Source organism: Roseburia sp. OF03-24 (assembly GCF_003463035.1).
GTDB lineage: Bacteria > Bacillota > Clostridia > Lachnospirales > Lachnospiraceae > Roseburia > Roseburia rectibacter.
Genome location: NZ_QSCK01000033.1, coordinates 1 through 46,740, shown reverse-complemented (window position 1 = coordinate 46,740; position 46,740 = coordinate 1). Strand labels below are relative to the sequence as shown.

42 protein-coding genes and 5 pseudogenes are annotated in these 46,740 nt (G+C 42.4%); 45 read left to right on the top strand and 2 right to left on the bottom strand.

Annotation, left to right across the window (positions count from 1 at the left end; translation table 11 throughout):
* Window positions 1-299 precede the first annotated feature (299 nt).
* From gap to fucO, 9 genes are all read left to right on the top strand, one after another.
* On the top strand, window positions 300-1,316 hold the full coding sequence (gene gap, locus DXA60_RS15375) for a type I glyceraldehyde-3-phosphate dehydrogenase (protein WP_006858106.1): 1,017 nt from the start codon (window positions 300-302) through the stop codon (window positions 1,314-1,316).
* A 100-nt stretch (window positions 1,317-1,416) separates the two neighbouring features.
* Entirely contained in the window at window positions 1,417-2,640 is a 1,224-nt protein-coding gene (locus tag DXA60_RS15370; RefSeq protein WP_006858105.1) for a phosphoglycerate kinase, read from the top strand.
* Window positions 2,641-2,842: 202 nt separating this feature from the next.
* On the top strand, window positions 2,843-3,592 hold the full coding sequence (tpiA, locus tag DXA60_RS15365) for a triose-phosphate isomerase (protein WP_006858104.1): 750 nt from the start codon (window positions 2,843-2,845) through the stop codon (window positions 3,590-3,592).
* Between the two features lie 88 nt (window positions 3,593-3,680).
* Complete coding sequence (locus DXA60_RS15360) at window positions 3,681-4,691, top strand: hypothetical protein (protein ID WP_117922229.1); 1,011 nt, start codon at window positions 3,681-3,683, stop codon at window positions 4,689-4,691.
* Window positions 4,692-4,784: 93 nt separating this feature from the next.
* Window positions 4,785-6,326, top strand: coding sequence for a 2,3-bisphosphoglycerate-independent phosphoglycerate mutase (gpmI, locus tag DXA60_RS15355; protein WP_117922228.1), 1,542 nt, complete (start codon window positions 4,785-4,787; stop codon window positions 6,324-6,326).
* Window positions 6,327-6,693: 367 nt separating this feature from the next.
* Window positions 6,694-7,572: a phosphoribosylaminoimidazolesuccinocarboxamide synthase gene (locus DXA60_RS15350; RefSeq protein ID WP_243006914.1), complete on the top strand. Its 879-nt coding sequence runs from the start codon at window positions 6,694-6,696 to the stop codon at window positions 7,570-7,572.
* Between the two features lie 131 nt (window positions 7,573-7,703).
* A complete protein-coding gene (gene purF, locus DXA60_RS15345; RefSeq protein WP_117922226.1) occupies window positions 7,704-9,167 on the top strand; it encodes an amidophosphoribosyltransferase in 1,464 nt (487 codons plus the stop codon).
* 25 nt (window positions 9,168-9,192) lie between these two features.
* On the top strand, window positions 9,193-10,644 hold the full coding sequence (gene purB, locus DXA60_RS15340; RefSeq protein WP_117922225.1) for an adenylosuccinate lyase: 1,452 nt from the start codon (window positions 9,193-9,195) through the stop codon (window positions 10,642-10,644).
* Between the two features lie 154 nt (window positions 10,645-10,798).
* The gene (gene fucO / locus DXA60_RS15335) at window positions 10,799-11,944 is read left to right on the top strand and encodes a lactaldehyde reductase (protein ID WP_117922224.1); all 1,146 of its coding nucleotides are present in this window, start codon (window positions 10,799-10,801) and stop codon (window positions 11,942-11,944) included.
* A 139-nt stretch (window positions 11,945-12,083) separates the two neighbouring features.
* On the opposite strand, the gene DXA60_RS15330 is transcribed toward fucO, so the two are convergent.
* Window positions 12,084-12,653, bottom strand: coding sequence for a TetR/AcrR family transcriptional regulator C-terminal domain-containing protein (locus tag DXA60_RS15330; RefSeq protein ID WP_117922223.1), 570 nt, complete (start codon window positions 12,651-12,653; stop codon window positions 12,084-12,086).
* A 247-nt stretch (window positions 12,654-12,900) separates the two neighbouring features.
* Here DXA60_RS15330 and DXA60_RS15325 point away from each other — a divergent pair, with 247 nt between their 5' ends.
* The 28 genes and pseudogenes from DXA60_RS15325 to DXA60_RS15195 all read left to right on the top strand — a co-directional run bounded on the left by DXA60_RS15325 (window position 12,901) and on the right by DXA60_RS15195 (window position 43,242).
* Complete coding sequence (locus DXA60_RS15325; protein WP_117922222.1) at window positions 12,901-14,502, top strand: xylulokinase; 1,602 nt, start codon at window positions 12,901-12,903, stop codon at window positions 14,500-14,502.
* Between the two features lie 26 nt (window positions 14,503-14,528).
* Window positions 14,529-16,025 (top strand): L-arabinose isomerase, encoded by a 1,497-nt coding sequence (gene araA, locus DXA60_RS15320; RefSeq protein WP_117922221.1) that lies wholly within the window; start codon window positions 14,529-14,531, stop codon window positions 16,023-16,025.
* Between the two features lie 186 nt (window positions 16,026-16,211).
* Window positions 16,212-16,865 carry a fructose-6-phosphate aldolase gene (gene fsa, locus DXA60_RS15315; protein WP_015521585.1) on the top strand — a complete coding sequence of 218 codons (654 nt, stop codon included), beginning with the start codon at window positions 16,212-16,214 and terminating at the stop codon, window positions 16,863-16,865.
* 379 nt (window positions 16,866-17,244) lie between these two features.
* Window positions 17,245-18,084: a transketolase gene (locus DXA60_RS15310; protein WP_117922220.1), complete on the top strand. Its 840-nt coding sequence runs from the start codon at window positions 17,245-17,247 to the stop codon at window positions 18,082-18,084.
* Window positions 18,072-19,019, top strand: a complete 948-nt coding sequence (locus DXA60_RS15305) for a transketolase family protein (protein WP_117922219.1) — start codon at window positions 18,072-18,074, stop codon at window positions 19,017-19,019. The genes DXA60_RS15310 and DXA60_RS15305 overlap by 13 nt, the downstream gene beginning before the upstream one ends.
* Window positions 19,013-19,708, top strand: a complete 696-nt coding sequence (locus DXA60_RS15300) for an L-ribulose-5-phosphate 4-epimerase (protein ID WP_117922218.1) — start codon at window positions 19,013-19,015, stop codon at window positions 19,706-19,708. Before DXA60_RS15305 ends, DXA60_RS15300 begins: the two co-directional genes overlap by 7 nt.
* 44 nt (window positions 19,709-19,752) lie before the next feature.
* Window positions 19,753-20,796: an aldose epimerase family protein gene (locus tag DXA60_RS15295; RefSeq protein ID WP_117922217.1), complete on the top strand. Its 1,044-nt coding sequence runs from the start codon at window positions 19,753-19,755 to the stop codon at window positions 20,794-20,796.
* A 43-nt stretch (window positions 20,797-20,839) separates the two neighbouring features.
* The gene (locus DXA60_RS19475; protein ID WP_117922216.1) at window positions 20,840-21,286 is read left to right on the top strand and encodes a hybrid sensor histidine kinase/response regulator; all 447 of its coding nucleotides are present in this window, start codon (window positions 20,840-20,842) and stop codon (window positions 21,284-21,286) included.
* Between the two features lie 231 nt (window positions 21,287-21,517).
* The gene (locus DXA60_RS19470; RefSeq protein ID WP_158570887.1) at window positions 21,518-21,997 is read left to right on the top strand and encodes an AAA family ATPase; all 480 of its coding nucleotides are present in this window, start codon (window positions 21,518-21,520) and stop codon (window positions 21,995-21,997) included.
* Window positions 21,934-23,370 carry a PD-(D/E)XK nuclease domain-containing protein gene (locus DXA60_RS19465; RefSeq protein WP_117922214.1) on the top strand — a complete coding sequence of 479 codons (1,437 nt, stop codon included), beginning with the start codon at window positions 21,934-21,936 and terminating at the stop codon, window positions 23,368-23,370. The genes DXA60_RS19470 and DXA60_RS19465 overlap by 64 nt, the downstream gene beginning before the upstream one ends.
* Window positions 23,371-23,387: 17 nt before the next feature.
* Window positions 23,388-23,978 (top strand): annotated as a pseudogene (locus DXA60_RS15275) (AAA family ATPase); the annotation flags it as partial.
* Between the two features lie 15 nt (window positions 23,979-23,993).
* Window positions 23,994-24,215 (top strand): annotated as a pseudogene (locus DXA60_RS15270) (PDDEXK nuclease domain-containing protein); the annotation flags it as partial.
* A 635-nt stretch (window positions 24,216-24,850) separates the two neighbouring features.
* The gene (locus tag DXA60_RS15265; protein ID WP_117922212.1) at window positions 24,851-25,852 is read left to right on the top strand and encodes a lysozyme inhibitor LprI family protein; all 1,002 of its coding nucleotides are present in this window, start codon (window positions 24,851-24,853) and stop codon (window positions 25,850-25,852) included.
* A gap of 14 nt (window positions 25,853-25,866) precedes the next feature.
* Complete coding sequence (locus tag DXA60_RS19935) at window positions 25,867-25,941, top strand: hypothetical protein (protein ID WP_370777442.1); 75 nt, start codon at window positions 25,867-25,869, stop codon at window positions 25,939-25,941.
* Window positions 25,942-26,154: 213 nt separating this feature from the next.
* On the top strand, window positions 26,155-26,442 hold the full coding sequence (locus DXA60_RS19320; RefSeq protein ID WP_243006913.1) for a hypothetical protein: 288 nt from the start codon (window positions 26,155-26,157) through the stop codon (window positions 26,440-26,442).
* A 127-nt stretch (window positions 26,443-26,569) separates the two neighbouring features.
* Window positions 26,570-26,833, top strand: a complete 264-nt coding sequence (locus DXA60_RS15255) for an Obg family GTPase CgtA (protein WP_117922211.1) — start codon at window positions 26,570-26,572, stop codon at window positions 26,831-26,833.
* A 181-nt stretch (window positions 26,834-27,014) separates the two neighbouring features.
* Window positions 27,015-30,587, top strand: a complete 3,573-nt coding sequence (locus DXA60_RS15250; protein ID WP_117922210.1) for a PD-(D/E)XK nuclease family protein — start codon at window positions 27,015-27,017, stop codon at window positions 30,585-30,587.
* Window position 30,588: 1 nt separating this feature from the next.
* A complete protein-coding gene (gene addA, locus DXA60_RS15245) occupies window positions 30,589-34,257 on the top strand; it encodes a helicase-exonuclease AddAB subunit AddA (protein WP_117922209.1) in 3,669 nt (1,222 codons plus the stop codon).
* A gap of 67 nt (window positions 34,258-34,324) precedes the next feature.
* Entirely contained in the window at window positions 34,325-34,951 is a 627-nt protein-coding gene (locus DXA60_RS15240) for a Maf family protein (protein WP_117922208.1), read from the top strand.
* A 42-nt stretch (window positions 34,952-34,993) separates the two neighbouring features.
* Entirely contained in the window at window positions 34,994-35,251 is a 258-nt protein-coding gene (locus DXA60_RS15235; protein WP_117922207.1) for a glyoxalase, read from the top strand.
* 100 nt (window positions 35,252-35,351) lie between these two features.
* On the top strand, window positions 35,352-36,752 hold the full coding sequence (locus DXA60_RS15230) for an NAD(P)/FAD-dependent oxidoreductase (RefSeq protein ID WP_117922206.1): 1,401 nt from the start codon (window positions 35,352-35,354) through the stop codon (window positions 36,750-36,752).
* A gap of 26 nt (window positions 36,753-36,778) precedes the next feature.
* A complete protein-coding gene (locus tag DXA60_RS15225; RefSeq protein WP_117922205.1) occupies window positions 36,779-37,768 on the top strand; it encodes a peptidylprolyl isomerase in 990 nt (329 codons plus the stop codon).
* Between the two features lie 18 nt (window positions 37,769-37,786).
* Complete coding sequence (locus tag DXA60_RS15220) at window positions 37,787-39,136, top strand: MATE family efflux transporter (protein ID WP_117922204.1); 1,350 nt, start codon at window positions 37,787-37,789, stop codon at window positions 39,134-39,136.
* A gap of 61 nt (window positions 39,137-39,197) precedes the next feature.
* The gene (locus DXA60_RS15215; RefSeq protein WP_117922203.1) at window positions 39,198-40,754 is read left to right on the top strand and encodes an ABC-F family ATP-binding cassette domain-containing protein; all 1,557 of its coding nucleotides are present in this window, start codon (window positions 39,198-39,200) and stop codon (window positions 40,752-40,754) included.
* 91 nt (window positions 40,755-40,845) lie between these two features.
* On the top strand, window positions 40,846-42,111 hold the full coding sequence (gene fliB / locus DXA60_RS15210; protein WP_117922202.1) for a flagellin lysine-N-methylase: 1,266 nt from the start codon (window positions 40,846-40,848) through the stop codon (window positions 42,109-42,111).
* Window positions 42,112-42,170: 59 nt separating this feature from the next.
* Window positions 42,171-42,404 carry a hypothetical protein gene (locus DXA60_RS15205; RefSeq protein WP_117922201.1) on the top strand — a complete coding sequence of 78 codons (234 nt, stop codon included), beginning with the start codon at window positions 42,171-42,173 and terminating at the stop codon, window positions 42,402-42,404.
* Entirely contained in the window at window positions 42,385-42,699 is a 315-nt protein-coding gene (locus tag DXA60_RS15200; protein ID WP_117922200.1) for a YbjQ family protein, read from the top strand. The genes DXA60_RS15205 and DXA60_RS15200 overlap by 20 nt, the downstream gene beginning before the upstream one ends.
* Before the next feature lie 105 nt (window positions 42,700-42,804).
* Window positions 42,805-43,242: a cupin domain-containing protein gene (locus tag DXA60_RS15195; RefSeq protein WP_117922199.1), complete on the top strand. Its 438-nt coding sequence runs from the start codon at window positions 42,805-42,807 to the stop codon at window positions 43,240-43,242.
* 103 nt (window positions 43,243-43,345) lie between these two features.
* Here DXA60_RS15195 and DXA60_RS15190 read toward each other — a convergent pair whose 3' ends face one another.
* Window positions 43,346-43,699: a hypothetical protein gene (locus DXA60_RS15190; RefSeq protein WP_117922198.1), complete on the bottom strand. Its 354-nt coding sequence runs from the start codon at window positions 43,697-43,699 to the stop codon at window positions 43,346-43,348.
* A 383-nt stretch (window positions 43,700-44,082) separates the two neighbouring features.
* Here DXA60_RS15190 and DXA60_RS19930 point away from each other — a divergent pair.
* From DXA60_RS19930 to DXA60_RS15155, 8 genes and pseudogenes are all read left to right on the top strand, one after another.
* A pseudogene (locus DXA60_RS19930) lies at window positions 44,083-44,205 on the top strand (YaiI/YqxD family protein); the annotation flags it as partial.
* Entirely contained in the window at window positions 44,192-44,410 is a 219-nt protein-coding gene (locus DXA60_RS15185) for an aspartate dehydrogenase (RefSeq protein ID WP_117922197.1), read from the top strand. The pseudogene DXA60_RS19930 and the gene DXA60_RS15185, both read left to right, overlap by 14 nt.
* A gap of 2 nt (window positions 44,411-44,412) precedes the next feature.
* Window positions 44,413-44,754: an arsenate reductase family protein gene (locus DXA60_RS15180; protein ID WP_117922196.1), complete on the top strand. Its 342-nt coding sequence runs from the start codon at window positions 44,413-44,415 to the stop codon at window positions 44,752-44,754.
* On the top strand, window positions 44,754-45,164 hold the full coding sequence (locus tag DXA60_RS15175) for a peptide deformylase (RefSeq protein ID WP_117922195.1): 411 nt from the start codon (window positions 44,754-44,756) through the stop codon (window positions 45,162-45,164). The genes DXA60_RS15180 and DXA60_RS15175 overlap by 1 nt, the downstream gene beginning before the upstream one ends.
* 46 nt (window positions 45,165-45,210) lie before the next feature.
* Window positions 45,211-45,420 (top strand): annotated as a pseudogene (locus DXA60_RS15170) (major tail protein); the annotation flags it as partial.
* Window positions 45,421-45,422: 2 nt separating this feature from the next.
* Window positions 45,423-45,770: pseudogene (locus DXA60_RS15165) on the top strand (hypothetical protein); the annotation flags it as partial.
* Window positions 45,771-46,049: 279 nt separating this feature from the next.
* Complete coding sequence (locus tag DXA60_RS15160; RefSeq protein ID WP_117922194.1) at window positions 46,050-46,358, top strand: type II toxin-antitoxin system RelB/DinJ family antitoxin; 309 nt, start codon at window positions 46,050-46,052, stop codon at window positions 46,356-46,358.
* Entirely contained in the window at window positions 46,355-46,690 is a 336-nt protein-coding gene (locus DXA60_RS15155) for a type II toxin-antitoxin system RelE/ParE family toxin (RefSeq protein ID WP_117922193.1), read from the top strand. The genes DXA60_RS15160 and DXA60_RS15155 overlap by 4 nt, the downstream gene beginning before the upstream one ends.
* Window positions 46,691-46,740 lie beyond the last annotated feature (50 nt).

Here is a 46,740-nt window from a genome sequence, read left to right as displayed (position 1 = left end):
CCTGCGACACACCATTGGGACGGGCGATTTATTTCATAAACAAACCAACATTTGGTAAGTAGCTTATGATATAGTATAGCCTATCCCACAAAAGAAAAGAAGTCATATTTGTATATTTTGTATAAAATTCATGAAAAAACGACCGGAAAATTGCATATAGTGAAAAATTTAACAAACACAGAATAAAGTAGAGAAAAAGGCTTGAACTTTCAAAAGAAATTGGTTAAAATAAAGGAAGCTTGGGACGGGCATAAGTCCCATCAAGTTATCACATTTACAAATTCTAGGAGGAATTAAAAATGGCAGTAAGAGTAGCAATCAATGGTTTTGGCCGTATTGGTCGTCTTGCTTTCAGACAGATGTTTGGAGCAGAAGGATATGAAGTAGTAGCAATCAACGATTTAACAAGTCCTAAAATGTTAGCACACTTGTTAAAATATGATTCATCTCAGGGTAAATATGAGCATGCTGATGAAGTATCTTCAACAGATGATTCTATCATCGTTTGCGGTAAAGAGATCAAAATCTACGCATTCCCAGATGCAAACAACTGCCCATGGGGAGATTTAAAAGTTGACGTTGTATTAGAGTGCTCCGGTTTCTATACAAGCAAAGAAAAAGCACAGGCTCACATCAATGCAGGTGCTAGAAAAGTTGTTATCTCTGCTCCAGCAGGAAATGACCTTCCTACTATCGTTTATAATACAAACCACGAGACATTAAAAGCTTCTGATACAATCATTTCAGCAGCTTCCTGTACAACAAACTGCTTAGCACCAATGGCAGATGCATTAAACAAATATGCTCCGATCCAGTCTGGTATCATGGTAACAATCCATGCTTACACAGGTGATCAGATGACTCTTGACGGACCTCAGAGAAAAGGTGATTTAAGAAGATCACGTGCAGCAGCAGTTAACATCGTTCCTAACAGCACAGGTGCTGCAAAAGCAATCGGTCTTGTTATCCCAGAGTTAAACGGTAAGTTAATCGGATCTGCTCAGCGTGTACCGACCCCAACAGGTTCTACAACAATCTTAACAGCAGTTGTTAAGAAAGCTGGCGTAACAAAAGAAGACATCAACGCAGCTATGAAAGCAGCAGCTAACGAGTCCTTCGGTTACAACGAGGATGAGATCGTTTCTTCCGATATCGTAGGAATGAGATATGGTTCATTATTCGATGCAACTCAGACAATGGTTAACCAGGTATCTGATGACCAGTACGAAGTTCAGGTTGTTTCATGGTATGACAACGAGAACTCTTACACATCTCAGATGGTTCGTACAATCAAATACTTCAGTGAGTTAGCATAATCGACGGGTTACGATAACTATATGCGACTTTTAGCAGGTCCGGTCCTATTGGACCGGGCCTGTTTTTATACCTCAATTATATAAAAGGAGGACATATTTTATGTCATTAAACAAAAAATCAGTAGACGACATTAATGTAAAGGGAAGAAGAGTACTTGTAAGATGTGATTTCAACGTTCCGTTAAAAGAAGGAAAAATCACAGATGAGACTCGTATCAACGCAGCTCTTCCTACCATCCAGAAATTAATCAACGATGGTGGAAAAGTAATTCTCTGTTCACATCTTGGAAAAGTAAAAAACGGACCAAACGAAGGCGAGTCTTTAGCTCCGGTAGCTGAGAAACTTTCTGAGAAACTTGGCAAAAAAGTAAACTTCGTATCTGATTACAATGTAACAGGTGAGGCAGCTACAAAAGCAGTTGCTGAAATGAACGAAGGAGATGTTGTATTATTACAGAATACACGTTTCCGTGGCGCTGAGGAGACAAAGAACGGCGAAGAGTTCAGCAAAGAATTAGCTGATCTTGCAGACGATTATGTATGTGATGCATTCGGTTCTTCCCACAGAGCACATGCTTCTGTTGCAGGCGTTACAAAATTCATCACTGCAAAAGGTGGTTCTAACGTAGTTGGTTACTTAATGCAGAAAGAGATCGATTTCCTTGGAAACGCTGTTGAAAATCCGGTAAGACCGTTCGTAGCAATCCTTGGTGGTGCAAAAGTTGCAGATAAATTAAATGTTATCTCTAACTTATTAGAGAAATGTGATACATTAATCATCGGTGGTGGTATGGCATATACTTTCTTAAAAGCACAGGGATATGAGATCGGTAAATCTTTAGTAGATGATACTAAGATCGATTACTGTAAAGAGATGATGGCAAAAGCAGAAAAACTTGGAAAGAAATTACTCCTTCCGGTAGATGCTGTAACCATCGCAGATTTCCCGAACCCGATCGATGCTCCGGTAGAAGTTACTGTATGTGACGTAAAAGATATGCCGGCTGACAGAGAGGGATGCGATATCGGACCAAAGACTCAGGAGTTATATGCTGATGCAGTTAAGACAGCAAAGACTGTTGTATGGAACGGACCGATGGGTGTATTTGAGAACCCGACATTAGCAGCTGGTACGATCGCAGTTGCAAAAGCACTTGCTGATACAGATGCTACAACAATCATCGGTGGTGGTGATTCCGCAGCAGCCGTTAACCAGTTAGGTTTCGGTGACAAGATGAGCCATATCTCTACCGGTGGTGGCGCTTCCCTTGAGTTCTTAGAGGGTAAAGAATTACCAGGTGTCATGGCAGCCGACGATAAATAAAAAGTTGCCATAAAGTGAAAATGGCTGCCATAACGCCTTAGTTATAGGCAGCCGACGATAAATAAGAACTGTCATAAAGAAAAAATGGCTGCAATAACGCCTTAGGTATAGGCAGCCGAAATAAAAAGCTGCCATAATGCCTTGGTATGGTAACAGATGATATGTCAACAAACTTTAAAAATGGGAAAAAGAGGATAAAATCATGGCAAGAAAGAAGATCGTAGCCGGTAACTGGAAAATGAACATGACTCCAAGCCAGGCTGTTAAATTAGTAGAGGAATTAAAACCATTAGTAGTAAGCGATGATGTAGAAGTTGTTTACTGTGTACCAGCAATCGACATCGTACCTGTTGTTGAGGCTGTAAAAGGAACCAACGTAGCAGTAGGTGCCGAGAACATGTACTATGAGGAGAAAGGTGCTTACACCGGAGAGATCGCTCCTGAGATGTTAGTAGATGCTGGTGTAAAATACGTTATCATCGGTCATTCCGAGAGACGTGATTACTTCAAAGAGTGCGATTGCATGTTAAACAAAAAAGTGAAAAAAGCTTTTGAGCATAACTTAACACCAATTCTTTGCTGCGGCGAGACATTAGAGCAGAGAGAGATGGGAATCACTTTAGACTGGATCCGTATGCAGATCAAATCTGACTTAAAAGATGTTACTGCAGAGCAGGTAGCTTCCATGGTAATCGCTTATGAGCCGATCTGGGCTATCGGAACAGGAAAAACAGCAACCACAGAGCAGGCTGAGGAAGTCTGCAAGGCAATCCGTGACTGTATCAAAGAAGTATACGGCGCTGATACAGCAGAGAAAGTACGTATCCAGTACGGCGGATCTGTAAATGCGGGTAATGCAGCAGAATTGTTTGCACAGCCAGATATCGATGGTGGTTTAGTTGGAGGAGCTTCCTTAAAAGCTGATTTCGGTAAAATTGTAAACTACAAATAAATCATAATCAGGTTAAGGGGATTCTATCTGGGAGTGAAAACAGAAAGAATCCCCTTTTCACTTGATATGTGTGGAAAAAGTGAAATATATGAAAAAGAAAATAATATGGATACTGATCTGCGTTCTGATACTGATCGGCGGGTGGAATGTAACTGCAAGAGAATGGAATCAGGCAGAAAGCGCGGATTTTGAATATAAAGAAAATAATGCAAATGCGAGAGCACAGAGTTCTGACGGGCAAAATATTTCATTAGAAGATGTTTTACAGGAAACTGAGACATCTATACAATATGGTGAGTTAAACAGTGAATCGAAAACTGAGAATATAACAGGTAATTCTGAAAATTCATCGACAGACAATGAAAAAGATGATGAAGAAAAGGATGCTGATGATAGTATAAAAACAGAGTCAACAAAGAATACGGCAGATGATACATATAATACAGTCAGAGAGGATAAAACGATAAAAAATGATCTGGAAGAAGATGAGTCAGACGAAGATTCCTATGAATATGAAACCGGATATATATTTGTGGGAGATTCCAGGTTTTATCTGATGAATGAAGAGTGTAAAATCGAAGATATCCCCAATTTTTTTGTGGTGTCCTGTCCGGGAATGGGATATGCATGGCTTGCTGATACGGCATTTCCGAAAGTACAGTCGCTGCAGAGACAGCATACGGAAATCAAAAACTGGGTTGTGATCTGTGGATTAGGAGTCAATGACTTGACATCAATCCGTTCCTATCTGAACAAATATCGCAGATGGCCGGACAGTTCAAAACTTTATCTGTTGTCTGTGAATCCGACAAATACAGGTGCTCCGGCAAGATGTAATAATCAGAGGATTGAATCATTTAATAACCGCATTAAGAAGGTTGAGAATGCTACATATATCGACTGCTACCGGTATTTGGCGAAACTTGGGTTTGGAACAAAGGGAGACGGAATTCATTATGATTCATATACCAACTGGGCGATTTATTCCTATATATTAGGACAGCTCAATAAAGATGCAGGTGAAGACCTTGTCACAGAAGTTGAATGTCAGGCAAAAGCAAAGAAACTGGAAAAACAGTTAAGCCAGAAAAACTATTGAAAACAAATGAGGTTATCAGTATAATGGTTCTGGATTAGGAGAATCGTATACTTTTGATAAATGGAAAGAGAATAGAAAGTGAGGAAACAAAACATGAGTAAGAAACCTACCGTATTAATGATCTTAGACGGATTTGGTCTGAATGAAAAAACAGAAGGAAACGCCGTAGCACAGGCAAAAACACCGGTGATCGACGGACTTATGAAAGACTATCCGTTTGTAAAAGGAAATGCAAGTGGTCTTGCAGTTGGTCTTCCTGACGGACAGATGGGTAACTCTGAAGTAGGACATTTAAATATGGGAGCTGGCAGAATCGTATACCAGGAGCTGACAAGGATCACAAAAGAGATCAGCGATGGTGATTTCTTCAAAAATCAGGCATTATTAGATGGTATGGAAAACGTAAAGAAAAACGGTTCCGACCTTCATTTATACGGACTGTTATCAAACGGTGGTGTACACAGCCACATCACACACCTGTTTGGCCTGCTTGAAATGGCAAAAAAAGAGGGCGTTGAGAATGTATATGTACACTGCTTCTTAGACGGACGTGATACTGCTCCGACTTCCGGTAAAGAGTTCATCGAAGAACTGGAAGCTAAGATGAAAGAAATCGGTGTTGGCAAGATCGCATCTATTTCCGGACGTTACTACGCAATGGATCGTGATAACAGATGGGATCGTGTGGAGAAAGCATACAAAGTGCTGACCACTGGCGAGGGAGAAACTGCTGAGAGCGCAGTAGCAGCTATGGAAGCATCTTATGCAAAAGATGTGACAGATGAGTTCTTCGTTCCAACTGCAATTACAGAGAACGGCAAACCGATCGCAACAATCAAAGACAACGATACTGTTATTTTCTTTAACTTCCGTCCTGACCGTGCGCGTGAGATCACAAGAACATTCTGTATGGATGATTTTGACGGATTTGACCGTGGCGCAAGAAAGAACGTAAAATACATCTGCTTCACAGAGTATGACGTGACGATCCCGAACAAAGAAGTTGCATTTAAGAAAGTAGAACTGAAAAATACGTTTGGTGAGTATTTAGCAGCACACAATATGACTCAGGCAAGAATCGCAGAGACAGAGAAGTATGCGCATGTTACATTCTTCTTCAACGGTGGTGTGGAGGAACCAAACAAAGGTGAGGACCGTATCCTTGTAAAATCCCCGAAAGTAGCTACCTATGATTTACAGCCGGAGATGAGTGCACCGGAAGTCTGCGATAAATTATGCGATGCGATCCGTTCTGAAAAATATGATGTCATCATCATCAACTTTGCAAACCCGGATATGGTTGGTCATACCGGAATCTTAGACGCAGCAATCAAAGCAGTTGAGACAGTCGATACCTGCGTAGGAAAAGCAGTTGAGGCATTAAAAGAAGTAGACGGACAGATGTTCATCTGCGCAGATCATGGTAATGCAGAGCAGCTTGTAAACTATGAGACAGGCGAGCCGTTAACTTCCCATACAACCAACCCGGTTCCATTTATCCTGGTAAATGCAGATCCTTCCTACACCTTAAAAGAGGATGGATGTCTTGCAGATATCATCCCGACTATGATCGAGCTGATGGGAATGGAGCAGCCGGCAGAAATGACCGGAAAATCTTTACTGATCAAAAAATAATAAAAAAGATGTGAAAGTCATATAGAAAGACAAAAAGAGGTGTCACAGTTGTGGCAGTAAAGCAGTTAAAACTTTAAAAATGTATCATTTATAATAAGAAGGCAGTCGCAAAAACTGGTCTATGATCAGAAGGTGTGGCTGCTTCTTTTTGTGAGAATAAGAGTATATAAATAAAAATATAAGTATTACTTATAATATAATAAAAATTATACAAAAATACTAATAAAAAGAACACAATTTTCTATATCGCAGATCCGGGTGCATATGGGCAAAGTCATTGACTTTCCAAAAGACTATGTATTATAATTTTTGGGTAACATCAGAAAATGATATGGTGTTCATAACACCGGAAAAGAGGACAAAGAGGATGAGTAGCAAAGTATTTCAGCCAGTTAAAGAGGGAAAAGTACGTGAAGTATATGATAACGGCGACAGCCTGATCATTGTAGCGACAGACAGAATTTCTGCTTTTGATCATATTTTGAAGAATAAAGTCACAAAAAAGGGTGCGATTCTGACTCAGATGTCTAAATTCTGGTTTGATCTGACAAAAGATATCGTTCCAAATCATATGATTTCTGTTGATGTGAAAGATATGCCGGAGTTTTTCCATGAGGAGAGATTTGACGGCAACAGTATGATGTGTAAAAAATTAGAGATGCTTCCGATCGAGTGCATCGTGCGTGGATATATTACAGGAAGCGGCTGGGAGAGCTATAAAGAAAACGGTACCGTATGCGGCATCAAACTGCCGGAGGGATTACAGGAGTCCGACAAACTGCCTGAGCCGATCTTTACACCGAGTACAAAAGCTGAGATCGGTCTGCATGATGAGAATATCTCATTTGAGCGCTGCAGGGAGATCTTAGAGAAAGAGTATCCGGGAAAAGGTGCTTCCTACGCAGAACAGATCAAAGATTATACGATTGCTTTATATAAAAAATGTGCCGAATATGCACTGACAAAAGGTATCATCATTGCAGATACCAAGTTTGAATTTGGTTTAGATGAGAATGGCAATGTTGTATTAGGAGATGAGATGCTTACACCGGACAGCTCCAGATTCTGGCCATTAGAGGGTTACAAACCGGGACAGGGACAGCCGTCCTTTGACAAACAGTTTGTAAGAGACTGGTTAAAAGCCAACCCGGACAGTGATTACCTGTTACCGGATGATGTCATCGAAAAGACAGTGAATAAATACAAAGAGGCATATGAGCTTCTGACAGGCAAGAAATTTGCATAGTAGAAAAATCCTCTGAACACCAGTGGGCAAATTTTACATGGTAAAATTGCATTTTTCTTCGAAAAACAAGGAGGAAAATCCTCTCCTCGCTGTGGGGCTCGGATTTTGCTTCGCAAAACAAGGAGGATTTTATGGACAACAATGGATTTGTGAAAGATACACCATGGCAGACAAATGGCGACAGCGGACTGCATGAGGAATGTGGTGTATTCGGAATGTACGATTTTGATGGCGGAGACGTTGCATCCACGATTTATTATGGTCTTTTTGCATTGCAGCACCGTGGACAGGAGAGCTGTGGTATTGCAGTCAGTGAAACAAACGGGCCAAAGGGAAAAGTAACCTCATACAAAGGGATGGGATTGGTCAATGAGGTATTTACGCAGGATAATTTAGAGCCTATGCATGGCGATATCGGTGTCGGACATGTCCGTTATTCGACGGCAGGAGCTTCTACCCGCGAGAATGCACAGCCATTGGTTCTTAATTACGTTAAGGGAACACTCGCGCTTGCCCACAATGGAAACCTGATCAATGCAATGGAACTGCGTAAGGATTTAGAGTATACCGGAGCAATTTTCCAGACGACGATCGACTCTGAGGTCATCGCCTATCACATTGCCCGTGAGCGTTTAAATTCAAACAGTGTGGAAGAGGCAGTGGGACGTGCATGTCAGAAGATAAAGGGTGCATTTGCGTTAGTTGTGATGAGTCCGAGAAAATTAGTCGGAGCGCGTGATCCGTATGGTTTTAAACCGCTTTGTATCGGAAAACGTGACAATGCCTATATTTTAGCATCCGAGACGTGTGCATTAGATACGATCGGTGCAGAGTATGTCCGTGATGTATTGCCGGGTGAGATCGTTACGATCACACCGGAGGGCGGTATCCAGTCGGATCTTTCCTTAGCACTGCCAAAAGAAAAAGAAGCACGCTGTATTTTTGAATATATTTATTTTGCAAGACCGGACAGCCACATTGACGGTGTGAGCGTTTATGCATCCAGGATCAAGGCAGGACGTTTCCTTGCCATGGATTCACCGGTGGATGCTGATCTTGTTGTCGGTGTTCCGGAATCCGGAAATGCGGCAGCACTCGGTTATTCCCTGCAGTCGGGAATCCCATATGGCACCGCATTTGTGAAAAACGGATATGTCGGAAGAACTTTCATCAAGCCGAAACAGAGCAGCAGAGAGTCAAGCGTGCGTGTAAAATTAAATGTTTTAAAAGAAGCGGTAGATGGAAAACGTATCATCATGATCGATGATTCCATTGTCCGTGGTACAACGTCAGACCGTATCGTAAAGATGCTGCGTGACGCAGGAGCGACAGAAGTACATGTAAGGATCAGTTCACCACCATTTTTATGGCCGTGCTATTTTGGAACGGATATTCCGGAGCGGGAACAGTTGATCGCATACAACCGTTCCATCGAAGATATCCGTAAGATCATCGGTGCAGATTCCCTTGGTTACCTTGGGATTGAGCGTTTAGAGGAGATGGTTGGCGGATTAAACATCTGTAAGGGATGCTTTACCGGTACTTATCCGATGGAGCCGCCGAAAGAAGACATCCGCGGAGATTTTGAGAGATAATTAAACACTATTAAGGAGAATAGAAATGAGTACAGACAGATATACAAGTCCATTATCTGAGCGTTATGCCAGCAAGGAGATGCAGTATATTTTTTCACAGGATAAAAAATTCCGTACATGGAGAAAATTATGGATCGCATTAGCTGAGACAGAGATGGAGTTAGGACTTTCCGAGAATGGAAAGCCGGTCATTACACAGGAGCAGATCGACGAGTTAAAGGCACATGCCGAGGACATTAACTATGATGTCGCAAGAGAGCGTGAGAAACTGGTTCGCCATGATGTTATGAGTCATGTATATGCATACGGACAGCAGTGCCCGAAAGCGGCAGGAATCATCCATCTTGGAGCAACTTCCTGTTATGTTGGAGACAATACAGATATTATTTTAATGCGTGAAGCATTGGAATTAGTTCATAAAAAACTGGTCAATGTTATTGCAGAACTTGCAAAATTTGCAGATACCTATAAAAATCTGCCGACACTGGCATTTACCCATTTCCAGCCTGCACAGCCGACGACCGTTGGAAAACGTGCGACACTGTGGGCACAGGAATTTATCATGGATCTTGAGGATCTTGAGTATGTCATGGGATCTTTGAAACTGCTTGGTTCAAAAGGAACAACCGGAACACAGGCAAGTTTCTTAGAACTGTTTGACGGAGATCAGGAGACGATCGATAAGATCGATCCGATGATCGCTGCAAAGATGGGATTTAAAGAATGTTACGCAGTTTCCGGACAGACTTACTCCAGAAAAGTAGATACCAGAGTTGCAAATATTCTTGCAGGCATTGCGGCAAGTGCGCATAAGATGTCAAATGATATCCGCCTGTTACAGCACTTAAAAGAAGTAGAAGAACCGTTTGAAAAGAACCAGATCGGATCTTCCGCTATGGCATATAAACGCAACCCGATGCGTTCTGAGCGTATTGCATCTTTATCACGTTATGTCATGATCGATGCATTAAACCCGGCGATCACCTCTGCAACACAGTGGTTTGAGCGTACCTTAGATGATTCCGCAAACAAGAGACTTTCCATTCCGGAAGGATTCCTTGCGATCGATGGTATCTTAGACCTGTGCTTAAATGTAGTAGATGGATTAGTCGTATATGATAAAGTCATCACCAAACATTTAATGGCAGAGCTTCCATTTATGGCAACAGAAAACATTATGATGGATGCTGTAAAAAATGGCGGCAACCGTCAGGAGCTGCATGAGAAGATCCGTACTTTATCCATGCAGGCGGGCAAGACTGTCAAAGAAGAAGGAAAAGACAACAATCTGCTTGAACTGATCGCAGCAGATCCAGAGTTTAACCTGACATTAGAGGAACTTCAGTCAACGATGGATCCGGCAAAATATGTGGGACGTGCACCGATCCAGGTAGATAAGTTTATCGCAAATGTGGTAAAACCGATCTTAGATGCCAATGCAGCAGAGCTTGGAGTAAAAGCTGAGATCAATGTATAATCCGATCAGAAAATAAGTAAATGAAAATCCTGCTGGAAGTTCCGGCGGGATTTTTATTTTTTTTGTTACAATTTCACTGTTTTGTCACTTACAAATAAGATTTCGTCCTGTTACAATCAAAGTATCATAAGTATTGGAAAAGGAGAAGATTATTATGGCAAACAGAATTATGTTAAACGAAACATCTTATCACGGAGCAGGAGCAATCGAGGAGATCGCAACAGAGGCAAAAGCGCGTGCATTCAAAAAAGCGTTTGTATGCTCAGATCCTGACCTGATCAAATTTGGTGTCACAAAAAAAGTAACAGATATTCTGGATAAAAACGGACTTGCTTATGAGATCTATTCTGATATCAAAGCAAATCCTACGATCCAGAACGTACAGCATGGTGTAGAGGCATTTAAGAAAGCAGGTGCTGATTATCTGATCGCGATCGGAGGCGGCTCTTCCATGGATACTTCCAAAGCGATCGGAATCATTATCGCGAACCCGGAATTTGAGGATGTCAGAAGTCTTGAAGGCGTTGCTCCTACGAAAAAACCATGTGTACCGATCATTGCAGTACCTACAACCGCTGGTACAGCAGCAGAAGTTACAATCAACTACGTTATCACGGATGTGGAGAGAAAGAGAAAATTTGTCTGTGTTGATCCGCACGACATGCCGGTGATCGCGATCGTTGATCCGGATATGATGTCCTCCATGCCAAAAGGACTGACAGCTTCCACCGGTATGGATGCCTTGACACATGCAATCGAGGGATATACAACTAAGGCTGCATGGGAAATGACAGATATGTTCCATCTGAAAGCAATCGAGATCATTTCAAGATCTCTGCGTGATGCAGTGGATAATAAGAAAGAGGGACGTGAGGGAATGGCACTTGGACAGTACATTGCCGGAATGGGCTTCTCTAACGTAGGTCTTGGAATCGCTCATTCCATGGCACATACCTTAGGTGCTGTCTATGATACACCACATGGTGTGGCATGTGCGATGATGCTTCCGATCGTTATGGAATACAACGCTGACTGTACCGGAGAAAAATACCGTGAGATCGCCCGTGCAATGGGAGTCAAAGGTGTGGATGATATGTCAGTGGAAGAATACCGTAAAGCTGCAGTTGATGCGGTACAGAAACTTTCTGTGGATGTCGGAATCCCGACAAAACTTGAGTCATTAAAAGAAGAAGACCTTGATTTCCTTGCGGAATCTGCTCATGCAGATGCATGTGCTCCAGGTAACCCGAAAGATGCCAGTGTGGAAGATCTGAAGAATCTTTTCCGGAAACTGATGTAATTGCAGCGGTGAAATCATAGAATGTACGCTTTATGATTCGTATATTGTCATAAGTAAAAGAAAACCTTTCAGGCATAATTGTTTTGCCTGGAAGGTTTTTTTGTAACAGAAATGTTTATGAATGTAACATTTTCCTGCATCAAACCAACCCGTATTTATGAAATACAGTCTGCAGTTCTTCCGGCATGGCAGATGCAAGGGCATGTGCGAGTTCTTCGGCAGAACATTTGCGATAGCCAAGCACCCACTGTACGGTCATATAAATGGAACCCTGGCAGTACATTTCTAACTGAAACTGCAGCTGACGGGAAAGTCTGCACGCCATGCGCGTCTCAAGCTGTTCGGCGTAAAATGCACAGATCAGTTGAAAATCATGATCTCTCAGACAATTCTGATCGTCATTTTTAAAAGCTGCTTTAAAAAAGAGCTTTTCCTGCTGGATATAATGAAATTTATTTACCAGTCCTTCATACACAGTTTTCCCTTCACCCATATGTTCGAAAGATTCCAGTAAAATTTTATCAAAATACCAGTTGATAAGGTCATACTTATCCTTAAAATTCCGGTAAAAGGTCTGGCGTGTCACGCCGCAGGTCTCCACAATCTCCGTGACGGTGATCTTCTCTACGGAGGCGGATTTCATGCATTCTTTCATTGCGGTGGCAAGTTTGTATTTGATGGTTTCATTTGTTTTATGTTCTGATGGCATGGGAAAATCTCTTTCTTTTTACGTTGTGATTAGTTCGTGCTGGTCTGTATTTTATTCCGCAGTGTTCCTTCTTATCTGGCACTGCTCATAGCTTAATACATTATACCATACATGGTCAGGAACAAAGCGAATTTATAGAGATTTTATAAAGTGGTATTTTAAGAAAAAACAACTTGTTAACACATGCATACAAGTTGTATGCTGAAAGTATAGAAGAAGTGGTTTATATCTGAAAGGAGAAGGGATAATGAGTAACGCAAAGCAGACGATTGAAGCCGGAAAAGCGGTACTGGGGATTGAATTCGGTTCAACCAGGATCAAGGCGGTTCTCGTGAATGAGGCAGGGGAGCCGGTCGCATCCGGTGCACATGACTGGGAAAACCGTTTAGAGGAAGGAATCTGGACATACAGTCTGGACGATATCTGGACGGGACTTACCGACTGTTATGGCAAATTAACAGAGGATGTAAAGGAAAAATACGATACAGTGATCAAATCACTCGCAGCGATCGGATTTTCCGGCATGATGCATGGTTATATGGCATTTGATAAAGATGAGGAGCTGCTGGTACCATTCCGTACCTGGCGCAACACGATCACGGGGGAGGCAGCTGCAGCACTGACAAAGGAGTTTTCATTTAATATTCCGCAGCGCTGGAGTATCGCACACTTATATCAGGCGATCTTAAACGGAGAAGAACACGTAAGCAGTATTTCATATTTTACAACGTTAGCCGGATATATTCACTGGAAACTGACAGGCGAAAAAGTACTCGGTGTCGGGGAGGCATCCGGTATGTTCCCGATCGACGCGAAGACAAGAGATTACAATCAGGCGATGATCGATAAATTTGATGCGCTTGTGGCACCGAAGGGATATCCGTGGAAGCTTCGTGATATTTTACCAAAAGTTCTGGTTGCAGGAGAAAAAGCAGGAACATTGTCGGCTGAGGGGGCAAAATTATTAGATAAGAGCGGTAATCTTTCCGCAGGCATTCCGCTCTGCCCGCCGGAGGGAGATGCCGGAACCGGTATGGCAGCAACTAATTCCGTTGCAGTACGCACAGGAAACGTATCAGCCGGAACCTCTGTGTTTGCAATGGTTGTTCTTGAGGAAGATTTAAAGAATGTGCATGAGGAACTGGATATGGTGACTACGCCATCTGGAGACACTGTTGCAATGGTTCACTGCAACAACTGTACATCGGATCTGAATGCATGGGTTGGACTTTTTAAAGAATTTGCGGAAGCATTCGGATTAAAACCGGACATGAACGAATTGTTTGGAACACTTTACCGGAAAGCATTAGAGGGAGATAAAGACTGCGGAGGTCTGATTTCCTACAATTATTTTTCCGGCGAACCGGTAACCGGTCTGAATGAAGGACGTCCGCTTTTCGTGCGCAGACCGGACGCACATTTTACACTGGCAAACTTTATGAAAAGCAATCTTTATGCATCACTTGCCACTTTAAAGATCGGTCTTGATATCCTGTTAAAAGAGGAAAAAGTAAAAGTAGACCGTATTTACGGTCATGGAGGACTGTTTAAGACAAAAGGAGTCGGACAGGGAATCCTTGCAGCGGCTATGGATGCACCGGTAGCGGTTATGGAGACTGCAGGTGAGGGTGGTCCGTGGGGCATGGCACTGCTTGCATCTTACATGGTTCACAAAAAAGAGGGTGAAACATTAGAGCAGTACTTATCTGAACGGATCTTTAACGGGGAAACAGGAACTGTCATGGAACCGGATCCTTTGGATGTGGCAGGATTCGATGCTTATATTGAAAGTTATAAAAAGACACTGGAAGCAGAAAAGGCAGCCGTAGAGACGATGCCGATCTTATAAAAATTATATCAGGAGGATATTTACACATGTTAAAAACAAAAAATTACAAATTCTGGTTTTGTACCGGATCACAGGATCTATATGGGGATGAGTGCTTAGAACACGTGGCAGAGCATGCAAAGATCATTGTTGCAAAATTAAATGAATCCGGGGTACTTCCTTATGAGGTTGTCTGGAAACCGACACTGATCACAAATGAACTGATCCGAAAGACTTTTAACGAGGCAAATATGGATGAGGAATGTGCAGGTGTGATCACGTGGATGCACACATTTTCGCCGGCAAAATCCTGGATCTTAGGATTACAGGAATACAGAAAGCCGTTATTACATTTACATACCCAGTTCAATGAAGAAATCCCGTATGATACCATCGATATGGATTTCATGAATGAAAACCAGTCTGCACATGGTGACAGAGAGTACGGTCATATCGTAACCCGTATGAGAATTGAACGTAAAGTAGTTGTCGGACACTGGTCTGATCCGGCAGTACAGGAAAAAATCGCTTCCTGGATGCGCACGGCAGTCGGCGTGATCGAGAGCAGCCATATCCGTGTGATGCGTGTTGCTGACAATATGAGAAATGTTGCGGTAACTGAAGGCGATAAAGTGGAAGCACAGTTGAAATTTGGCTGGGAAGTCGATGCATATCCGGTCAATGAGATCGCAGAGTCCGTTGCAGCAGTATCTGAATCCGATACCAATGCATTGGTCGATGAATATTACGATAAATATGACATTTTGTTAGAGGGACGCGATCCGGAAGAATTTCGACGTCATGTTGCCGTTCAGGCACAGATCGAACTTGGTTTTGAGCGTTTCTTAGACGAAAAGAATTATCAGGCGATCGTAACCCACTTTGGTGATCTTGGTGCCTTAAAACAGCTTCCGGGACTTGCAATCCAGAGACTGATGGAAAAAGGTTATGGTTTTGGTGCGGAGGGGGACTGGAAAGTTGCTGCAATGGTACGTCTGATGAAGATCATGACCGAGGGCAAAAAAGATGCAAAGGGAACTTCTATGTTAGAGGATTACACTTACAACTTTGTCAAAGGCAAAGAGGGTATCTTAGAGGCACATATGTTAGAGATCTGTCCGTCAATCGCTGATGGTCCGATCAGTATCAAATGTCAGCCGCTTTCCATGGGTGACAGAGAAGATCCTGCAAGACTGGTATTTACATCCAAAGAAGGAAAAGGTATTGCAACTTCCCTGATCGATCTTGGCAACCGTTTCCGTCTGATCATCAATGATGTGGACTGCAAAAAAGTGGAAAAACCAATGCCGAAACTTCCTGTAGCAACTAATTTCTGGACACCACAGCCGGATCTTTATACCGGTGCAGAGGCATGGATTCTTGCAGGCGGCGCACATCATACGGCATTTACTTACGATCTGACTGCAGAGCAGATGGGTGACTGGGCAAATGCAATGGGAATTGAAGCTGTTTATATTGACAAAGATACGAAGATCCGTGATTTTAAACGTGATCTGCAGATTGGGGAACTGTTTTACCGTTAAACAACAATAACATGCATGTGTATATTTATGATGAAAAAATTGTTTTGTGAAAAGTGTGCACATGCACGCAAAAAAGTTGTGCAAAATCATGAAAACATTAAAATACGGTTGAATTTTTATATAAAAGAGACTATCATATAGAAAACAAAATACGTGCACGTGCACACAAAGAAGGAGAAGTGTATTATGAAATTTTTTATTGACACAGCAAACGTAGAGGATATCCGTAAAGCAAATGATATGGGAGTGATCTGTGGTGTTACCACCAACCCGTCTTTGATCGCAAAAGAGGGAAGAGATTTCAATGAAGTAATCAAAGAGATCACATCAATCGTAGACGGACCGATCAGCGGCGAAGTAAAAGCTACAACAGTTGATGCGGAAGGTATGATCAAAGAGGGACGTGAGATCGCAGCAATCCATCCGAACATGGTTGTAAAAATTCCGATGACAGTAGAAGGATTAAAAGCTGTAAAAGTTCTTTCAGCAGAGGGAATTAAAACCAATGTAACACTGATCTTTACAGCAAACCAGGCACTCCTTGCAGCAAGAGCAGGTGCAACCTATGTTTCTCCGTTCCTTGGAAGATTAGATGATATCAGCACGGCAGGCATCGACCTGATCCAGGATATCGTTCAGATCTTCGATAACTATGGACTTGAGACAGAGATCATCGCTGCATCCATCCGTAACCCGATCCACGTAACTGACTGCGCATTGGCAGGTGCACATATCGCAACTGTACCATACAACGTAATCGTCCAGATGACAAAACATCCGTTGACTGATGCCGGAATCGAAAAATTCCAGAAGGACTATAAAGCCGTCTTCGGAGAGTAAAAAATTTTGAAATATATATATAGACGGCTTTGCGGTTTTTGGTGACTAAGGTTTTACAAAAAGACTATAGAAACCGCTCTGACGTCTTCGGAGAGTAAAAAATTTTGAAATATATATAGACGGCTTTGCTGTATTCGGTGACTAATACAAATCACCGCGAAACTCATTGATGACTCAAGGCAGTTGGAAGTATGGACAGATTTATAAGAAGGTGCTGGGGAGCCGCCGGTACTTAGCGGGTGTATTTTACTCGCTTAGTATCCGCTGCGAGCGACAGGCAGCGAGAGCGTGCCTTCATTAAATCTGTCCATACTTCCAACGTATAAATAATTCAAGATGAGTTTCGCAGAGTATATGAAAAAATTACAGGAGGGTATCAATGACTATCGATGAATTAAAGCAGACAGCAGTCGAGGTGCGCAAGGGCATTGTAACTGCGACACATGCTGCGAAATCCGGGCATCCGGGGGGATCGCTTTCAGCGACAGAGATTTTTACATATTTATATTTTGAAGAGATGAATATTGATCCGAAAGATCCGAAGAAAGAGGATCGTGACCGTTTTGTCTTATCGAAGGGACATACGGCACCGGGACTTTATTCCACTCTGGCAAACCGCGGATATTTTCCGGTGAAAGATTTAGAGACGCTGCGCCATACAGGCTCCTATTTACAGGGACATCCGGATATGAAACATATCCCGGGTGTGGATATGTCTTCCGGTTCTTTAGGGCAGGGAATCTCCTGCGCGGTCGGAATGGCGCTTGCAGGGAAAATGGACAACAAAGATTACCGTGTTTACACACTTTTAGGTGACGGAGAGATTGAGGAAGGACAGGTATGGGAAGCAGCTATGTTTGCCGGACACCGCAAACTCGATAATCTGGTAGTGATCGTTGATAATAATAACATGCAGATTGACGGAACACTTGATGAGGTATGTTCACCGGACCCAATTGACAAAAAGTTTGAGGCTTTCAATTTTCAGGTGATCCAGGTTGCAGACGGAAATGATTTTGCACAGCTTGCAGAAGCATTTAAAGAGGCAAAGGAAACCAAAGGCATGCCGACAGCGATCATTGCACACACCTTAAAAGGTAAGGGTGTTTCTTACATGGAAGGTCAGGTAGGCTGGCATGGAAAGGCACCTAACGATGAGGAATATGCGATTGCAATGGAAGAATTAGGAAAGGCGGGTGAAGCATTATGTCAGAAGTAAAGATGATCGCGACCAGAGAAAGTTATGGTAACGCATTAGCTGAACTTGGAAAAGAAAAAGAAAATCTGGTTGTACTTGATGCTGATCTCGCTGCAGCTACCAAGACAGGTATTTTTAAAAAAGCATTTCCAGAGCGTCATATTGACTGTGGTATCGCAGAAGCAAATATGACAGGTATTGCAGCAGGACTTTCTACATGTGGAAAAGTGCCGTTTGTCAGCACATTTGCCATGTTTGCGGCAGGACGTGCCTATGAGCAGGTGCGCAACTCCATTGGTTATCCGCATCTGAATGTAAAGATCGGTGCAACACATGCAGGTATCTCAGTAGGTGAGGATGGAGCGACACATCAGTGTAACGAGGATATCGGTCTGATGCGTGAGATTCCCGGCATGGTCATTATCAATCCAAGTGATGACGTGGAAGCAAAGGCTGCTGTACGTGCGGCTTATGAATATGTAGGTCCTGTTTATATGCGTTTTGGACGTCTGGCAGTTCCGGTCATCAATGACAATCCGGAATATAAGTTTGAGATCGGTAAAGGTGTGGAACTCCGCAAAGGAAAAGACATTACGATCTTTGCGACAGGGCTTTGCGTATCAGAAACATTAAAAGCAGCAGAAACTCTGGCAGAGAATGGTATTGATGCACAGGTCATCAATATCCATACGATCAAACCATTAGATGAAGAACTGGTCTTAAAAGCAGCAAAACAGACAGGACGTGTGTATACGGTGGAAGAACACTCTATCATTGGAGGACTTGGCAGTGCAGTTGCAGAGCTGCTCGGTGAAAAATGTCCTACTAAGATAACGAGGATCGGTGTAAATGATGTATTCGGAGAGTCAGGTCCTGCGAAAGAACTGCTTCATAAATATGAACTGGATGCAGAGGGCATTGCAAAACGTATTATGGAGGAACAGAAAGCATGTTAGAGGAATTAAAAAAACAGGTCTATGAGGCGAATATGGAACTGCCGCGCCGCGGACTGATCACCTATACATGGGGAAATGTCAGCGGAATCGACAGGGAAAGCGGATATTTCGTGATCAAGCCAAGTGGTGTGGATTATGATGCATTATCTCCGGATGATATGGTTGTCATGGATTTAAATGGCAATAAGATCGAGGGAAGATACAAACCGTCATCCGATACGGCAACGCATATTGAACTTTATAAAAAATATGAGGAGATCGGTGGAATCGTGCACACACATTCTCCGGAGGCTGTGGCATGGGCGCAGGCAGGAAGAGACATTCCTCTCTATGGAACCACGCACGCAGATTACTTTTTTGGCCCGATTCCGTGCGCAAGAAATCTTACACCGGAGGAGATCGAGGAAGCTTACGAGAAAAACACTGGGTTAGTCATTATCGAGACCTTTGAGACAAGAGGCATCAAACCGATGTATACGCCGGCGGTACTCTGCAAGAATCATGGACCGTTTACCTGGGGAAAAGATGCGGCAGAGGCAGTACACAATGCAGTTGTGTTAGAGGAAGTTGCGAAGATGGCAAAGAATACAGAACTTTTGAATCCGAAAGTACTTCCGGCACCGGATTGTATCAAAGAAAAGCATTTTTACCGCAAACATGGCGCAAATGCATACTACGGTCAGAATTAAAAATGACAGAAATAAAGCTGTCAGGAAATGAGGATTAAAATAGCATGAACAGTGTCGAGTTTGGAAAGACAAAAGAAGGAAAAGTTGTTACGAAATATCTGTTGAAAAATGAAAATGGTATGGAAGTTTCTGTGACAGATCTTGGGGCAACGATCATATCTGTGCTTGTGCCGGATCAAAACGGTGCAAAACGGGATGTAGTGTTAGGGTATGATACACCAGAGGAGTATCAGGAACATACGTGTTATTTTGGAGCAGTGATCGGTCGTAATGCAAATCGTATCGGCGGAGCAAAAGTTGTTTTAGATGGCAAAGAGTATCCGCTTGAAAAAAATGACAACGGAAATAACCTGCACAGTGGGAAAAACGGTTTTAACACTGTCATCTGGAGTGTGGAACAGCAGAAGGAAAATGAGATCACGTTTTCCTATCTGAGTAAGGACTTAGAACAGGATTTTCCGGGAAATATGACTGCGAAAGTTACTTATGCAGTAACGGAGGACAATGCACTTGCAATCACATATGAGGCAGTTGCGGATCAGAATACGGTTGCAAACTTTACAAATCACGCTTATTTTAATCTGAATGGTCATGATTCCGGCAGCATGGAAGATCAGGAACTTGAAATTTTAGCTTCCTATTATACTCCGGTAAAAGATGGAGAGGCGATCCCGACCGGTGATGTGGAAAAGGTTGCCGGAACACCGATGGATTTCCGTAAGATGAAAAAGATCGGTCAGGATATCAGCGCAGACTTTGAACAGCTTAAGTTTGTCGGCGGCTATGACCATAATTTTGTCTTAGATAAGGCTGATGGGACAATGCAGCTTGCAGCCCGCGCAAGATCAGAGGAATCCGGTATCTGCATGGATGTCTATACGGACTGTGTCGGTATCCAGTTGTATGCTGGAAATTTCATTGGGAAACAGACAGGAAAAGGCGGTGCATCCTATGATTCTCGCCACGCATTCTGTCTGGAAACACAGTATTTTCCGAATGCAGTGAATGAACCGAATTTTAAATCCCCGGTTTTACATGTGGGAGAAACTTATCATTCTCAGACAAAGTATTGTTTTTCTGTGAAGTAACAGGCAGTATGCTCAGACGTAGATCTGTCAGCATGAATAAAAGATGATGTATAAAACAGTGCCACATCTATTTGAAGAATTTGCCCGGGAGAGGACAAGCACTGAGACCAAAGTTGTCGGAACCGGACTTGGCATGCCGATCGTAAAAGCTTTAGTTGACCTGATGGGCGGTACGATCCGGGTGGAGAGCAAGGAGGGGGGTGGGACAAAGACTACGGTGGATCTGCCGCTTTCCATTGCAAGTGAAAAACAGATCGAAGAGAGCCGCAGACGACAGCGCAGGGATGACGTCAGGGAAGTACTTGCAGATAAAAAGATTCTTCTGGCGGAGGATAATGATCTGAATGCAGAGATCGCGATGACTGCCAATGCGTTTGAGGAGGATCGCAAGCGTGCACTTGAGGTAGGTATGGATGGTTATATCGCAAAGCCGATCCATATGGAGAGTGTGTTAGATGCGCTGCAGGAGGGGCTTGCAGGGAAACATTGAAAGAAAACTGATTGATACGAATTGACAATGGTTATGTATGGTTATATTATGGATATAACCATACATAACCATTTTTGATGCATAGGAGTATGAGATTGCAGATGGAGGAATAGAATACGAAATCCGAAAGATCGTATCAGAGAGATAGATAACCGGTTAGAACAACTGCCGAAGGGAACACTGACTTATAAGAATATTAACGGTAAAAAACAGCCGTATATCCAGCGGACAGTGGAGGGAAAGTCAGTCAGCTGTTATGTTAAGCTATCACAGCGGGAACAGGTACTGGCAGAGTTTGAAGAACGGGGAAAGCTTTCGGAAGAGAAAAAGCGGCTGCTTGCGTATGTGGATGGACTGCAGAATATTTTAAAACGAAATCCATATCTGAATGCGGGAGCCGGGTGCGGATATCAGGATTTTAAAGATTTTGCATGTGGCAGACAGTTTTATGTGGATAAGACACATTTTATTGCAGAATGGGTTTACAGGGATGCAAAAGTCACGCTGATCACGAGACCAAGAAGATTTGGCAAGACGACACTTCTTAGTACAGTTGAGACTTTTTTTGATCCGAGATTTGCAGACCATCCGGAATATTTTGAAAAGTTAAGGGTCTGGGGGATAAAGAGATCCGAAAACTGTTTGGAATGGTTCCTGTTATTTCCATCAGTTTTGGGAACTGTAAGGGAGCAGACTATAAACAGGCGGTAAAAGGAATTGCAGACAGTTTTTATAATATGTATGAAGCACACAGATATCTGCTGAAAAGCACCAGACTGGAAGCGGAGGATCTAAAGGAATATAAGAGTCTGAGAGAACTGTTCCGTGCGGGAGATACCGGAAGGATTGAAATTGCAATACAGAGGCTGTGCCGTCTCGTCTATCTGCACTACCAGATCCTGCCGGTCATTTTAGGGGATGAATATGATACACCTCTGCTTGAAGCATATACGGATGGGTACTGGAGTGAGATGATCGGTACCTGTCGTCAGTTATTTCACAGTACATTTAAGGAAAATCCTTACTATGCGAGGGCTTTGATTACCGGAGTGACGAAGGTTTCAAAAAATTCGCTGTTTTCGGATCTGAATAACCTTGAAACGGATACGGTTACCTGCGAGGCTTACAGTGATTGCTTCGGTTTTACGGAACAGGAAGTAATGGATGCATTAAAGTGCCAGAACATGGATACGATGCATGATGTGAAAGAAATGTATGATGGATTTATTTTTGGAAAACAAAAAGATATGTATAATCCGTGGTCCATCTGTAATTATATGAGGTCCGGGGAATTGCAGTCCTACTGGATCAATACCAGCAGTAACAAACTGATCGGGGAGATCATCCGCAGACATCCTGTGCGTAGCAAACATGAGATTGAACAGCTTATGGCAGGGGAAATCATTCATAAAGAGATCAATGAAAATATCACGTTTCAATATCTTGACGGTGACGAGAACAGTTTTTGGTCACTTTTTCTGGCAGATGGCTATATTAAAGCGGAAAATGTTGGAAAGCAGGGAGAGAGCACATGGTGCGATATGTCGGTCACAAACCGGGAAGTGATGGGAATGTTCCGCTATGAAATCCTTGCGATGTTTGAAAATGGAAATGCCGTTTATAATGATTTTACAAAAGCACTGCTCTCACACCGCATGGAAGATCTGAATGATATTTTGCTGGATATTGCATACACTTCCATGAGTTATTTTGATGTTGGAAAATGTCCCCCGGAGCGTGCACCGGAAAATTTTTATCGTGGACTGGTGTTAGGACTCATCGTATCTCTGCGAGATCAATACCGGATCGTATCAAACAGGGAAAGCGGACAGGGGAGGTATGATATCGCAATGTATCCGTTAGAGAGAAATAAGGATGCATTTATCATGGAGTTCAAAGTGTTTGATGCGAAAAAAGAACGGAGTTTAGAGCAGACAGCCGCGAATGCATTAAAGCAGATCGAAGAGAAAAATTATGAGGCGGATCTGATCGCGGCAGGCATCGGACGGGGACAAATCTATAAACTCGGATTTGCATTTCAGGGCAAAGATGTGCTGGTGGTTTCAGGTGAAAATGGGGTATAATCCATATATACGAAAGAGGGGAAAATGGCAGCGGAAAGTCGACATTGTTAGAAGCAATCGCCGTTGCGTATGGGTTTAATCCCGAAGGCGGAACAAAGAATTATGTCTTTTCTACATATGATTCCCATTCAGAATTATGCAATGCGGTAAGAGTCATAAAGAGCATCCGCAGACCAAAGTCGGGATATTTTCTGAGGGCAGAAAGTTTTTACAATGTGGCGACCAAAGAGACAGAATATGCAGATATTGCGCATCCATCTGAAAGATATCATGAAAAATCCCATGGGGAGAGTTTTTTAGCGATCGCACAAAAATATATGAGACCGGATGGTATTTATATTTTTGATGAACCGGAGGCGGCACTGTCACCACAAAGGCAGCTGACACTGCTCATGGATATTTACCGGTGTGCGAAAGCGGGGGCACAGTTTATCATTGTGACACATTCGCCGATCCTGCTTGGAACTCCAGATACGGAGATCTATCAGTTTGACAGCGGGAAAATAAGACACTGTGAATATGAGGAGACGGACAGCTATATCGTGACGGAAATGTTTATCAATAACAGGGAGCATCTGCTGCACCGGCTGTTACAGGAACCGGAGTGAGAAAATAGAGGGCAGCTTAATGCTTATGTAGGATATTATAAGAAAAATGAGATGATAGAGGGAGATAATCCTCCAGTAGGAATACTGCTTTGTACAGATAAAGGTTCTCAGATGGTAGAATATGCCTTATCTGGAATGGATAACCAGTTATTTGTTTCAACGTATATGTTACATTTGCCTGACAAGAAGAAACTCGAAGAATTTATGTTAAAAGAGATAGAAGAAATGGAAATGTAAAGTTAAGCACTTTGTAATTATGGGTATGAAGTATTTTCTGTTAAATGTGGATAGTTTGGAATTTTAATATGGAAAATGAGATAAATTATTCTGATATTTGAAAGTGATCAGTCAGATGGGAAGTTATTTGACGCTGTCCGTTCGGTAAGATTTAAACAAATCTTCATCTGTTCTTAATACATCACATTATTACCTTTAAAACCACAGATATAAACGATATTATTACAAATACGGTTGGGACTATAATCAGATATTTTATTGCACGCTGGATAACAGGTAGTTAAAAAAAAGAGTATTGCTAAATTCAAAAATGAATGACTTTTATGTAATATGCAGTTCTGTCGTAGTTATTATGTTCTTGTTTCAACCTTTTGTTTCATCATTATTATGGGAAATGGCAGTGTAACTTCAAGTTTGGTTAAATATAGAGAGAAATGTTATACCTCGGCTAAAAAGATACAATATTAGATGTTTCATGAGCAGTATTTGAGTTTATTTTAAATTCAGGTATTGCTTTTTTATTTATGCAAAGTTTCACGGGGCCGCTGGTATTTTTTCTCATGTTCATTTATAATTGCTGATAGAGAAAACTGGAAAGAACACCCAATGAATCAGAAAGTAGAGAGTATAAACACATGAAAAAAAGAATTTACAGCATGATATTAATATTAATGACCGGACTTTGTGCCGGATGTGGCAAAGAAGGAGTAAAAAATAATAATACAGGAATAGAAAGCGAATCTTCCCAGGTGGAAGATTCGGTCAGTTTTGAAAACACAGAAGACACAGAAAGCACAGAAGACACAGAAAGCACAGAAGACACAGAAAGCACAGAAAATACAGAAAGTACAGAATACAATGACGTCGTATTAAATGAAGAAACGGATTTTACTTATGACTATTCGGAGGACATCAAAGCGGATGTTGACAATGTGGTATCAGGTTCCGCATCACTGCAGGACGAATTGGAGAATATTGAGAACATCGTAAAGAAATATACGCCGCTGGCGCAGGCAGCCCAGACACAGACAGAAATGAATCTGTCATCCAGATGGTTTTTCGACATATGGGATACGGAATTAAATAACCTTTGGAGCAGATTCAGTGATCTGGCAGATCCGCAGACAAAGGAGAAGATCCTTGCAGAACAGAGAAACTGGATCGCTATGAAGGAAGAAGTGACCTTGCTTCACATTGGATCTTACGAAGAAAACGGCAGTATGTATCCGCTTCTTCAGAATTCTTATCTGGAGGAGATCACGAAGAACAGGGCTTATGTTATTGCAAATGAGCTGGCAAAGATAAAGGGGGAATCCTTTGTTATGCCGGAAAAATCAGCAAAGTACGGTCTGTTTGTGGACAATCAGGGGACTGGCAGCGTATACAGTTCCCTGATCACCAGACAGGGGCTGGAAGGAGAGGATGAAGCGCTTATCTCCATTTACAGAGAGGGAGAAACAAAAGGAACATTTGTTGACAATGGAAACGGGGAGCTGGCTTTCACATCAGATGACGGAAGTGTAAAAGGAACCATCAAAATCAACGGATGGGATGGCGCAAGTTTTAAGGTTACAGAGACATCAGGAGAGGCTGTTTTTTCTGCAGGAGAGGAGGTCAATTTTCCGTTTGCATTTTGACAGCATTGTTTGATATGTTGTTTGTAATGATTCAGCGATATAACAGACAAAGAATCATGAAACTCGTAAATCGGCGGTTGCGGAGGTGAATAAAATATATGCTGAATGTGAAAAATGCTGATATGGCAGATTTTGAACAGATTATGAAAATTTATAAATATGCACAGGATTATATGATAAAGTCCGGAAATCCTGCACAATGAGGGCATTTTTATCCGGATGCAGAGCTAATAAAATCTGATATTTGTCAGAATGTATGCAGGGTAATATATGACAAAGATGGGAGACATGGGGTATTTGCATTGTTTAAAGGTGCAGAACCTGCTTATAAGCATATTGAGAATGGGAATTGGCTGAATGAAGAGCCTTATCTTACTATTCACAGACTTGCTGGGGATGGTCAGGTGCATGGTTTGTTTCAGTGTGTTTTAAATTATTGTAAAAATATTTCTCAAAATATCAGGGCAGATACCCATGCGGATAATCAAATCATGCAAAAGCTGATGGAAAAGAATGGTTTTATGAAATGCGGTATTATATATGTTAAAAATGGAACACCAAGAATTGCATATCATTGGACTGCTTCATAACTTTCAGTTGTGCGTCCAGCAAAGGGCAATTAACCTGGCAGGTGCAAATTCTCTCTGATACATGATATGACAGTGGAAATTTCCTGAATTGACAAAAAAGTTAGAATAGACTAACATGCAAAATAGAATGACAGAGCAGAAAGGGGCAGGAAATGGAAAGAGAGAAGAAAAAGAGGGCAATGATTGCGGGAATGGTCTCAATGACATACTGGTGCCGTTTATGGTATATTATCTGGTCGCAGATATCGGAATGCCTGTGGTAATTGCTGATGTTTTTGACGGCATTTCTTTTATTACAGGATTCGGGTGTGAAAAATTTGAAAACCACCTTTTGACACCCGAATCCTTACGATGTTTGAGTCGAATAGTGTATTCACAACATAACGGCTGACAAATTGCACAAAGTCGAGACTGCTTTTCGGACAACGGAACAAAACAGGCACGGCTTTGTGCAATTTGTCAATCAAGAAGTTTAAATGCACTATTTGACTCCAACCCGCAGGATAACATTTTTCAAAAGAAATAATGTGTGATACAATATTTTACAGAATGAATTTTCAGGAGTAAAATGTATGTCCCTACAATTTATATTTGGCAATTCTGGCAGCGGAAAGTCAGATTTTCTGTATGATTCCGTGCTGAAACAGGCAAAAGAGAATAAAGAGCAGCAGTTTTTGATCATAGTGCCGGAGCAGTTTACCATGCAGACACAGCGGGAACTGGTTGAAAGACAAAAACAGCACGCGATCATGAACGTGGATGTGCTCAGCTTTGCGAGACTGGCATACCGCGTATTTGACGACCTTGGAAAACAAAATGTGGTCGTGCTGGAAGAGACTGGCAAAAATCTCGTCCTGCGCAAGGTAGCAGAACAGAAAAAAGCAGAACTTAACGTGCTTGGTGCAAATATGAATAAGATGGGATATGTCGGTGAGGTAAAATCCCTGATCTCAGAACTGATGCAGTATAATATACGCCCGGATGCGTTAGCAGAATTTCTGGAAAAAGAGCCGCTTGGAGAGGGACTGCGCTTAAAAATGCAGGATGTTCTTACCATGTATCAGGGATTTACGGAGTATTTGAAAGGCAGATATATCACAGCAGAGGAAGTGTTAGAGCTTCTCTATGATGTGGCAGAAGAGTCTAAGCTGCTTTGCGGCAGTGTGATCGTATTAGACGAGTTTACGGGGTTTACGCCGATCCAGAACCGTCTGATGGAAAAACTGCTCGTACTGGCAAAGAAGGTCAGTGTCTCTGTCACAATGGATGTCAGGGAAGATTTTTATCAGTGCAGAGGTGTGCATGAACTTTTTGCCATGAGTAAAAAAACGGTGGCATCCCTGCTTAAAGTGGCAGAATTATGTAAAGTTCCGGTCGAGGAGCCGATCGTGCTTCCAACTGGAGAAAAGAGACGTTATGCCGGTGCACCGGATCTTTATTTCATGGAGCAGAATCTATTCCGTCCGGGAGCAGGAAGTTACAGATATAAAGTGTCGGAAAAAGCAATGAGAAGCAATGAAAACCATGAAAAATTAACAGACAGCCAGTTGGAAGAGACACCGGATATCCGTATCACATCCCTGAAGAATCCAAGGGAAGAATTAAAATTTGCCGCCTGCGAGATCGTGCGCCTGACAAGGGAGCAGGGGTACCGTTACCGTGATATTGCGGTGGTCACAGGAGATGTGCAGCAATATGGCAATTATGTGCCGGAAATCTTTGAACAGTACCATATTCCATACTTTATCGATCAGACAAAAAATATCCTGTTTCATCCGTTTATTGAGTGCATCCGTGCAATCTTAGAGATGATCGAATATGATTTTTCGTATGAAAGCGTTTTCCGGTTTTTAAGATGCGGTCTTGCTGAAAAAATAATACCACAGGGGAAACTATCATCCATGGAACTGGAATTGGATGGAGAAACCGGTGAAAAGTCTGCACAATGTAAAGAGCAGACAATTCACAGACTTACGGAACAGGAGATCGACCGTCTGGAAAACTATGTGCTTGCGCGCGGAATCCGTGGGGCATCCCGCTGGAGCAAGCCATGGACATTTGTGATGCCGGATGGAACATTAGAAGATATGGAGCGGTTAAATGAGATCCGCGAGGCGGTTTATGAGAACTTTAAACCGCTTCTTATGGCTTTTCGCGGAAAGGAAAACACCGTCAGTACACAGACATTTGAATTATACAGCCTGATCCGGCGTCTTGACATGGAGCAGCTCCTAAAAGAACGCGGAGAGTTTTTTGAGAAAAATGGGAATCAGGCGAGGGCAAAAGAATACGACCAGATCTATAAGATCGTGATGGATCTGCTTGATAAAGTGACATCCCTGCTGGGCGATGAGACGATGACGATCCGGGAATACAGTGATATCTTAGATGCCGGATTTGAGGCGGCAAAGGTTGGTATTATCCCGCCGGGAAATGATACTGTAACGGTCGGAGACATTGAGCGGACAAGATTAAATCATATAAAGATTTTATTTTTTGTCGGTGTCAATGACGGAGTTGTTCCGAAAGCAGGAAATCAGGGTGGTATTATCTCACAGTTTGAGCGTGAGAAGATGGCAGAATATCATCTGGAACTGGCACCGGGGGCAAGGGAAAAAGTATTTATCCAGAAGTTTTACCTGTACTTAAACATGACAAAACCGTCCGAACGGCTTTATGTGACATTCTGCCGTGTAAATTCGGATGGAAAAGCACTGCGCCGTTCTTATCTGATCGGAACACTCTTAAAATTATTTCCTCAGCTTGTGGTGGAAGAACCATCCGAGGAGGAGACGTTAGAGGGCGTTCTGACTGCAGAGAGTGCCCTGCCGTTTCTGATGGAAGGATTAAACAAGCCGGTGGAAGATGAAGAAGCATGGACGGCACTTCTGGCATGGTATTTATCGGATGAGGGAGACAGGGAGAAGGCATTGCAGCTTTTTGATGCAGCGTTTGGTGTGCATCAGGATGATGCGATCAGCAAGGCTGTCACGAAGGCTCTGTATGGAAATACGTTAGATAACAGCGTGACAAGACTTGAGCAGTTTGCAGCCTGTGCATTTGCACATTATCTAAGCTATGGTCTTAGATTAAGAGAACGTGAACTGCAGCAGTTTGCAAGCGTGGACATGGGAAATATTTATCATGATGTGTTAGAGCGTTTTGCAAAAGGGATCGAGATGTCCGAATATACGTGGTTTGATATTCCACAAGAAGCACAGGATGCCCTGCTTTCCCAGAGTATGGAAGATGCGATCGCAGGAAGCGGGATCGGGGATGTGTTTGAGGATGCAAGAAACAGCTATCTGTTAAAACGGATGGAGACAACGGCAAAACGGACGATATGGGCATTGATGTTACAGGTACGGAAAGGGAAATTTGTGCCGAGCGGGTTTGAAGTATCATTTTCACGCGCCGAACGGTTAGATGCGGTGCAGTTTCAATTAGGTGAGGATGAGAAAATGCGTCTGCGCGGCAGGATCGACCGTATTGATACTTATGAGACGGATGACAAAGTTTATGTAAAGATCATTGATTATAAATCCGGCAATACAAGTTTTTCACTGTTGAATTTTTATTATGGACTGCAGCTACAGCTCGTCGTCTATATGAACGTGGCATTAGAGCTCACTAAGAAAATATATAAGGGGAAAGACACAGAACCGGCTGGAATTTTTTACTATCACATTACAGACCCAATGGTGGATTCAGATGGAGGGGAGTCTGAAGAGGAGATCAGGCGGAGTATCTTAGAACAGTTGAAAGTAGGCGGTCTGGTCAATGAAGACCCGGAAATTTACGGCGCGATGGATACGGATTTTACAGGCACATCGTCAGTGATCCCGGTGGCATTAAAGGCAGATGGTTCCTTAAAGGCAGCTTCTAAGACGGCGAGCGCCTATGAATTTGGACTGATGTCTGACTATGTGCGCAAGAAGATCGAGCATGTAGGAAAAGAAATCTTTGCAGGAAATGTGTCAGTAAAGCCATATCTGTTAGGTGACAGAAGCGGATGTGATTATTGTCCATACCACACGATCTGTGGATTTGATGTGCGGATGCCGGGATTTTCCTATCAGCAGTTTGAAAAGTTTGACAGCAGTGAGGAGATCCTTGCACATATCCGGGAAGAGGTAGAAGATTAACATGGGAATGACATGGACGGATGACCAGAAAAAGGTCATTGAACTGAGAGACAGAAATATATTAGTTTCCGCGGCAGCAGGCTCAGGCAAGACAGCAGTGCTTGTGGAAAGGATCATAAAGATCATTACAGACAAAGAGCGTCCGGTAGATATTGACCGCCTTTTGATCGTGACATTTACCAATGCGGCAGCTGCGGAGATGCGCGAGCGAATCGGAAATGCACTGGAAAATGCCTTAAAAGATCAGCCGGATGATGAGCATCTGCAGCGTCAGCTTTCTCTTTTGCACAATGCCCAGATCACCACGATTGACAGCTTTTGTCTGTATGTGATCCGCAATCATTTTCATGAGATCGATCTTGAACCGAATTTCAGGATCGGGGATGAAGGTGAGTTAAAGCTGTTAAAAGAGGATGTACTCGCAAAGGTTCTGTTGAAAAATTATGAGGTGAGCACACCGGAATTTTTAGCATTTGTGGATGGATATGCGTCCGGCAGAAATGATGCGGCACTCTCCGGCATGATCTTACAGCTTTATGAGTTTTCGAGAAGCTATCCGTGGCCGAAAAAATGGCTCCTTGCGGCGGCAGAAGGGTATGATACAGAGGATGCGGCATCTTTGGAAAGTGCATCCTTTATGCAGTCTTTTCTTCAGAATTTAAAACTGGTAACAAATGATCTTGTCGCACTTGCAAAGCGTGGTTATGAACTGACACAGGATGATGACGGACCTGATATGTATGCGAAAGCATTAGAGAGTGACCTGAAAAAATATCAGGAGATTGCAGAGAGTGAGAGTTTTGCAGCATTTTATCAGAACTACCGCAATTTATCTTATGACAGGTTAGCATCTTCCCGTGGATTTGAAGGGAATGAAGAAAAATTAGAACTTGTCAAAAAACTTCGTGATATGGGAAAAGATGCGGTCAAAAAAATAAACCGCCAGTATTTCTTTACATCACCGGAGATCATGGCGGAGCAGATGAAAAAAACAGCACCGATGGCGGCTGAATTAGTCCGTCTGACATTGCAATTTGATGAGGCATTTACAGCGGAAAAACGACGTAAAAATCTGGTGGATTTCCATGATTTAGAGCATTTTGCGCTAAACATATTTGTGGATGAAGAGACCGGAAAGGTCAAAAAGACCGCGGAGGAGTTCCGGGATAATTTCAAAGAGATCATGATCGACGAGTATCAGGACAGCAATGAGGTGCAGGAGACGATCCTGCGGGCAATTTCTAGGGAAGAACGTGGCGAGTACAACCTTTTTATGGTCGGGGATGTCAAGCAGAGTATCTATCGTTTCCGTCTGGCAAGACCGGAACTTTTTATGGGAAAATATGATACTTACAGTCTTTCGGATGCAAAGATGCAGCGCATTGACCTGCATAAAAATTTCCGGAGCAGAAACGAGGTACTTGAATTTTCCAATGATATTTTTTACCGTATCATGAAGCGTGATCTTGGAAATGTGGAATATGATGCGGATGCAGCTCTTTATCCGGGAGCTTCTTATAAAGAAGAACCGGATATGTTTACGCCAGAGATCTTACTGGCAGACGGGGATGATGAACTGTTAGAGGATTCGGCAGCAGATGATAAGAAGCTGTTAGAAGCAAGGATGATCGCAAAGCGGATCAAAGAGCTTATGGAAACGCAGCTTGTGACCGATAAAGCGACCGGAGAACTGCGCCCGGTGCAGTATTCGGATATGGTCATTCTGCTGCGCAGCTTAAGCGGGTATGCAGACCGTTTTGCGGCTGTGTTAAATGATGCGGGTATTCCGGCGCATACGGTTTCCTCAACAGGATATTTCAGCACTGTGGAGGTGCAGACAGTACTTTCCATGCTGCGTATTTTAGATAATCCGAGACAGGATATTCCACTTACGGCAGTGCTTCGTTCACCGATCGGGGGACTTTCGGATGAAGAACTTGCAAAACTGCGTTTGAAAGACAATGAAGTACGGTTTTATGAATGTGTTTTGGAAGAATGTGAGCGTTTAAAACAGGAAGAAGAGGAGCAGCCGGGGCAGAACCGGGATGCTTCGGAGGAAAAGCTGTACCGGTTTTATACTACTTACGAAAAACTGCGCCGGCTTGTGCCGGATACACCGATTCATGAATTAATTGAATTGCTGCTAAAAGAGACAGGGTATGGGGATTATGCCACTGCCATGCCTGCCGGAGACAGGCGCCGTGCCAATCTTCTGATGCTTGTGGAAAAGGCGATCGCTTATGAAAATACCAGTTACAAGGGGCTGTTTCATTTTGTGCGCTATATTGATGAACTGCAGAAATATGATGTGGATTTCGGTGAGGCGGATCTGATCGGAGAAAATGAAAACGTGGTGCGCATTATGAGTATCCATAAAAGCAAAGGACTCGAATTTCCGGTCGTATTTGTTGCCGGAATGGGGAAAAATTTTAACCGGCAGGATACGAGAAGCCGTCTGGTCTTACATCCGGAACTTGGTATCGGTTTAGACTATATGGATGGAAAAAAACGTGTAAAATCCGTGACGATCGCAAAGCGTGCGATCGCAAAGCAGATTGATATGGAAAACTTAGGTGAGGAGCTGCGTGTTCTTTATGTGGCACTTACAAGGGCGAAAGAAAAACTGATCATAACCGGAAGTCTCAAAAAAGCAGAAGAGACAATCGCTTATGCAAAAGCGTTTCCGGAGGAGCTTTTATCCTATCTGGGGCGTGAGAGTGCGGCAGGTTATTTAGACTGGATCTTACCCGCAGTTGCATCTTATAAGGATAAATATCAGATACGCCTGATCGCGGCGGCAGAACTGGTGCAGGAAGAATTGAAAATGCAGATCAAAGATGACTGGAACCGGTCTGCCTGTATGGAAAAGGCTGCGCAGGCTGATGAAAAAAAGGTGCAGCAGTTTTCGGAGCGTTTTCACAGACATTATGCATATGAAAATGATGTACTCAGGAAAAATAAATATTCCGTGTCAGAGTTAAAGCATCGCGCCATGCGGGAGGCATTTGAAAAAGAAGAAGAGTCCGTCCCTGTTTTTAAATCGGAAAAGGTTGTGCCATATGTGCCTGCATTTGCAAGAAAAATAGAGCAGGAAAGCGAGGAGGTCAATCTTGGAGCACTGCGCGGTACGGCAATGCACCGCATTATGGAGTGTTATCAGTTTTCATCCGGCATGTCTGCGAAAGAACAGGTTGCAGGTATGTTGGAGAATGAGCAGATCACACCGGAAATGAAAGGACTTATCCGTATTCCACAGGTGGAATACTTTGTAAATTCAGGTGTTGGAAAGCGGATGGGTGAAGCGGAAAAAAGTGGAAAACTGTATCGTGAGAAACCATTTGTCATGGGATTTTCAGATGATCAGTTAGAGGCTTTTGGTTTTGCAGAACATACAACAGTTCTGGAAAAAGTATCAGAAGAACTGACATTGATCCAGGGAATCATTGATGTATTCTGGATCGAAAAAGATGGTATTGTCCTATTGGATTATAAAACAGACCGTGTAGATACAGAAAAAGAACTGTCAGAACGCTATGCGGCACAGCTAAAACTGTATGGAGAAGCATTAAACCGCGTGTATGAAAATGAAACGGATGATCAGGGGAATCCACTTAAAGTAAAGGAAAGACTTTTGTATTCTTTCCGGCTTGGAAAAGTGATCCCGGTGTGAAAATTAAATTCTGCATAAAGTCAGGGAAGCAGAAAAGATACTTATAGAAAGACGAGGAAGAAAAAACATGTCACAGATCATTTTAGCGTCCGCGTCACCGAGACGCCGTGAACTTTTAGAACAGATCGGCCTTAACTTCGAGATCTGTCCGGCAAAGGGAGAAGAGATCATTACAAAGAAAGAACCGAAAGATGTTGTTATGGAACTTGCAGCCGGAAAGGCAAGAGAAGTTGCATCCATGTTGAAAACGTATGGTAATGAGCACCAGAATTTAATGACGCCGCAGGATACTTTAGTCATCGGTGCAGATACCATTGTTGCCGCGGGCAGTGAAATTTTAGGAAAACCAAAAGATGACGAAGATGCATACCGTATGCTTTCTTTATTGTCAGGAAAGAGTCATTCGGTATATACCGGCGTTGCTTTTGTATTTATTGATCAGTCAGGCAGGGCAGGGGAACATATTTTTTACGAAAAGACTGACGTTTTTGTCAGAGAGTTAAAGAAAAGTGAAATTTTGCGTTATATTGCGACAGGAGAGCCGTCGGATAAGGCTGGAGCATACGGAATCCAGGGAAAATTTGCAATTTATATTGACAAAATCGACGGCGACTATAATAATGTGGTAGGACTTCCGGTCGCAGCAATCTACAGAGAACTTGACCGGCTTGGAATTGACCCATATACATGGTAAGCCGGCAGTGAAAAATTTTACACATGAAAATGGAGGATCATTATGTACGATGAAGTGGTAGTACAGTATTTTTTGGAAAATCAGTTACAGCTTTTGAAAGAAAAAGTTGCAGAAACGCCGGAAGAAGCAGAAGAGTTTTTAGAGGACTGTATGGCAGTTGTCTGTAAAAATATCAAAGAAGTCCGTGCTTATTTTGAAGATGAGGGTGCTGACATTGCAGGAATGAGCAATGCAGATTTAGCAGAGGCTGAGGAAGTGTTTTCAATTCCGGATGGCAGATACCTGATCGTGGAAGCGTAAGGGGAAAAGCACTGTTGACCACGCAGTATACGTGAACAGTGGTGTTAAATGCAAGAGTACAGAAGACCAACAACGGAAAGAAAGTAAGAGAGGAAAAATAATGAAACAATACGATGTAATTATTATAGGAGCCGGACCATCCGGTATCTTTTGCGCATATGAACTGATCCATGCAAAAAAGGATCTTAAAATTTTAATGATCGAGAAAGGCAGACCGATCGAAAGAAGAGAATGTCCGAAGCGTAAGACGAAAGTCTGCGTTGGCTGTAAGCCTTGTTCCATCACGACCGGATTTGCCGGTGCCGGTGCATTTTCTGACGGTAAACTGTCACTTTCTCCGGATGTAGGCGGAAATCTGCCGGAAATTTTAGGTTATGATAAAACGGTAGAATTATTAAAAGAATCCGATGATATTTATTTAAAATTCGGTGCAGATACAAAAGTTTACGGCGTGGACAAAGAAAAAGAGATCCGTGAGATCCGCAGAAAAGCGATCAACGCAAACTTAAAACTCATCGAATGTCCGATCCGCCATCTTGGAACAGAAGAGGGCTATAAGATTTATTCCAGACTGCAGGAGCATCTGTTAGAGCAGGGTGTTGAGATGGAATTTAATACCATGGTCAAGGATATTATCATTGAGGATAATGAGGTCAAAGGAATCATTACTGAAAAAGATGAAGAATATGCAGCTTCAGAGGTTATTTCCGCGGTTGGACGTGAAGGAGCAGACTGGTTTTCACATATCTGCGAACAGCATGGTATTGAAACAAAGGTAGGTACGGTAGATATTGGTGTGCGTGTTGAGGTTCGTGATGAGGTCATGGAGTTTTTAAACCAGAACCTCTATGAGGCAAAACTGGTTTACCATACCCCGACATTTGATGATAAAGTACGTACATTCTGTACCAATCCATCCGGCGAGGTTGCAACAGAGTATTACGATAACGGGCTTGCTGTGGTAAATGGTCATGCATATAAGTCCAAGGATTTAAAGACAAACAATACCAACTTTGCGATTCTCGTTTCCAAAAACTTTACCAAACCGTTTAAGACACCGATTGAATATGGAAAACAGATCGCACAGCTTTCTAATATGCTCTGTGATGGAAAAATCTTAGTGCAGACGTTTGGCGATTTCAAGAGAGGAAGAAGAACAACAGAGGAACGTCTCTGCAGGAATAACTTGATCCCGACTTTAAAAGATGCGGTACCGGGCGATCTTTCTTTAGTATTCCCACATCGTATCATGGTCGATATTGAGGAAATGTTAATGGCTCTTGATAAGGTAACCCCGGGTATTGCAAGTGATGAGACACTGCTTTACGGTGTGGAAGTGAAATTTTATTCCAATAAGGTAGTGGTCAACTCTGATTTTGAGACAAGCGTGAAAGGACTGCGTGCGATCGGCGACGGTGCATCTGTGACAAGAGGATTGCAGCAGGCATCCGCAAACGGAATTTCCGTTGCAAGAAGTATCTTAAAATTAATGGAACAGTAAGGATTTCATAAAATCGGGTAAACAGGATGAAGAGAAAATTTACAAGGGTTGCGGCTGTACTGTGCGGTGTGTCACTGTTATTGAGCGGATGCCGCATTGGCAATAAAAATATTGTGGTTTCAAATATATTAAATGACCGTCAGGTATTCAGGATTGAAGGAACTGTCTGCAGTTTAAAAGAGGCAAGGGTGTATATGACCAACTACCAGAATATCTACGGAACAGCGTATGGGGTGGATCTCTGGAAACATGATTTTGGGGATGATTCCCTCGTAAAGTATATAAAAGCGATCACAATGGAAGAACTTACGCAGGTGGTCAGTATGGATCTGCTTGCACAGTCAAGGGAAGTTGCACTTTCAGAGGATGAACTTTCTGCAATATCAGAGGCTGCAGCAGAGTATTATGCATCATTATCCCAGGAGGAAGGCACTTACCTTGATGTGACAGAGAGTGATATCAGCGAATATTACCAGCATTACGCATTAGCCCAAAAACTCTACAATTCACTGACGAATAGTGTGAATGAGGAAGTAAGTGATGACGAGGCGCGTGTGATCGAGATCATGCAGATCTTTGTTGCGGACAGTACAAAGGCAAATGATGTAGCTGCAAAGTTAGAGCGTGGGGATGATTTTGCATCTGTGGCAAATAATTATAATGAACTGTCTTCCATACAGACCACGGTTGCGCGGGATGAGCTTCCAAAAGAGGTGGAAGAGGTTGCATTTAATCTCGATAACGGTCAGACTTCGTCTAAGATTGCAACAGACAAAGGTTTTTACTTTATCAAATGTCTGAATAAATACAATGAAGAACTGACAGAAGCAAACAAGTCAAATATCGTGGAAAAAAGAGAAAAAGAGGCATTTGATGATGTTTATAACCAGTTTGTGGCAGGTTTAGATTCCAGTATCAATAAAGATATGTGGGATGCGCTCACATTAGATACCACAGATGGTATACAGACAGACAGTTTCTTTGAGATTTTTGAAAAACATTGTGGGGAAATATAAGGGAAAAGAGGATGAAATATGACAAAAGATATGACGAATGGTTCTCCGATGAAGCTGATTTTAGGTTTCTCCATTCCACTTTTGTTTGGATATCTGTTTCAGCAGTTTTATAATCTGGTAGATACACTGATCGTCGGAAGATTTCTTGGTGTGGATGCGCTTGCAGCAGTAGGTTCTACCGGATCATTAAACTTTTTGATTATCGGATTCTGCATGGGTGTCTGCAATGGTTTTGCGATTCCCCTGGCACATAAATTTGGTGCCGGTGATTACAAAGGATTACGTGCATTTATGGTCAATGCTGTTTATTTATCTGCAGTTTTTGCAGTTGTTATGACGATAGTTACGGTAGTATTCTGCCGTCCTATCTTAGAGCTGATGCGTACACCGGACAACATTATCGATGGGGCATACCTGTACATTGTGATCATTTTTGCGGGGATACCGGCAACGTATCTGTACAACCTTATTTCAGCGATCATCCGTTCCATGGGAGACAGTAAGACGCCGGTTGTGTTTTTGGTGATCTCATCTGTGATGAATATTGTACTGGACCTTGTTTTTATCATAAATCTTCATCTGGGTGTGGCAGGTGCATCGCTTGCAACAGTGATCTCACAGGCAGTATCAGGAATCGGATGCCTGATCTATAGCTGGAAGAAGTTTGAGATACTGCATCCGGATACGGATGAACGCAGATGGAACAGTTCTTATATGAAAACACTCTGTGGTATGGGCGTGCCGATGGGACTGCAGTATTCGATTACGGCAATCGGAAGTGTTATTTTACAGAGTGCGGTAAATACCCTCGGATCTAATGCGGTTGCATCCATGACAGCAGGAAGCAAGATCGGTATGTTTTTCTGCTGTCCGTTTGATGCAATGGGATCAACGATGGCGACTTATGGCGGACAGAATGTCGGTGCAAAGAAAATGGACCGTATCTCAAAGGGATTAAAGGCGTGTTCCATGCTTGGAATCGGGTATGCGGTCATTGCATTTGGCGTGCTCGCACTGACCGGAAGGAATCTTGCGCTGTTCTTCGTGGAACGTGCTGAGGTGGAAGTCATTGAGAATGTATACCTGTTTTTATTTATCAACAGCGCATTTTATATTCCACTCGCATTTGTTAATATCGTCCGTTTCCTGATACAGGGAATGGGATACAGTAAATTTGCGATCCTTGCAGGTGTATGCGAGATGGTGGCAAGAACACTTGTCGGATTTGCATTAGTGCCGATGTTCGGATTCCCGGCAGCATGTTTTGCAAGCCCTGTCGCATGGATTTTTGCAGATGCATTTTTGTTCCCGGCATACCGTCATGTATACCATAAGACAGAAGAGATGCTGAATGTAAACATACAGTAAGTGGTAAAGACGTTTTCTGAACCTTGACATCATTATTATAACAATAGAAATGGAGAAAAATATGAGTATATTAAATGTTGAACATCTGACCCATGGCTTTGGAGACCGTGCCATTTTTGAGGATGTTTCGTTCCGTCTGCTTGCGGGGGAACATATCGGATTGGTCGGAGCCAATGGCGAGGGAAAGTCCACATTTATGAATATTGTTACCGGAAAGCTGATGCCGGATGAGGGAAAGGTTGAGTGGGCAAAAAATGTGCGCACCGGTTATCTGGATCAGAATTCCACGCTGCAGAAGGGAATGACGATCGAGAGTGTTTTAAAGTCAGCATTTGCATGGCTGTTCGAACAGGAAGAACGTATGAATGAGATCTGCGATCAGTTAGGCAGTGCCAATCCGGATCAGATGGATGCGATGATGGAGGAACTTGGTGTGATCCAGGATATGCTGACGATGCATGATTTTTATGTCATTGACAGCAAAGTGGAAGAAGTTGCGAGGGCACTTGGATTATTGGAATTAGGTCTTGACCATGATGTCTCGGATTTAAGTGGTGGACAGCGTATGAAAGTCCTGCTTGCGAAACTGCTTTTAGAGAAACCGGATATCCTTCTTTTAGATGAGCCGACAAACTATCTGGATGCAGAGCATATTGCGTGGCTGACGCGCTATCTGCAGGAATATGAAAACGCATTTATCCTGATCTCACATGATATTCCGTTTTTGAATGATGTAGTAAATATTATTTATCATATGGAAAATCAGAGACTTGACCGTTATGTAGGAAACTACGATAAATTTCAGGAAGTCTATGCAGTTAAAAAATCACAGCTTGAGGCTGCATACCGCAAACAGCAGCAGGAGATCAGTGAATTAAAAGATTTTGTGGCGCGCAACAAAGCACGTGTGGCTACGAGAAATATGGCAATGTCACGCCAGAAAAAACTGGATAAGATGGACGTGATTGAGCTTGCCGCAGAGCGTCCGAAGCCTGAGTTTGATTTTAAACTCGGACGGACACCGGGAAAATATATTTTTGAGACAAAAGATCTTGTTATCGGTTACGATGAGCCGTTATCAAAGCCGCTTAATATCTCTATGGAACGTGGTCAGAAAATCGCATTGGTCGGTGCAAACGGTATCGGAAAGACTACGTTGCTGCGCAGTATTTTAGGACTTGTTCCGGCACTTTCCGGGGAAGTTACACTGGGTGAAAATTTAGAGATCGGCTATTTTGAGCAGGAGATCAAGGGTGAAAATAAAAATACCTGTATCGAAGAGATCTGGGAGGAATTTCCGGCATTTTCACAGTATGAAGTGCGTGCAGCACTGGCAAAATGCGGACTGACGACAAAGCATATCGAAAGTCAGGTGCGTGTGCTAAGCGGTGGTGAGCAGGCAAAGGTACGTTTGTGCAAACTGATGAACCGCACGACTAATATCCTGCTTTTAGACGAGCCGACAAACCATCTGGATGTGGATGCAAAAGACGAATTAAAACGTGCCTTAAACGAATACCGCGGGGCAGTACTTTTGATCTGTCATGAACCTGATTTCTATCAGGATGTGGTAAATGCAGTGTGGGACTGCTCGAAGTGGACGACAAAGATTTTATAATAATTCAGATGCCGTTTTCAGAAGGTGATTCATAACAATAAAACACTTTCTGGAAATGGCATTTTATATTTTAAGAAGGGAGATGTGGAAAATGCAGCCAGATTATTATAAGGAGTTTACCTGTATTGCAGATCAGTGCAGCTTTACATGCTGCAGGGAGTGGAAGATCGGGGTGGATGATGTTACTTTTAAAAAGTGGAAACATACATGTATACCGGACGGGATGTATGAGGAAAGCCTGATCAGGCAGAATGTGGCTGATTGCAGCAATGGCGGAAACAGAGAAAGCTGCGTGCAGAAAAGACAGGATCTGAACACAAAGGAAAAAAAGCTGCAACTGAGTGAGTATGTGATAAAAAAGGATGGAAGCAGAGTTATAGGGTTAAATGAAGAGAAAAACTGTCCGTTTTTAAATGAAAAAAAATTGTGCAGATTAGTCCTTGCCTATGGGGATGAGATACTTTCACAGACTTGTCAGATTTTTCCAAGGGAGCTTCATACATTTAATGAAGATGTTACGGAATATTCCCTGATGCCGTCCTGTCCGGCGGTCGTTGATCTGTTATGGAAAAGAGATCATATTTCTTTTTCCGGGGAAATGGATGCATCTGCCTACCGGGAACTTGCTCCGCTTGTGAACTTACGTGCATTTCTGATGAAGCTGATGGAAGATGATGCACATACGCCGGAACATGATCTGATGAAGATTTTTTATGTACTGCTTGATCTATACGAACGGGTGGAAAAGGAGCCGGTAAATGATGCGGTAAAATCGTATCCGGATGGATTTCTCGAAGAACTTTCAAAGACTATCGATGACATTGAGCAGAACCCGCAGTATTCCATTGAGGAGCGCAACGAATTATTCCTTGATCTTGCAGAAAATTACCGCAGGGAAGGGTTGTATGAAAAATACTTAGAGCCAGTGGCACAGCTTGCAGAACAGTTGTCGGAACAGGGAATCAAGGAGGAGGTTGTAAAAGAATGGCAGGAGTTTGAAGTACATTTTTTGAAATACCAGCCTCTGATGCGCCGATTTCTTTTGATGGAATTATATGCGGACAGTTTAAAACCGGAGGGCAATATAGAAGAGATGGTCGTGCAGGTGCAGTGGATCGCCATGGAATATGCCACGATCCGGCATGCAGTTTTTTTGTACTGGCTTGGCATGGAAAATAAGTTTTCGAATGGAAAATCTATTTCACAGGAAGCTCTTGCTTATGAGAATCTACGTGAGTATATCGTTGTGATTTCCCGCGTGATGGGATATGAGGAAGAGGATATTTATGAATATCTGGAAAACAGCTTTGAGGATATCATCTGGGACTGGGGATATTTTGCGTTGATTTGTGGTTGACATCTGCTGTTAAATGTATTATTGTATTAATCAGATAATACACAAAGGAGGCTGGAGTTATGAAGAAAGAACATTGCAGTAAAATGATAGCTCCGATTATTATTGCGATTATTCTGATCGTGTATTACGTTGCAATTGCTGCCGCATTTGTGCTGATCCCGGATATTGCAGTCATAGTAAAAATACTTATGATAATCATTCCGCTGGCATTGGCAGGAGTAGCATTTGCGGTAACTGTAGAACGTGTGAATGAGATAAGGAGTGGAGAAGAAGATGATCTTAGTAAATACTGATTATATCAGCGGCAAAAATTTAGAAATGCTCGGTCTGGTAAAGGGAAGCACGATCCAGAGCAAGAATATTGGAAAAGATATTACACAGAGTTTCAAAACATTAGTTGGTGGGGAATTAAAGGCATACAATGAAATGATGAATGAGGCAAGAGCCCTTGCCACTAAACGTATGGTGGAAGAAGCAGAAAGTCTTGGTGCGGATGCGGTTGTAAATATCCGCTATGCATCTTCTGCAGTTATGCAGGGAGCCGCGGAAGTTATTGCATATGGTACGGCTGTAAAATTTGTAAATTAGTAAAAAATTCTTGACTTGTAGTCCACTTCAGGTTGTAGAATTTATAAGTACTTCCGGTGGGGAAGCAAGTGATAAAATTCGTCGACGGAAAGGAGTAATTTTATTATGAAGACTACAAGTAAAGAAGAATTTGAAAAACAGAATGTATTTGGAACAGGAGCGGAGAATACAGGATTTGCACAGTATTTTATCGGTAATTCTTATCTGAATCCACTGACAGATCCAAAGAACTGTGCAGTATTTATGGCAAATGTTACGTTTGAGCCGGGTTGCCGCAATAACTGGCATATTCATCATGCGACAAAAGGTGGCGGACAGCTTTTGATCTGTACAGCAGGTGAGGGATGGTACCAGGAAGAGGGAAAAGAGCCGGTCAGCCTGACACCGGGTACGGTGATCACTATTCCTGCAGAGGTAAAGCATTGGCATGGAGCGAAAAAAGATAGCTGGTTTTCCCATATTGCAGTGGAAGTTCCTGGAGAAAACTGCAAAAACGAATGGTGCGAACCGGTATCTGATGAAGTATACGATAAACTGAAATAAAATAATAGAAAAAAGGGGCTGTAAAATAAGCCCGTAGATAAAGAAACGTCCGGCGGGAGCGTCCAAAAGTTTGTGTAAACCTTCAAACTGATGTAAGATAAAATTACTCAGTTTGGAGGTTATTTTTATGGCAAGAAGAAAAGACAGCCCGTAAAAAGCAGCAATGAGAAAAATGATGCGTGATTATCTGAAAAATAATGATTGCCTGATGGACTGTACTCTTCCTGTATGATTTCTTACCCGTTGTTTCTGCTGCTTTTGCTCCAGCAATCTTAGGACCACGTTCTACTGTATAGATGTTACTGCCCTTTATCCTCGCTCCTTTTGGCTCATGAGAATGAATCTTGGCTTTCTCCTTTGTGTGAATGACCATAGGCTTGTCATCCACTTTTTTATCTTCAATGTTCTCACCTTCTTTCAGAAAATTTCTGATTAAATCTTTATAAACTCGTTGCATAATTTGCTTCGTCTGTGTATACTATAGTTAGTAGATGGGCTATATGCCTATCATGTGGACTGACACATAAAATCCGAAATTCTTTCCGGACTTCGGGTGCCGGACAGTTGGCTGGCAACGGAAAAAACAGTTTGCTTATCGGACTTCGGGTGCCGATCAGTTGGCGGACAACAGAAAAATCAGTCATTAAAGGAAGGTGTCATCTGCTACGGCAGACGAACCTTCCTTTTAAATTTGCCAAAATACCATTTAGATATAAGGGACTTAATGCTTATGACTAAGAAACAGGCTATTGCCATCATCACCAAGTGTGCAAAACAATACCAGCAGTATTTAGAAGGTAATCAGGTTGTTTTTGTCTATCGTGACGAAAACAATAAGTCAAGAATCATATTAAGAAACCGAAGAAGCGGACAAGTGAAGATGATGAACGATTTGCACAGTCATTTGAGAAGCTTGTGCTGATGGCACAGGCGAGAGAAGGTGAGCAGGATGGGACTGTTTAAGAAGAAAAGTGTGGTTCAGTCTTATGACAAGGAAAATAAGAAGCCTGTAATCAAAGCCAGCATTTGTAATGGCGAGCAGGTTGCAGGTTTTAAGGATATACAAACAGGTAAGATTGAAGAGGTTATGCTGATAAAAAGTCCGGCAGACCTTGAAAGTTTTAAGGCTATGTATGGAATAGATGAAGAGATAGTAAAGGAATACTGATTATGAATATACAGATATTTGGCACTAAGAAATGTAATGATACTAAGAAGGCTGAGCGTTTTTTTAAGGAGCGTGGCATCAAGTATCAGTTCATTGACATGAAAGAAAAAGGAATGAGCAAAGGTGAATTTAACTCTGTTGCACAGGTAAATGGTGGTCTGGAGAATATGATCAACTGGGATGGCAAAGACAAGGATTTGCTTGCACTTATTAAATATACTACGGATGAAGATAAGCTGGAAAAAGTGCTTGAGAATCCGCAGGTAATTAAAACTCCGGCAGTAAGGAATGGAAAGCAGTCGACATTAGGTTATCAGCCGGATATCTGGAAAGGATGGAACTAATGGTAAAGAAAATAGTAAAAGACCCATTGTTTCTTGCACAGAAGTCGGTGGATGCAACAGAGGCAGATAAGCAGGTGGTAACAGATCTGATTGATACACTTAGAGCCAATCTTGACCATTGCGTAGGCATGGCTGCAAACATGATAGGTGTTAAGAAGAATATTATTGTTGTGGCAGCAGGACCATTTCAATTTGCAATGATTAATCCGGTAATCACAAAGAAATCCGAAGCATTTCAGACAGAGGAAGGATGCCTGTCTCTGGAAGGTGCTCGTCCTTGCACCAGATATCAGGAGATTGAGGTGGATTACTTTGACCAGAGCTTTAAAAAGCAGCATGGGAAATATTCCGGCTGGACGGCACAGATAATTCAGCATGAGATTGATCATTGTAATGGTATTGTGATATAAAATGCTGTCTATTATTTATGGTTGCGTGAGGATATTTCAATGGGCAGAATCTCGTCCTTCTATTGAATCGGAAACCAAAGAGGATACGATTGAACCGGGAACCGAAATATTATCTCTTACAGCAGATCCAAGAGAAGATGGCCTTGTTAAATCAAGAACCGGAGATACCACTACGGATGCGACTTATAGCGATTGGTACAAAGCAGTATATGTTCCTGTTGCGAAGACAGCACAAGCTGTAAATGGAGGTAAATAATCATGCTGAAGAAAGTCATTAAAATCGGGGATAAAGATGTGGCATTTCGTTCCTCGGCTACAGTGCCAAGATTATACCGTGCAAAGTTCAAAAGAGACATCTTTAAAGACTTAGCCAAACTGGAAAGTTCATATAAAGGCAGTAAAGAAGAGGGCGAAGAGTTTGCAATCGATGATCTAGAGATTTTCGAGAATGTGGCATATATCATGGCATATCACGCCGATAATACGATACCGGATAATATCGATGACTGGCTGGATCAGTTTGAGATGTTTTCAATCTATGAAGTGCTGCCAGAGATTCTTGCTCTTTGGGGTACGAATCTTATAACAGATATTGAGTCTAAAAAACTTAAACGCAGTAGCCGGGAGATGACCACGCCATTATTCCTCCTGCGCTGCCTTGAGATAGGTATTTCCATCGGAGATCTGGATTATCTGACCATCGGAATGGTGATGGATATTTGGACGGAGAAAGCAAATGACTCCGTGAAATATGACAGCTTAGCTACGCAGGAGGATTTTGATAAGTTTTGATGAACAAATTGTAAATTTTGAAGGTTGTATTGCTATTGTACGCACAATCGGGTATAATATGATTATAAAAATATCGGAAAGGTGGTGCTTTATATGGCAGCAAAATCAGCGAATCTTTATGCTCGTATTGAACCGGAAGTGAAAGAAAAGGCAGAAAGCATTTTATCCGCACTGGGCATTCCTGCTTCCAATGCTATCAATATGTTTTATAAACAGATTATTCTTCAGAGAGGACTTCCTTTTGATGTGAAAATTCCATCTTCTCGTCCTGTAGATATGTCCGCTTTATCTGAAGCAGAACTGAATGCAGAACTTGAGAAAGGATATGCGGATATCAAAGCAGGAAGAACAAGAGAAGCAAGTGCAGTTTTTGCAGACATCCGTAAGGATTATGATTTATGATTTACACTATTAAAATTACAGATCAGGCAGATAATGATGTCCGTAACATCTATGAATATATTGCCTACGAACTGCAGTCACCGGAGAATGCCAGTGGTCAGATGGACAGAATCGAAAAGTGTATTATGAGTCTTGACGATATGCCAGAGCGCTATCGTTTTTATGATAGAGAACCGTGGAAAAGTCGTGGACTTCATATTGTTCCGGTAGATAATTATTGCGTTCTCTATATTGTAGATAATGATGATAGGACAGTTTCCATTATGCGAGTGATGTATGGAGGTTGTGATATTGATGTTCAGCTTGACAAATACACAAAATACGAAGAGTAGTGTAAATCGTTAAGGAAAGAATCGAAGGTGGTGCAAACGAAAAAGCAGTA

Excerpts from the sequence above, each read along its gene's own strand:
- gap (WP_006858106.1), top strand. The coding sequence starts at position 300 with ATGGCAGTAAGAGTAGCAATCAATGGTTTTGGCCGTATTGGTCGTCTT.
- DXA60_RS15370 (WP_006858105.1), top strand. The coding sequence starts at position 1,417 with ATGTCATTAAACAAAAAATCAGTAGACGACATTAATGTAAAGGGAAGA.
- tpiA (WP_006858104.1), top strand. The coding sequence starts at position 2,843 with ATGGCAAGAAAGAAGATCGTAGCCGGTAACTGGAAAATGAACATGACT.
- DXA60_RS15360 (WP_117922229.1), top strand. The coding sequence starts at position 3,681 with ATGAAAAAGAAAATAATATGGATACTGATCTGCGTTCTGATACTGATC.
- gpmI (WP_117922228.1), top strand. The coding sequence starts at position 4,785 with ATGAGTAAGAAACCTACCGTATTAATGATCTTAGACGGATTTGGTCTG.
- DXA60_RS15350 (WP_243006914.1), top strand. The coding sequence starts at position 6,694 with ATGAGTAGCAAAGTATTTCAGCCAGTTAAAGAGGGAAAAGTACGTGAA.
- purF (WP_117922226.1), top strand. The coding sequence starts at position 7,704 with ATGGACAACAATGGATTTGTGAAAGATACACCATGGCAGACAAATGGC.
- purB (WP_117922225.1), top strand. The coding sequence starts at position 9,193 with ATGAGTACAGACAGATATACAAGTCCATTATCTGAGCGTTATGCCAGC.
- fucO (WP_117922224.1), top strand. The coding sequence starts at position 10,799 with ATGGCAAACAGAATTATGTTAAACGAAACATCTTATCACGGAGCAGGA.
- DXA60_RS15330 (WP_117922223.1), bottom strand. The coding sequence starts at position 12,653 with ATGCCATCAGAACATAAAACAAATGAAACCATCAAATACAAACTTGCC.
- DXA60_RS15325 (WP_117922222.1), top strand. The coding sequence starts at position 12,901 with ATGAGTAACGCAAAGCAGACGATTGAAGCCGGAAAAGCGGTACTGGGG.
- araA (WP_117922221.1), top strand. The coding sequence starts at position 14,529 with ATGTTAAAAACAAAAAATTACAAATTCTGGTTTTGTACCGGATCACAG.
- fsa (WP_015521585.1), top strand. The coding sequence starts at position 16,212 with ATGAAATTTTTTATTGACACAGCAAACGTAGAGGATATCCGTAAAGCA.
- DXA60_RS15310 (WP_117922220.1), top strand. The coding sequence starts at position 17,245 with ATGACTATCGATGAATTAAAGCAGACAGCAGTCGAGGTGCGCAAGGGC.
- DXA60_RS15305 (WP_117922219.1), top strand. The coding sequence starts at position 18,072 with ATGTCAGAAGTAAAGATGATCGCGACCAGAGAAAGTTATGGTAACGCA.
- DXA60_RS15300 (WP_117922218.1), top strand. The coding sequence starts at position 19,013 with ATGTTAGAGGAATTAAAAAAACAGGTCTATGAGGCGAATATGGAACTG.
- DXA60_RS15295 (WP_117922217.1), top strand. The coding sequence starts at position 19,753 with ATGAACAGTGTCGAGTTTGGAAAGACAAAAGAAGGAAAAGTTGTTACG.
- DXA60_RS19475 (WP_117922216.1), top strand. The coding sequence starts at position 20,840 with ATGATGTATAAAACAGTGCCACATCTATTTGAAGAATTTGCCCGGGAG.
- DXA60_RS19465 (WP_117922214.1), top strand. The coding sequence starts at position 21,934 with ATGGTTCCTGTTATTTCCATCAGTTTTGGGAACTGTAAGGGAGCAGAC.
- DXA60_RS15265 (WP_117922212.1), top strand. The coding sequence starts at position 24,851 with ATGAAAAAAAGAATTTACAGCATGATATTAATATTAATGACCGGACTT.
- DXA60_RS15255 (WP_117922211.1), top strand. The coding sequence starts at position 26,570 with ATGACAGAGCAGAAAGGGGCAGGAAATGGAAAGAGAGAAGAAAAAGAG.
- DXA60_RS15250 (WP_117922210.1), top strand. The coding sequence starts at position 27,015 with ATGTCCCTACAATTTATATTTGGCAATTCTGGCAGCGGAAAGTCAGAT.
- addA (WP_117922209.1), top strand. The coding sequence starts at position 30,589 with ATGGGAATGACATGGACGGATGACCAGAAAAAGGTCATTGAACTGAGA.
- DXA60_RS15240 (WP_117922208.1), top strand. The coding sequence starts at position 34,325 with ATGTCACAGATCATTTTAGCGTCCGCGTCACCGAGACGCCGTGAACTT.
- DXA60_RS15235 (WP_117922207.1), top strand. The coding sequence starts at position 34,994 with ATGTACGATGAAGTGGTAGTACAGTATTTTTTGGAAAATCAGTTACAG.
- DXA60_RS15230 (WP_117922206.1), top strand. The coding sequence starts at position 35,352 with ATGAAACAATACGATGTAATTATTATAGGAGCCGGACCATCCGGTATC.
- DXA60_RS15225 (WP_117922205.1), top strand. The coding sequence starts at position 36,779 with ATGAAGAGAAAATTTACAAGGGTTGCGGCTGTACTGTGCGGTGTGTCA.
- DXA60_RS15220 (WP_117922204.1), top strand. The coding sequence starts at position 37,787 with ATGACAAAAGATATGACGAATGGTTCTCCGATGAAGCTGATTTTAGGT.
- DXA60_RS15215 (WP_117922203.1), top strand. The coding sequence starts at position 39,198 with ATGAGTATATTAAATGTTGAACATCTGACCCATGGCTTTGGAGACCGT.
- fliB (WP_117922202.1), top strand. The coding sequence starts at position 40,846 with ATGCAGCCAGATTATTATAAGGAGTTTACCTGTATTGCAGATCAGTGC.
- DXA60_RS15205 (WP_117922201.1), top strand. The coding sequence starts at position 42,171 with ATGAAGAAAGAACATTGCAGTAAAATGATAGCTCCGATTATTATTGCG.
- DXA60_RS15200 (WP_117922200.1), top strand. The coding sequence starts at position 42,385 with ATGATCTTAGTAAATACTGATTATATCAGCGGCAAAAATTTAGAAATG.
- DXA60_RS15195 (WP_117922199.1), top strand. The coding sequence starts at position 42,805 with ATGAAGACTACAAGTAAAGAAGAATTTGAAAAACAGAATGTATTTGGA.
- DXA60_RS15190 (WP_117922198.1), bottom strand. The coding sequence starts at position 43,699 with ATGCAACGAGTTTATAAAGATTTAATCAGAAATTTTCTGAAAGAAGGT.
- DXA60_RS15185 (WP_117922197.1), top strand. The coding sequence starts at position 44,192 with ATGGGACTGTTTAAGAAGAAAAGTGTGGTTCAGTCTTATGACAAGGAA.
- DXA60_RS15180 (WP_117922196.1), top strand. The coding sequence starts at position 44,413 with ATGAATATACAGATATTTGGCACTAAGAAATGTAATGATACTAAGAAG.
- DXA60_RS15175 (WP_117922195.1), top strand. The coding sequence starts at position 44,754 with ATGGTAAAGAAAATAGTAAAAGACCCATTGTTTCTTGCACAGAAGTCG.
- DXA60_RS15160 (WP_117922194.1), top strand. The coding sequence starts at position 46,050 with ATGGCAGCAAAATCAGCGAATCTTTATGCTCGTATTGAACCGGAAGTG.
- DXA60_RS15155 (WP_117922193.1), top strand. The coding sequence starts at position 46,355 with ATGATTTACACTATTAAAATTACAGATCAGGCAGATAATGATGTCCGT.